Annotated in this window: 58 protein-coding genes, 1 tRNA gene and 1 riboswitch (1 of these 60 only partly in view); of the genes, 41 read left to right on the forward strand and 18 right to left on the reverse strand. The window is 70.7% G+C overall.

Features of this window, described 5'->3' with window-relative positions:
• The first annotated feature begins 158 nt into the window (after positions 1–158).
• The 3 genes from VPH61_RS17730 to pnuC are packed head-to-tail and all read left to right on the forward strand — an operon-like array spanning position 159 to position 3,265.
• Positions 159–2,108: a thioredoxin domain-containing protein gene (locus VPH61_RS17730; RefSeq protein ID WP_332064842.1), complete on the forward strand. Its 1,950-nt coding sequence runs from the start codon at positions 159–161 to the stop codon at positions 2,106–2,108.
• A gap of 54 nt (positions 2,109–2,162) precedes the next feature.
• Positions 2,163–2,582 (forward strand): DUF3054 domain-containing protein, encoded by a 420-nt coding sequence (locus VPH61_RS17735; RefSeq protein ID WP_332064843.1) that lies wholly within the window; start codon positions 2,163–2,165, stop codon positions 2,580–2,582.
• Positions 2,579–3,265, forward strand: a complete 687-nt coding sequence (gene pnuC / locus VPH61_RS17740; protein ID WP_332064844.1) for a nicotinamide riboside transporter PnuC — start codon at positions 2,579–2,581, stop codon at positions 3,263–3,265. The genes VPH61_RS17735 and pnuC overlap by 4 nt, the downstream gene beginning before the upstream one ends.
• Here the strand turns inward: pnuC and VPH61_RS17745 are convergent.
• Positions 3,216–3,548, reverse strand: coding sequence for a hypothetical protein (locus tag VPH61_RS17745; RefSeq protein ID WP_056014879.1), 333 nt, complete (start codon positions 3,546–3,548; stop codon positions 3,216–3,218). The two genes, pnuC and VPH61_RS17745, sit on opposite strands and share 50 nt — an antisense overlap.
• A 198-nt stretch (positions 3,549–3,746) precedes the next feature.
• On the opposite strand from VPH61_RS17745, the gene VPH61_RS17750 reads away from it, so the two are divergent.
• Complete coding sequence (locus VPH61_RS17750) at positions 3,747–4,304, forward strand: RBBP9/YdeN family alpha/beta hydrolase (protein ID WP_332064845.1); 558 nt, start codon at positions 3,747–3,749, stop codon at positions 4,302–4,304.
• Between the two features lie 34 nt (positions 4,305–4,338).
• Entirely contained in the window at positions 4,339–5,997 is a 1,659-nt protein-coding gene (locus tag VPH61_RS17755; protein ID WP_332064846.1) for a DUF7059 domain-containing protein, read from the forward strand.
• A 40-nt stretch (positions 5,998–6,037) separates the two neighbouring features.
• On the opposite strand, the gene VPH61_RS17760 is transcribed toward VPH61_RS17755, so the two are convergent.
• A complete protein-coding gene (locus VPH61_RS17760) occupies positions 6,038–6,466 on the reverse strand; it encodes a DUF1761 domain-containing protein (protein ID WP_332064847.1) in 429 nt (142 codons plus the stop codon).
• Positions 6,467–6,628: 162 nt separating this feature from the next.
• Between VPH61_RS17760 and VPH61_RS17765 the strand changes: the two genes are divergently transcribed.
• Positions 6,629–7,561 carry a J domain-containing protein gene (locus VPH61_RS17765; protein WP_332064848.1) on the forward strand — a complete coding sequence of 311 codons (933 nt, stop codon included), beginning with the start codon at positions 6,629–6,631 and terminating at the stop codon, positions 7,559–7,561.
• Positions 7,562–7,645: 84 nt separating this feature from the next.
• Here VPH61_RS17765 and VPH61_RS17770 read toward each other — a convergent pair whose 3' ends face one another.
• The gene (locus tag VPH61_RS17770; protein WP_332064849.1) at positions 7,646–8,233 is read right to left on the reverse strand and encodes an NADPH-dependent FMN reductase; all 588 of its coding nucleotides are present in this window, start codon (positions 8,231–8,233) and stop codon (positions 7,646–7,648) included.
• A 108-nt stretch (positions 8,234–8,341) separates the two neighbouring features.
• On the opposite strand from VPH61_RS17770, the gene VPH61_RS17775 reads away from it, so the two are divergent.
• Both VPH61_RS17775 and VPH61_RS17780 read left to right on the forward strand, forming a co-directional pair.
• Positions 8,342–9,610, forward strand: a complete 1,269-nt coding sequence (locus VPH61_RS17775; RefSeq protein WP_332064850.1) for a M18 family aminopeptidase — start codon at positions 8,342–8,344, stop codon at positions 9,608–9,610.
• Positions 9,611–9,691: 81 nt separating this feature from the next.
• Complete coding sequence (locus VPH61_RS17780) at positions 9,692–10,234, forward strand: rhodanese-like domain-containing protein (RefSeq protein WP_332064851.1); 543 nt, start codon at positions 9,692–9,694, stop codon at positions 10,232–10,234.
• 86 nt (positions 10,235–10,320) lie between these two features.
• On the opposite strand, the gene VPH61_RS17785 is transcribed toward VPH61_RS17780, so the two are convergent.
• The gene (locus tag VPH61_RS17785; protein ID WP_332064852.1) at positions 10,321–10,518 is read right to left on the reverse strand and encodes a hypothetical protein; all 198 of its coding nucleotides are present in this window, start codon (positions 10,516–10,518) and stop codon (positions 10,321–10,323) included.
• Positions 10,519–10,610: 92 nt separating this feature from the next.
• A complete protein-coding gene (locus tag VPH61_RS17790) occupies positions 10,611–11,984 on the reverse strand; it encodes an L-serine ammonia-lyase (RefSeq protein WP_332064853.1) in 1,374 nt (457 codons plus the stop codon).
• A gap of 186 nt (positions 11,985–12,170) precedes the next feature.
• Here VPH61_RS17790 and VPH61_RS17795 point away from each other — a divergent pair, with 186 nt between their 5' ends.
• Positions 12,171–13,202 (forward strand): GNAT family N-acetyltransferase, encoded by a 1,032-nt coding sequence (locus VPH61_RS17795; protein ID WP_332064854.1) that lies wholly within the window; start codon positions 12,171–12,173, stop codon positions 13,200–13,202.
• A 16-nt stretch (positions 13,203–13,218) separates the two neighbouring features.
• Here VPH61_RS17795 and VPH61_RS17800 read toward each other — a convergent pair whose 3' ends face one another.
• Complete coding sequence (locus tag VPH61_RS17800) at positions 13,219–13,650, reverse strand: GNAT family N-acetyltransferase (protein ID WP_332064855.1); 432 nt, start codon at positions 13,648–13,650, stop codon at positions 13,219–13,221.
• An 83-nt stretch (positions 13,651–13,733) separates the two neighbouring features.
• Here VPH61_RS17800 and VPH61_RS17805 point away from each other — a divergent pair, with 83 nt between their 5' ends.
• The 6 genes from VPH61_RS17805 to VPH61_RS17830 all read left to right on the forward strand — a co-directional run bounded on the left by VPH61_RS17805 (position 13,734) and on the right by VPH61_RS17830 (position 19,072).
• Positions 13,734–14,510 carry an alpha/beta hydrolase gene (locus tag VPH61_RS17805; protein ID WP_332064856.1) on the forward strand — a complete coding sequence of 259 codons (777 nt, stop codon included), beginning with the start codon at positions 13,734–13,736 and terminating at the stop codon, positions 14,508–14,510.
• Between the two features lie 68 nt (positions 14,511–14,578).
• Complete coding sequence (locus tag VPH61_RS17810; RefSeq protein ID WP_332064857.1) at positions 14,579–14,830, forward strand: helix-turn-helix domain-containing protein; 252 nt, start codon at positions 14,579–14,581, stop codon at positions 14,828–14,830.
• Positions 14,823–15,314: a Clp protease N-terminal domain-containing protein gene (locus VPH61_RS17815; protein ID WP_332064858.1), complete on the forward strand. Its 492-nt coding sequence runs from the start codon at positions 14,823–14,825 to the stop codon at positions 15,312–15,314. The genes VPH61_RS17810 and VPH61_RS17815 overlap by 8 nt, the downstream gene beginning before the upstream one ends.
• A 2-nt stretch (positions 15,315–15,316) precedes the next feature.
• Positions 15,317–16,225 carry an ABC transporter ATP-binding protein gene (locus VPH61_RS17820; protein ID WP_332064859.1) on the forward strand — a complete coding sequence of 303 codons (909 nt, stop codon included), beginning with the start codon at positions 15,317–15,319 and terminating at the stop codon, positions 16,223–16,225.
• Positions 16,226–16,233: 8 nt separating this feature from the next.
• On the forward strand, positions 16,234–17,067 hold the full coding sequence (locus VPH61_RS17825; RefSeq protein ID WP_332064860.1) for an ABC transporter permease: 834 nt from the start codon (positions 16,234–16,236) through the stop codon (positions 17,065–17,067).
• 103 nt (positions 17,068–17,170) lie between these two features.
• Entirely contained in the window at positions 17,171–19,072 is a 1,902-nt protein-coding gene (locus VPH61_RS17830) for a CocE/NonD family hydrolase (RefSeq protein WP_332064861.1), read from the forward strand.
• Positions 19,073–19,130: 58 nt separating this feature from the next.
• Here the strand turns inward: VPH61_RS17830 and VPH61_RS17835 are convergent, their stop codons facing one another.
• Both VPH61_RS17835 and VPH61_RS17840 read right to left on the reverse strand, forming a co-directional pair.
• Entirely contained in the window at positions 19,131–19,748 is a 618-nt protein-coding gene (locus VPH61_RS17835; RefSeq protein WP_332064862.1) for a CoA-binding protein, read from the reverse strand.
• On the reverse strand, positions 19,745–21,040 hold the full coding sequence (locus VPH61_RS17840; protein ID WP_332064863.1) for an O-acetylhomoserine aminocarboxypropyltransferase/cysteine synthase family protein: 1,296 nt from the start codon (positions 21,038–21,040) through the stop codon (positions 19,745–19,747). Before VPH61_RS17840 ends, VPH61_RS17835 begins: the two co-directional genes overlap by 4 nt.
• Positions 21,041–21,168: 128 nt before the next feature.
• Here VPH61_RS17840 and VPH61_RS17845 point away from each other — a divergent pair, with 128 nt between their 5' ends.
• From VPH61_RS17845 to VPH61_RS17870, 6 genes are all read left to right on the forward strand, one after another.
• Positions 21,169–21,468, forward strand: a complete 300-nt coding sequence (locus VPH61_RS17845; protein ID WP_332064864.1) for an antibiotic biosynthesis monooxygenase family protein — start codon at positions 21,169–21,171, stop codon at positions 21,466–21,468.
• Between the two features lie 50 nt (positions 21,469–21,518).
• A riboswitch (guanidine-III (ykkC-III) riboswitch) is annotated at positions 21,519–21,583 on the forward strand.
• Between the two features lie 14 nt (positions 21,584–21,597).
• Positions 21,598–21,927 (forward strand): DMT family transporter, encoded by a 330-nt coding sequence (locus tag VPH61_RS17850; RefSeq protein WP_332064865.1) that lies wholly within the window; start codon positions 21,598–21,600, stop codon positions 21,925–21,927.
• Positions 21,928–22,058: 131 nt separating this feature from the next.
• On the forward strand, positions 22,059–22,490 hold the full coding sequence (locus VPH61_RS17855) for a hypothetical protein (protein ID WP_332064866.1): 432 nt from the start codon (positions 22,059–22,061) through the stop codon (positions 22,488–22,490).
• Entirely contained in the window at positions 22,484–22,732 is a 249-nt protein-coding gene (locus VPH61_RS17860) for a helix-turn-helix transcriptional regulator (protein ID WP_332064867.1), read from the forward strand. The genes VPH61_RS17855 and VPH61_RS17860 overlap by 7 nt, the downstream gene beginning before the upstream one ends.
• Positions 22,729–23,769 (forward strand): NAD(P)-dependent alcohol dehydrogenase, encoded by a 1,041-nt coding sequence (locus tag VPH61_RS17865; RefSeq protein ID WP_332064868.1) that lies wholly within the window; start codon positions 22,729–22,731, stop codon positions 23,767–23,769. The genes VPH61_RS17860 and VPH61_RS17865 overlap by 4 nt, the downstream gene beginning before the upstream one ends.
• Before the next feature lie 8 nt (positions 23,770–23,777).
• A complete protein-coding gene (locus VPH61_RS17870; RefSeq protein WP_332064869.1) occupies positions 23,778–24,731 on the forward strand; it encodes an NAD(P)-dependent alcohol dehydrogenase in 954 nt (317 codons plus the stop codon).
• 16 nt (positions 24,732–24,747) lie between these two features.
• Here VPH61_RS17870 and VPH61_RS17875 read toward each other — a convergent pair whose 3' ends face one another.
• Positions 24,748–25,728 carry a YeiH family protein gene (locus tag VPH61_RS17875; RefSeq protein WP_332064870.1) on the reverse strand — a complete coding sequence of 327 codons (981 nt, stop codon included), beginning with the start codon at positions 25,726–25,728 and terminating at the stop codon, positions 24,748–24,750.
• Positions 25,729–25,817: 89 nt separating this feature from the next.
• Here VPH61_RS17875 and VPH61_RS17880 point away from each other — a divergent pair, with 89 nt between their 5' ends.
• Entirely contained in the window at positions 25,818–26,966 is a 1,149-nt protein-coding gene (locus VPH61_RS17880; protein WP_332064871.1) for an epoxide hydrolase family protein, read from the forward strand.
• A gap of 27 nt (positions 26,967–26,993) precedes the next feature.
• On the opposite strand, the gene VPH61_RS17885 is transcribed toward VPH61_RS17880, so the two are convergent.
• Positions 26,994–28,586, reverse strand: a complete 1,593-nt coding sequence (locus tag VPH61_RS17885) for a dolichyl-phosphate-mannose--protein mannosyltransferase (protein WP_332064872.1) — start codon at positions 28,584–28,586, stop codon at positions 26,994–26,996.
• Positions 28,587–28,638: 52 nt separating this feature from the next.
• On the opposite strand from VPH61_RS17885, the gene rsmI reads away from it, so the two are divergent.
• The 7 genes from rsmI to VPH61_RS17920 all read left to right on the forward strand — a co-directional run bounded on the left by rsmI (position 28,639) and on the right by VPH61_RS17920 (position 35,682).
• The gene (rsmI, locus tag VPH61_RS17890; protein ID WP_332064873.1) at positions 28,639–29,463 is read left to right on the forward strand and encodes a 16S rRNA (cytidine(1402)-2'-O)-methyltransferase; all 825 of its coding nucleotides are present in this window, start codon (positions 28,639–28,641) and stop codon (positions 29,461–29,463) included.
• Between the two features lie 129 nt (positions 29,464–29,592).
• A complete protein-coding gene (locus VPH61_RS17895) occupies positions 29,593–30,705 on the forward strand; it encodes an NADP-dependent oxidoreductase (protein WP_332064874.1) in 1,113 nt (370 codons plus the stop codon).
• Positions 30,706–30,786: 81 nt separating this feature from the next.
• Positions 30,787–32,346, forward strand: coding sequence for a methionine--tRNA ligase (metG, locus tag VPH61_RS17900; protein WP_332064875.1), 1,560 nt, complete (start codon positions 30,787–30,789; stop codon positions 32,344–32,346).
• A gap of 7 nt (positions 32,347–32,353) precedes the next feature.
• Entirely contained in the window at positions 32,354–33,277 is a 924-nt protein-coding gene (locus VPH61_RS17905) for a TatD family hydrolase (RefSeq protein ID WP_332064876.1), read from the forward strand.
• Entirely contained in the window at positions 33,274–34,146 is an 873-nt protein-coding gene (gene rsmA / locus VPH61_RS17910; RefSeq protein ID WP_332064877.1) for a 16S rRNA (adenine(1518)-N(6)/adenine(1519)-N(6))-dimethyltransferase RsmA, read from the forward strand. Before VPH61_RS17905 ends, rsmA begins: the two co-directional genes overlap by 4 nt.
• 21 nt (positions 34,147–34,167) lie before the next feature.
• Complete coding sequence (locus tag VPH61_RS17915; RefSeq protein ID WP_332064878.1) at positions 34,168–34,740, forward strand: hypothetical protein; 573 nt, start codon at positions 34,168–34,170, stop codon at positions 34,738–34,740.
• A 9-nt stretch (positions 34,741–34,749) separates the two neighbouring features.
• Positions 34,750–35,682 carry a 4-(cytidine 5'-diphospho)-2-C-methyl-D-erythritol kinase gene (locus VPH61_RS17920; protein ID WP_332064879.1) on the forward strand — a complete coding sequence of 311 codons (933 nt, stop codon included), beginning with the start codon at positions 34,750–34,752 and terminating at the stop codon, positions 35,680–35,682.
• A gap of 53 nt (positions 35,683–35,735) precedes the next feature.
• Here the strand turns inward: VPH61_RS17920 and VPH61_RS17925 are convergent, their stop codons facing one another.
• On the reverse strand, positions 35,736–36,410 hold the full coding sequence (locus VPH61_RS17925) for a TetR/AcrR family transcriptional regulator (protein ID WP_332064880.1): 675 nt from the start codon (positions 36,408–36,410) through the stop codon (positions 35,736–35,738).
• A 68-nt stretch (positions 36,411–36,478) separates the two neighbouring features.
• Here VPH61_RS17925 and VPH61_RS17930 point away from each other — a divergent pair, with 68 nt between their 5' ends.
• The 6 genes from VPH61_RS17930 (at position 36,479) to VPH61_RS17955 (ending at position 42,722) form a co-directional block, all read left to right on the forward strand.
• Positions 36,479–37,369, forward strand: coding sequence for an SDR family oxidoreductase (locus tag VPH61_RS17930; RefSeq protein WP_332064881.1), 891 nt, complete (start codon positions 36,479–36,481; stop codon positions 37,367–37,369).
• A gap of 12 nt (positions 37,370–37,381) precedes the next feature.
• Entirely contained in the window at positions 37,382–39,244 is a 1,863-nt protein-coding gene (locus VPH61_RS17935) for an ABC-F family ATP-binding cassette domain-containing protein (RefSeq protein ID WP_332064882.1), read from the forward strand.
• A gap of 185 nt (positions 39,245–39,429) precedes the next feature.
• Positions 39,430–40,344, forward strand: coding sequence for a MetQ/NlpA family ABC transporter substrate-binding protein (locus tag VPH61_RS17940; protein ID WP_332064883.1), 915 nt, complete (start codon positions 39,430–39,432; stop codon positions 40,342–40,344).
• 111 nt (positions 40,345–40,455) lie between these two features.
• Positions 40,456–41,484: a methionine ABC transporter ATP-binding protein gene (locus VPH61_RS17945; protein WP_332064884.1), complete on the forward strand. Its 1,029-nt coding sequence runs from the start codon at positions 40,456–40,458 to the stop codon at positions 41,482–41,484.
• A complete protein-coding gene (locus VPH61_RS17950) occupies positions 41,484–42,143 on the forward strand; it encodes a methionine ABC transporter permease (protein WP_332064885.1) in 660 nt (219 codons plus the stop codon). The genes VPH61_RS17945 and VPH61_RS17950 overlap by 1 nt, the downstream gene beginning before the upstream one ends.
• A 141-nt stretch (positions 42,144–42,284) precedes the next feature.
• The gene (locus VPH61_RS17955) at positions 42,285–42,722 is read left to right on the forward strand and encodes a hypothetical protein (protein WP_332064886.1); all 438 of its coding nucleotides are present in this window, start codon (positions 42,285–42,287) and stop codon (positions 42,720–42,722) included.
• A gap of 206 nt (positions 42,723–42,928) precedes the next feature.
• Here the strand turns inward: VPH61_RS17955 and VPH61_RS17960 are convergent, their stop codons facing one another.
• The 3 genes from VPH61_RS17960 to VPH61_RS17970 all read right to left on the reverse strand — a co-directional run bounded on the left by VPH61_RS17960 (position 42,929) and on the right by VPH61_RS17970 (position 46,522).
• Positions 42,929–44,518, reverse strand: a complete 1,590-nt coding sequence (locus tag VPH61_RS17960; protein WP_332064887.1) for an HNH endonuclease signature motif containing protein — start codon at positions 44,516–44,518, stop codon at positions 42,929–42,931.
• 174 nt (positions 44,519–44,692) lie between these two features.
• The gene (gene aztD, locus VPH61_RS17965; RefSeq protein ID WP_332064888.1) at positions 44,693–45,946 is read right to left on the reverse strand and encodes a zinc metallochaperone AztD; all 1,254 of its coding nucleotides are present in this window, start codon (positions 45,944–45,946) and stop codon (positions 44,693–44,695) included.
• A gap of 84 nt (positions 45,947–46,030) precedes the next feature.
• Positions 46,031–46,522 (reverse strand): MarR family winged helix-turn-helix transcriptional regulator, encoded by a 492-nt coding sequence (locus VPH61_RS17970; protein WP_332064889.1) that lies wholly within the window; start codon positions 46,520–46,522, stop codon positions 46,031–46,033.
• Positions 46,523–46,666: 144 nt separating this feature from the next.
• Between VPH61_RS17970 and VPH61_RS17975 the strand changes: the two genes are divergently transcribed.
• The 5 genes from VPH61_RS17975 to VPH61_RS17995 all read left to right on the forward strand — a co-directional run bounded on the left by VPH61_RS17975 (position 46,667) and on the right by VPH61_RS17995 (position 51,486).
• Positions 46,667–46,738: transfer RNA gene (locus tag VPH61_RS17975), tRNA-Gln, on the forward strand.
• A gap of 53 nt (positions 46,739–46,791) precedes the next feature.
• The gene (glmU, locus tag VPH61_RS17980) at positions 46,792–48,234 is read left to right on the forward strand and encodes a bifunctional UDP-N-acetylglucosamine diphosphorylase/glucosamine-1-phosphate N-acetyltransferase GlmU (protein WP_332064890.1); all 1,443 of its coding nucleotides are present in this window, start codon (positions 46,792–46,794) and stop codon (positions 48,232–48,234) included.
• Positions 48,235–48,272: 38 nt separating this feature from the next.
• On the forward strand, positions 48,273–49,250 hold the full coding sequence (locus VPH61_RS17985; protein WP_332064891.1) for a ribose-phosphate diphosphokinase: 978 nt from the start codon (positions 48,273–48,275) through the stop codon (positions 49,248–49,250).
• Between the two features lie 8 nt (positions 49,251–49,258).
• A complete protein-coding gene (locus tag VPH61_RS17990; protein WP_332064892.1) occupies positions 49,259–50,959 on the forward strand; it encodes a long-chain-fatty-acid--CoA ligase in 1,701 nt (566 codons plus the stop codon).
• A gap of 11 nt (positions 50,960–50,970) precedes the next feature.
• Positions 50,971–51,486: a hypothetical protein gene (locus VPH61_RS17995; RefSeq protein WP_332064893.1), complete on the forward strand. Its 516-nt coding sequence runs from the start codon at positions 50,971–50,973 to the stop codon at positions 51,484–51,486.
• Positions 51,487–51,493: 7 nt separating this feature from the next.
• Here the strand turns inward: VPH61_RS17995 and VPH61_RS18000 are convergent, their stop codons facing one another.
• The 4 genes from VPH61_RS18000 to gndA all read right to left on the reverse strand — a co-directional run bounded on the left by VPH61_RS18000 (position 51,494) and on the right by gndA (position 54,094).
• Positions 51,494–51,862, reverse strand: coding sequence for a hypothetical protein (locus tag VPH61_RS18000; RefSeq protein ID WP_332064894.1), 369 nt, complete (start codon positions 51,860–51,862; stop codon positions 51,494–51,496).
• Positions 51,859–52,197 (reverse strand): DUF202 domain-containing protein, encoded by a 339-nt coding sequence (locus VPH61_RS18005; protein WP_332064895.1) that lies wholly within the window; start codon positions 52,195–52,197, stop codon positions 51,859–51,861. The genes VPH61_RS18000 and VPH61_RS18005 overlap by 4 nt, the downstream gene beginning before the upstream one ends.
• 101 nt (positions 52,198–52,298) lie before the next feature.
• Complete coding sequence (locus VPH61_RS18010; RefSeq protein ID WP_332064896.1) at positions 52,299–52,652, reverse strand: YidH family protein; 354 nt, start codon at positions 52,650–52,652, stop codon at positions 52,299–52,301.
• 29 nt (positions 52,653–52,681) lie between these two features.
• Positions 52,682–54,094, reverse strand: coding sequence for an NADP-dependent phosphogluconate dehydrogenase (gndA, locus tag VPH61_RS18015; protein WP_442879131.1), 1,413 nt, complete (start codon positions 54,092–54,094; stop codon positions 52,682–52,684).
• Between the two features lie 429 nt (positions 54,095–54,523).
• Here gndA and VPH61_RS18020 point away from each other — a divergent pair, with 429 nt between their 5' ends.
• A protein-coding gene (locus VPH61_RS18020; protein ID WP_332064898.1) for a 50S ribosomal protein L25/general stress protein Ctc crosses the window boundary here: on the forward strand, positions 54,524–54,627 show its 5' end (the start). 529 nt of this gene lie beyond the right edge of the window; the window shows 104 of its 633 coding nt (coding positions 1–104); it begins with the start codon at positions 54,524–54,526; its stop codon lies off the right edge, out of view.

Consider the following 54,627-nt stretch of genomic DNA (forward strand, 5'->3'; position numbering starts at 1 on the left):
CCTGTGGGAGAGTAGGACACCGCCGGACAAACATTACGAAGAGAGCCGCCCAAAGTTGGGCGGCTCTCTTTCGTTTAGGCATACACCGAAGGCCGCCCGAGAGGGCGGCCTTTCGCCGTTAACCCGGCGGAGCGGAAGCGGCTCGGTACTCTGGAGGCATGGGGAGCCGACTCGGCGATGCGATGAGCCCCTACCTGCGCGCTCACGCCTCGAATCCGGTCGACTGGTACCCATGGGGCGAGGCGGCATTCGAGGCGGCGAGACAGCGGGACGTGCCGGTGCTGATCTCCATCGGCTACGCCACGTGCCACTGGTGCCATGTCATGGCCAGGGAGAGCTTCAGCGATCCGGCGGTCGCCGCGGTGCTCAACGAGGGATTCGTCGCGGTCAAGGTCGATCGTGAGGAGCATCCCGATGTCGATGCCAGCTATCTCGCGGCGGCGTCGGCCTTCACGCGCGAGCTGGGCTGGCCGCTCACCGTGTTCGCCTCGCCGGAGGGGCGCGCCTTCTATGCCGGCACCTACTTCCCGCCTCGTGATGTGCGCGGGGTTCCCTCATTCGGCAGCGTGCTCGCAGCCGTCAGTGCTGCGTGGCGTGAGCGGCGTGCAGAGCTCGACGCGACGGCGTCGGCTGTCGCCGAGGCGTTGGCGGCGGCATCCGCTGTTCGAACCGACGGCGAGCTGCCGGGCCGCGCCGAACTCGACGGCGCGGTCGCGACGCTCGCAGCGGGGGAGGACCGGGTGCACGGCGGGTTCGGCGGTGCGCCGAAGTTCCCGGTCGCGCCGGTGCTCGAGTTCCTGACCGCGGCGGGTGGCGCCGGCCGGGCGCTGGCAGAGCGCACCGTGCGGCTCATGGGTGCGTCGCCGCTGCACGATCCGGTCGACGGCGGGTTCTTCCGCTACGCGACGCGGGCCGACTGGAGCGAACCGCACTACGAGCGCATGCTCACCGACAACGCACTGCTGCTGCGGGTCGCGACCGAGCTCGGGCGGGCGCGGCCGAGCGACGAGCACACGGGCTCGATCGCCGACGGGGTCGCACGATTCCTCATCGACCGGTTGCAGCTGCCGAGCGGCGGGTTCGCGAGCGCGCAGGACTCCGAGAGCGTGATCGACGGCGAGCGGAGCGAAGGCGGCTACTACCGTCAAGACGCCGAAGGACGGGCGCGGCTCTCGCCGCCGCCGCTCGACGAGAAGGTGCTGACGGGATGGAACGGTCTCGCGATCGGCGCGCTCGCAAGGCACGGCTTCGTGCGCGCCGATGCGCGTTCGCTCGAGGCGGCGCGGCGCAGTGCCGACGTGCTGCTGGCCACGCACGTGCGGCCCGACGGCAGCCTGGTGCGGGCCTCGCTCGACGGGCGGGCCTCGTCGGCCGTCGCCACCCTCGAAGACACGGGCATGTTCGCCGGCGGGCTGCTCGAGCTCGCCGTGGTGACCGGTGAACACGGTTACGCGGTCGCGGCGCGCACCCTCGTCGACACGGCGATGGCGGCCGCGCGCGCCGGCGGCGGTGAGGGTCGCCTTCCGTTCGCAGCACCCGCCGGGGCGGATCCCGTGTTGCGGGCGCGCGGCCTCGAGATGCCCGACGACCCCGCGGAGGGCGCAGCGCCGTCGGGGCTCACGGCGTGCGCGGATGCCGCATGGCGCCTGTATCTGCTCGGGGCCGGGGATGCGTACCTCGAATCGGCGGAGCGGGCGATGGCGTCGGTCGCGGGCATCGCGCTCGAACGGCCGCTCGCCTTCGGCGGATCACTCGCGCTCATGGCAAGACTGGCGGCTCCCGTCGTGCAGCTCGTGACGGTCGTACCGGATCGCGCGGACATCGGGGGTACCGACACTGGCGGCACCGAGACCGGCCGCGCCGACGTCGACGCAAGCGCGGCGCCGGAGGAGCCCGCGCTCTTGGCCGCGACCCGGTCGCACGAGGCATCCGTCGCCGTGATCGTCGACGAGCGGCAGGCTCGCGAGTTCGCCGCGGCCGGCTTCTCGCTGTTCGAGGAGCGCACCGCGCGGAACGCGACTGCGGTCGCCTACCGCTGCGAGGCGTTCGTCTGCGCGCTCCCGGTCGAGGATCCGTCGATGCTCGGCGCGCTCGGTCCGCGCGAGTGAGGGTGCCGAGCATCGGCGTGCGCACGCCAACTCCGGGATCCGTACGATGAGAGCATGACGCAGCCCACGAACGCGCGACCCGGCGCGATCACGACCGCGGCGGTGCTCGATGCAGCGCTCGTCGTCGTCTTCGTCTCGATCGGACGGACGAGTCACGCCGAAGGGCTCGAGTTCGCGGGCATCGCCGGCACCGCGTGGCCCTTTCTCGCAGCGCTCGCGGCCGGCTGGCTCGCGGCGCGGGCGTGGCGGCATCCGCTCGCCGTCTGGCCGACGGGTGTCGTCGTCTGGTCCGTGACTGTCGTCGGGGGCATGCTGCTGCGCGCGGTGAGCGGGCAGGGCACGCAGTTCGCGTTCATCGTCGTCGCGACGCTGACGCTCGCCGCGTTCCTGCTGGGCTGGCGGTTCATCGCATCGCTCGTGACCCGTCGTTCGCGTGTTGCTGCCGCCGACGCCTCTCGAACCGATCCCGCATGAACCCGATCGAGTGGCTCTTCGACGCCCAGCTCGTCATCGGCGATCAGGTCATCCTCTGGCGGGAGATCGTCGGCAACGTCTTCGGGCTCGCGAGCGCGCTCGGCGGCCTGCGGCGCAAGGTCTGGGCGTGGCCGGTCGGCATCGTCGGCAATGCGCTGCTCTTCACCGTCTTCATGGGTGCGCTCTTCGAGACCCCGAATCCCGTGAACCTGCTCGGCCAGGCCGGCCGGCAGCTCATGTTCATCGCCGTCTCGATCTACGGCTGGGTGCGCTGGTCGCAGCACAAGCAGGTGAGCGACTCGGCCGTCGAACCACGGTGGGCGAGCGCACGGGCCCGCATCCTGCTCGGCGTCGCGCTCGTCGGCGGCACGCTCGTGCTCACCCCGATCTTCCGCGCCCTCGGCTCGTTCGAACCGGTCTGGGCCGACGCGTGGATCTTCATGGGCTCGCTGCTCGCGACCTGGGGGATGGCGAAGGGCTGGACCGAGTTCTGGCTCATCTGGGTCGCCGTCGACATCGTCGGCGTGCCCCTGCTCATCAGCGCCGGGTACTACGCCTCTGCGCTGCTCTACGTCTTCTACGGGCTGTTCACGATCTTCGGCTTCATCACCTGGATGCGCGTGCAGCGACGGGCTACCAGCGCGACGGAACCCGGTCGAGCACCAACCACACCGCAGAGCTGAGCTCGGGGTGCTCGAGGGCGATCTCGCGCAGCAGCTCGTACTCGAACTTCGCGACGTCGCCCTCGCGAGCGGCCGGGTGGTAGGCGCGGGCCCGCACCGTGCGCCAGCGCTCGGAGTGGAGCCGGTCTTCTCGCAGCGTCGCGACGACCTGCTCGTCGACCGACGGCAGGTCGGGCAGGAACACCCACGGGTCTTCGCCGAGTCGGCATCGGAGCTCGATGAGCGCCGAGAGCTCGTCGCGTGCGTCTTGACGCAGCCGTTCGAGCGTCGTCGACTCTGCCATGCGCGCCTCCCCTCGCCTCGATTCGATCGTAATCAACGCTAATCGCACCGTGTGACGGCAGGGTTACAGAGCGCAACCCGACATGTACGCCAGATGACGAATCGATGACGGTCGGCATCGTCATGGCCCCGAGCGACTGGTTGAATGGTGCGCACTGCCGGGAGCTGACGCGCCGGCCGACCGGAGAGGCACGAGATTTTGCAGTACCTGATCCTGCACGGATACGAGAATCGGCGCCCCGACGGGCACTGGCAGCGATGGCTCGCCGCCGAGCTCGAGGCGAGCGGGGCATCCGTTCGCTACCCGCAGCTGCCCGAGCCCGACGAACCCGTGCTCGACGACTGGATCGCGGCGATCGAGCACCAGCTGGTCGGCACCGATGCCCGCTCGCTGACCGTGGTGTGCCACAGCCTCGCCTGTGCGGCCTGGCTGGCGCTGGCAGCGCGACGAGCGGCCGCAGGGCGAACGGATGCCGCCGCCGCACGTCTGCTGCTGGTCGCCCCGGTCTCGGACCCGGTGCTCCGGGGGATCCCGCAGATCGCGGGCTTCGCACTCGACAGCGAGGCGGTGCACTCGGCGGCCGAGCAGGTGCTCGTGGTCTCGGGCGATGCCGACCCGTACTGCCCCGAAGGGGCGGAGCGCCTCTTCTCAGCGCCACTCGGTGCGGAGCACGTCACCGTGCCGAGCGGCGGGCACCTCACGATCGACGACGGATTCGGCCCGTTCCCCCTCGTGCTCGAGCTCGCGACCCGCTGAGCGCGCCGCGGCGCGGGTGCGCTTGAATGGTTCGATGAGCATCGAGCCGAAGCCAGCGTCCCTCACCGTCGCAGATGAGGCTCGAGCCGGCGAACTGCTGCGGCTGCTCCGTGCCGACCTGACCGCTGCGCGCTTCACGGTCGCGGCGCTCGAGGCGCTGTGGGGTGACGCCGCTGCGGCCGCGCTGCACCGGGGAGAGCGCGTGCCCGCACGGCGGGTGCTCGATGCGCGTCGGAGCGAGCACGGGGCATCCGCCGGCCTCGCGACGCTCGCCGAACTCTTCGTGCTCGGGGTCGCCGTGCCGCGGCACGAGCTCGCCGAGGCACTCGCCGGGCTCGGGGTCGAGGGGGCGATCGAGCTCGGGCTCGTCGGCGAGGTCGGCGAGAGCGGCGTGGGCGGCGACGGGGTCGACCCCCGCCGCGAGGCATCCGTTCGCGCGCGGCTCGACCTGCGGCCGTACGCGTTCGTCGACGCGTACGGCCGCGGGGAGTGGTGGATCATCTCCGACCTCGGCGAGCTCGCCCTCGGCCACGCGCTCGGGGAGCAGCACGTGCTCGGCGTGGGAGGTGCGTCGATGACGCTCTCGGGGCTCATGCTGCCGACCCCGGCGAGCCGCGTGCTCGATCTCGGCACCGGCTGCGGGATCCAGGCGATGCACGCCTCGAGGTTCGCCGAGCACATCGTCGCGACCGACATCTCCGAGCGTGCGCTCGAGATCGCGCGACTGAACCTCGTGCTGAACGGCATCGACAACGTCGAGCTGCGGCTCGGCAGCCTCTTCGAGCCCGTCGCGGGGGAGCGGTTCGACCGCATCGTCTCGAACCCACCCTTCGTCATCACGCCGCGCATCGAGGGTGTGCCCGAGTACGACTACCGCGACGGCGGCATGGTGGGCGACGCGATCGTCGAAGCGGTCGTTCGCGGGGCGCACGACCACCTCGAACCCGGCGGCATCGCCCAGCTGCTCGGCAACTGGGAGTACCGGAGCGCGACCGCTGCCACTGCCGGCACCGACGTCGGTGCCGACGGCCTCGAGCGAGTCGGCGACTGGGCCGCCGACGTCGAGCACTGGGTGATCGAGCGCGAGGTGCAACACGTCACCGAGTACGCGGAGACCTGGATCCGCGACGGCGGCACGAGGCCGGGCGCCGCCGACTTCGACCGGCTCTACGACGTCTGGCTCGACGACTTCGCCGCGCGCGGCGTCGAGCGCGTGGGCTTCGGCTACGTGCTGCTGCGCCGAGCGGATGCCGCGGCATCCGCTGCACCCGAGGCGCGGCTCGCTCGGCTCGAGCGCCTGCACGGACCGCTCGGCGCGAACGAGGCCGGGCTCGGCGCCCATCTCGCCGAGTGCCTCGCGGGGCGCGATCGTCAGGCCGCCCTCGATGACCGCGCGCTCGCCGTCACCCGGTTCACGACCGCCGGCGATGTCACCGAGGAGCGCCACTACTGGCCGGGCGACGACGACCCGACGGCGATGCTGCTGCGTCAAGGCGGCGGCTTCGGGCGCACGATCAGCCTCGACACGGGGCTCGCGGCCCTCGTCGGCGCGAGCGACGGCGAGCTGTCGGTCGGTGCGATCGTGGCCGCCCTCGCCCAGTTGCTCGAGGTCGACGAATCGGCGCTCGCGGCCGAGCTGCTGCCGGCGGTGCGCACGCTCGTCGACGACGGCATGCTGCGCTTCGCCGACTGACCCGACTGAGCCGACTGAGCCGGCGGGACCCGCGGTTCGGTCAGACCGTGCCCGCGGGCGGCCAGACGCCGATGATGAGCGCCATCACGACGACGGTGACGAACTCGTGCCCGATGTTCAGGATGGTCAGGCCGGGCGGCCGGCCCTCGAACACGTCGTGGGTGATGAATCGTGCGGCGGTGAACCCGGCCCAGAGCATGAGGCCCGTCGTGAACGCCATCAGCAGGTAGTTGCCGCCGAGCGCCGTCCATGCGACCTGGGTCGCGATCGCGAGCACCCACGCCGAGATGAAGCTCACGATGAGTGTCGTGAGGATCGGCCCGACGGCTCCGCGCTCGCCGGAGTCGTCGACCTTCGCGACGCGCATCCAGTAGTTGCCGAAGACCTTCGGCGTGTACCAGATCGACCCGACGAGCATCGTCGACAGCGTCGCGACGATCACGGCCCAGTAATTCACATCGATCAGCATCTCAGCGCCCCCTCGGAGTCACGCGCTCGGCCACGGAGATCTTCACGTCGATCAGCATCTCAGCCTCTCGCGCGACCCGCTCGGGGCCCTGTGGTCGGCAGTCTAGACCCGCGTACAGCCGCGCCGCGGTATTCTCGTGGTCGCACATCCGAAAGCGAGCCCATGCCCGACAGTCCGCTCTCCGCCTCACCGTACGAGGTGCTCGGCGTCGCGTCCGACGCCGACGAGGCGACGCTGCGGCTCGCCTACCGACGAGCGCTCCGGAGCGCGCACCCCGACACGGGCGGCGACGTCGTGCGCTTCCACGCCGTGCAGCTCGCGTGGGAGCTCGTCGGCACCCCTGATGCGCGAGCGCTCTTCGACCGTGGTGCCCGCGGCGGCATGCCGGCGCCGAGCCACGAGGCGTGGGCGCCCGCCGCACCGAGGCCGCGCCGCGACTCGCGCCCGCTCGCCCGCACGTACGGCCACCCCGGTGGGCTGTCGCGCGAGCGCTACCTCGGGCTGATCCGGGAGTGGGCGGGCCGCGGCGTGACCCTCGAGGACCCCTACGACCCAGGGCTCGTTCGGAGTGCGCCCCGCGACATCCGTCACGTGCTCGCCGATGCGCTCGCCGAGGAGGCGAGCGCTCGCTCCCTGTCGACGCTCGGCATCGCCTACACGGTCTGGCACGACGTGGCGACGGATGCCGCGGGCCACGGCCTGCCGCCGAAGCTCGACCACCTCGTGCTCGGGCCGACGGGGCTGTTCGCGATCCAGTCCGAGGACTGGGGCGGGCCGGTCGCGATGAAGCGCGGTGAACTCGTCGGCGCCGCCCTCGACGGCGAGCGGCCCATGCGTGCGCTCGCCGCCCGCGCGAAATCGATCGGCCGGGCGGCGAAGGTCAAGCCGACGGCGCTCGTCATCGTCGTGCCCGACGAGCACGCCGACGAGTCCCTCGAACTCGGCGGCACCAACCGCGGCGCCGTCGTGGCCCTCGTACGCCGCTCGCGTCTCGCGAGCGCCGTGCGCGATGGCCTGCCGGGATCCGCCCATCTCGGCGGCACCGAGGTCATGGAGGTTCGCTCGCGCCTGCAGGCAGTCGTGCGCTTCGCCTGAGCGTGAGAGCCCTCGCGGCAGCACCGTCCAGTACCGGCAGTCGTGCGCTTCGCCTGAGCGGAGTCTGGCTTCTGCGTGCGACGTTCAGCGCGGCAACACCGTCAGCACCCGGGTGGTGAACTCGAGGAATCGCGCGAGATAGGTCTCGAGGAACTCGCGCGTGCTCTCGACGGTGACGTCGCCCTCGTCGGTGATGAGGCCGGGCTTCATCTGGATGTACGCCTCGGGCGCGTTCATCTGCGGCGCGTCGCAGAAGCTCAGGATGCTGCGGAGCTGCTGCTGCGCGACGGCCGTGCCGATCGCACCCGACGAGGCGCCGATGACGGCTGACGGCTTTCGGCTGAGGGCGTTGTCGCCGAACGGACGGCTCGCCCAGTCGATCGCGTTCTTCAGCGCTCCGGGCAGCGAACGGTTGTACTCGGGGGTGACGAAGAGCAGCGCATCGACGTCGGCGAGTGCCCGCTTGAAGTCGCGGGCGACCGGCGGGTAGTCGACGTCGAAGTCGCGGTTGTAGAGCGGCAGCTGCCCGATCTCGATCTCGGTGAACTGGAACTGGTCGGGCGCGAGGCGCATGAGTGCCGTCGCGAGCCGGCGGTTGATCGACTCGGTCGAGAGGCTTCCGATCAGGACGCCGACCGAATACGGCGGCTCGTGTTCGTACGTGATCGGCATCGCCCTGTCCTTCCTCGAGAGGGTGTCTGCAGTCCACACTGCTCCTCGAGCGGCGAGGTGTCGAGGGGTGAACTCGACCCCGGGCCGTCGGCGGTGTTGGATGGGAGGATGCCCGCATCACGCACTGACGCCCACATCGCCGACTTCGCGGAGTTCGTCCGCGCCTCACCGTCGTCGTACCACGCGGCCGCCGAGGTCGCTCGCCGTCTCGAGGCCGCGGGCTTCGACCGGCTCGACGAGCGCGAGGAATGGCCTTCGGCCGGCGGCCGCCACGTGGTGGTGCGCGACGGAGCCGTCATCGCCTGGGTCGCCCCGGCGTCAGCCTCGGCCACGACGCCGTTCCGCGTGCTCGGCGCCCACACGGACTCGCCGTCGTTCAAGCTGAAGCCGGGTCAGGGATCGAGCTCGGAGGGCCTGCTGCAGGCCGGCGTCGAGGTCTACGGCGGGCCGCTCCTGAACTCCTGGCTCGACCGCGAGCTCGAACTCGCCGGTCGCATCGTCACCGACGACGGCGCCTCGCACCTCGTGCGCACCGGCCCGATGCTGCGCATCCCGCAGCTCGCCATCCACCTCGACCGCGAGGTCAACAAGGGACTCACGCTCGACAAGCAGCGCCACGTGCAGCCGGTGTGGGGCGCGGGCGGTTCGGGAGACGTGCTCGAGGTGCTCGCCGCCTCGGCCGGCGTCGACGCCGACCGCATCGCCGGCCACGACGTGCTCGTCGCCGACACGCAGGCGCCCGCGAGGTTCGGCCTCGACGACGCCCTGTTCGCGTCGGGTCGCATGGACAACCTGAGCTCGGTCTACGCCGGACTCGTCGCCCTGCTCGAGGCGCCCGCCGACGCCGGTCATGCGAGCGTGCTGGCGGCCTTCGACCACGAGGAGCTCGGCTCCGAGTCGCGTTCGGGCGCGAGCGGGCCGTTCCTCGATGACGTGCTCGTGCGCATCGGCGCCGGCCTCGGCGCCGGCGACATCGAGCGCCGACGTGCGTACGCGGCATCCTGGATCGTCTCCTCCGATGCCGGCCACGCCGTGCACCCGAACTATCCCGAGCGGCACGACCCGGCGAACCGGCCGTCGCTCGGCGGCGGACCGCTGCTGAAGCTCAACGCCAACCAGCGCTATGCGAGCGACGCCGAGGGCGCGGCCCTGTGGGCGGAGGTGTGCCGGCGCGCAGGAGTTTCGACGCAGCCGTTCGTGTCGAACAACTCGATCCCGTGCGGCTCGACGATCGGCCCGCTCTCGGCGACCAGACTCGGCATCCGCACGGTCGACGTCGGCGTGCCGCTGCTCTCGATGCACTCGGCACGGGAGCTCGCGCACGTCGACGACCTCACCGCCCTCGGCGCCGCGGTCACCGCCTTCTTCGCCGGCTGACACCCGCAGTGGCGGGATGTCGCGCCACGACGGCGCGATTTCTCCTGCCTTCGACCCGCGACGGGTGACAGGGTGAACAGCATGACCGAGACGATCACGGCCACGCAGCCGGCACCATCACCCGCACCCTCGCGAGCGCCCGAGCTCTTCGCGCACGTCGCCGATCGTGACGCCGCGATCGCGCATTTCCGCGGCCGGCTCGCCTTCGAGACCGACGTGTCGGATGTCGCCGCCGCGCTCGCCGAGTCGGACCGTGGCTTCGTGCTCGTCGACACCCGGAGCGATGCCTCCTGGGCGCAGGGTCACGTGCCCGGCGCCGTGCACCTTCCGGGCCGGCGCATCGCGGCCGAGGCGGGGTCGCTCTTCCCGGCCGGCACCCCGGTCGTCGTCTACTGCTGGGGCCCAGGCTGCAACGGCGCGACGCGCGCGGCGCTCGAATTCGCGCTGCTCGGCTACCCCGTGAAGGAGATGCTCGGCGGCTTCGAGTACTGGGTGCGCGAGGGGTTCGCGTACGACACCGCAGGCGGCCCGGCGCAGCTCGCAGCCGACCCGCTCACGAACGTCGCCGAGGCGGGACTCGGCGGCGGCTCCGTCGCCGACGGCGTGATCAGCTGCGCCTGCTGACGGCGGCGCGCCGAGCACGGGCGGGCGCCGGCCGGGACACCGGCGCCCACCCGGCAGTCGCCTGAGACTCGCCGGCCGGTGCTGCTTCAGCGCAGGGGGCCGCGCCGGCTCTCGAGCCAGAGGGTGTGTTCACGCAGGCCGTTCCGCACGGCGGCCTTGATGATCAGGTAGCCGATCCACAGCATGAGCGCGAGCACGGCGAGGTAGATCACGAGGCCGATGACGAGGCCGATGAGGCCGGCGCCCCAGAACAGTTCGGGCATATTCGGGTCGGGGGTGTCCATCTGCACAGCGTGCCAGACGCTCGCGAGTCGCGCGAGAGTCCCGATCGGGGGACACCGGTGCCGTGAGCGCTGTCAGCGCTGATTCGCCGCCCTCAGCACTCGATGACGTTGACGGCGAGTCCGCCCTCGCTCGTCTCCTTGTACTTCGTCATCATGTCGATGCCGGTCTGCCGCATGGTCTCGATGACCGTGTCGAGTGAGACCACGTGCGTGCCGTCGCCGTGCAGCGCGAGCCGTGCGGCCGAGACGGCGGTCGACGAGGCGATCGCGTTGCGCTCGATGCACGGCACCTGCACCAAGCCCCCGACGGGGTCGCAGGTGAGGCCGAGGTGGTGCTCCATGGCGATCTCGGCGGCGTTCTCGATCTGGCGCGGGGTGCCGCCGAGCACGGCGCAGAGTGCGCCGGCCGCCATCGCGCAGGCGGAGCCGACCTCAGCCTGGCAGCCGCCCTCTGCACCCGAGATCGAGGCGTTCTTCTTCACGAGGGAGGCGATCGCGGCCGCCGTCAGCAGGTAGCGACGGATGCCCGCGGCATCCGCGCCGGGGACGAACTTCAGGTAGTAGTGGCCGACGGCCGGGATGATGCCGGCCGCGCCGTTGGTCGGTGCCGTGACGACCCGGCCGCCTGCGGCGTTCTCTTCATTCACCGCGAGCGCGAACGCGTGCAGCCACTCGGTCGAGGTGTCGCGCAGGTGCTCGTCGCGGTCGTACTCCTCGAGCCGCTGCCGCACGAGCGCGGCGCGGCGCTTGACCCGCAAGCCTCCGGGCAGCGTGCCGTCGGCCGACAGCCCGTTCGAGACGCACTCGGCCATGGCCGCCCAGATCGCGTCGAGACCGTCGTCGATGCCCTGTTCGCCGTGCACGGCGACCTCGTTGTGCCGGGCGACGTCGCACAGGGAGACGTCGTGCTCCTCGCAGAGCGCGAGCAACTCGTCGGCGCTGGAGTAGGGCAGGGGATGCCGCAGCGCCTCGGCCTCGGACGCCGTCTCGCCCTCGCGGCGGATGAACCCGCCGCCGACGGAGTAGTAGGTGTCTTCGGCGAGGGGGAGCGGTTCGTCGCTCCAGGCCTGCAGCGTCATCGCGTTGGGGTGGCCGGGCAGGCGGGTGCGCGGTTCGAGGCTCACGTCACCGCGGAGCATCCGGATCGCATGCGTGCCCGCGATGCGCACCTCGGCGCCGTCGTCGCCGAGGCCCGACCAGGCGCCGCGCACCTCGTTCGGGTCGCAGTCGTGCGGTTCGAGGCCCGCGAGGCCCGCGACGACCGCGTCAGGGGTGCCGTGGCCGAGGCCCGTGGCACCTAGGGAGCCGTAGAGCGAGCACGTGATGCGGGTGACCCGGTCGAGCACGCCGTCGCTCGCGAGTCGTTCGGCGAACGCCCGTGCGGCCCGCATCGGGCCGACGGTGTGGGAACTCGAGGGGCCGATCCCGATCGAGAAGAGATCGAGGGCTGAGACGAACGCTGTCACACCTCAAGGCTACGCGGGGCGCCGCGCAGTGTTGTGGCGGGAATTCGCAGAATCCTGCGCATCCGGCGTTCCGGGCGCGCGTTCGGAGCATGATCCGCGATGCGCACGCACGTCGTTGGTTCGCGTCGTTTTCGCGCCCAGCGAAGCGGGCGCCGGGTAGGCGCCGCGATCGTAGGCTGGAAGGCGATGCAGCACGACACCGCCTCCTTCACCATCCGCCCGATCCGCGACGGCGACGCCGCCGCCGAGCCCGCCCTCATCGCCGCCGCGTTCGCCGCAGGTCCGTACGGTCACCTGCCGGTGAGCGCCGAGCGGCGTGCGTTCGAACGGGATGTGTCGGGACGCGCGGCATCCGGTGCCGTGCTCGTCGCCGAGGGCATCGAAGACGACGGGCGGCTGCTCGGCACGTCGAGCGTGCTGCGCGCCGGCACGCCGTACGCGCGGGTCGCGGCGGGCGACGAGGCCGAGGTGCGCCTCGTGGCCGTCGACCCCACCGCACAAGGCGCCGGCCTCGGCGAGGCCCTGATGCGCGCGAGCATGGAGACCGCGCTCGGCTGGGGCGCGGACGCGCTGCTGCTCGACACGGGCGAGCTCAACACGCGCGCCCAGGCGCTCTACGCGCGGCTCGGGTTCGACCGCCTGCCGGAGCGTGACGAACGCTTCGGGGAGGTCGTGGGGTTCGCCTACCGCTTCGCCCTGCAGGAACGGGGCGACATCCGTGTGCGGCTCATGCGCCCCGATGAGATCGAGGCGGTCACCGCGCTCGTCGAGGGCGCGTACGCGAGCGACTTCGAGCTCAGCGACGCCTACCGCGCCGACATCGTCGCGGTCGCCGACCGCGCACGCGACCACCAGGTCTGGGTGGCGACGGATGCCGCGACCGGCGCGCTCCTCGGCACGGCATCGACCCCCGTGGCGGGCGCGACGATCTCACCGCTCGCGCGGGGCGGAGAGCTCGACTTCCGGTTCCTCGGCGTCGCCGCGGACGCCCGTCGTCGCGGCGTCGGCGAAGTGCTCGTCGCGCACGTGCTGCGACTCGCGCGCATCCGCGGGCTCGAGCGGGTGGTGCTGAACACCGGCCCCGACATGCTCGCGGCGCAGCGACTCTACGACCGACTCGGATTCGAGCGGCTGCACGAGCGCGAGTTCACGTTCGAGCGCCCCGACGGCACGAGCTTCCTCATGATCGCCTACGGGCGGGACGTCGCTGCGGCGTGAGCCATCGGCGGCGGGGTCATTCGGTCGTGACCGGGCCCATGCGCGCCATCCACTGCTCGGGGTGTTCGAGCGCCGCGAAGCCGAACCGTTCGTAGAGACCGTGCGCGTCGGCGGTCGTGAGGCCGATGCGGCGGAGGCCGAGTGGTTCGAGCGTTTCCATGATGCGCTCGATGAGCGCCACGCCGACACCGCGGCCGCGCGCCTCGCCGTCGACGAACACGTCGCACAGCCAGGCGAAGGTCACGCCGTCGGTGATGACCCGCGCGTAGGCGAGCTGCGCGCCGCTCGCACGGTCGTAGATGCCGTAGTTGCGCGATGCGGCGATCGCGGCCTCGTGGGCCGCGCGCGAGCGGCCGAGCGCCCAGTACGACTCCTCGGCGAGCCAGGTGTGCACCCGGTCGAGGTCGAGGCGTGCGGGGTCGTCTGAGAAGTCGAGGTCGTCGTGCATCCCTCGATGAAATCGCTGGCGGCGCGGCCGGGAAACGGCCAATCCCGGGTCGGTGGCTCGTTTCGTTCTGCGAGACTGGCGAGATGTCGTCGACTGACGCCCGCCAGGCCGTGCCCGCTCAAAGGGGTCGCCGTGCGGTCCGCGTGATCCTCGCGGTGCTCGTCGTGCTCGCCCTCATCGTCGTGGGGTTCCTCGTGTGGGCGAAGACCGTGATGCAGGGTGAGCGGCCGGCGTCGCTCGAGGCGTGGACCGACGAACGCGTGAGCATCGAGTCGTACGACGACTCGGTCGTCATGGCGCCGGTGGACGGCGCGACCGATCGCGGCCTCGTCTTCATACCGGGCGCCAGGGTGGACCCCTACGGGTACCTGGCCAAGCTCGTCGACGTCGTCGCCGAGACCGGAACGACGGTCGTCGTCACCAAGCCGGTCCTGAACCTGGCGTTCTTCGACCAGCGGCCGCTCCAGACGTTCACGCGGCACGCACCCGACGTGTCGGAGTGGTACGTGGGCGGCCATTCGCTCGGCGGGGTGCGCGCGTGCATGATGGCGGCCGACGGCGAGGTCGCGGGCGTCGTGTTCTTCGGCTCCTACTGCGCGAACGACCTCAGCGCGTCGGGCCTTGCGGTGCTCAGCATCTCGGGCAGTGACGACGGGCTCAGCACGCCCGGGAAGATCGAGGGCGCCGCGCACCTGCTGCCCGCCGACGCGACGTTCGTCGAGATCGAGGGCGCCAACCACGCGAGCTTTGGAGACTACGGAGTGCAGCCGGGCGACGGTGTCGCGACGGCATCCGACCGCGCGGTGCGCGACGAGATCGCGCGTGCCCTCTCGGAGTTCTGGGGCGTGCAGGAGGAATAGCGGCTTCCTCGCACCCTATTGAGCAACTCTGGTTGACAAACTGCACATAAGCAACTTAGGTTGCTTCTATGACCCCGCCCCCACCGACGCAGCAACCTCCCGACCCCACCGGAGCCGAGGCCGACGACCTCGCCGCCGTCGTCGCGCTGCGCGAGCTCGCCGACCGACTCGAAGACGCCGCCGTCGAACGCGCGATGCGAGCCGGATGGAGCTGGGCGCAGGCCGCGGAGGCGCTCGGTGTCACCCGGCAGGCCGTGCACAAGAAGCACCACCGACGGCTCGAGGCCGCCGGCATCGAACTGAGGAGACGCAATGCCTGACCGCCTGGAGGACCACGCACTCGATCCGACGCTGAAGGAGGTCATCATCCGCGCGATCGACGAGGCGATCGACCGCGGCGCATCCAGCGTCGAGGCCGAGCACCTGCTGCTCGCGATCTCGGCCGGACACGACCTCGCCGGCGGCGCGCTCGCCGAGTTCGGCCTCGACCACGATGGCGTCGACGCCGCGCTCCGCGGCGAACGCGAACGGTCGTTGCGCGCGGCCGGCATCGAGCCCGTCGCCGAGGAGCGCCTCGTCGCGACGCGGAAGTCGCGACCGGTCTGGGGATCGACGGTGCGCGAGGCGTTGCGGCGTGCGGACTTCACCGCTCATCGCGGTCGCCGCCGGGTCGAGCGCGAACGACTCGCGGTCGCCGATGCGCTCGTGGGCATCCTGCGCGCCGACCTCGGCACCGTGCCGCGTGCGCTCGCCTACGCGGGCGTCGATCGCACGGCGCTCATCACCCGACTCGAGCAGCACTGACGATGACCGGCGACGTTGCGATCGAGGTCGAGGGGCTTCGCATGCGCTACGGCACGAACGACGTGCTGCACGACCTGTCCTTCCAGGTCGGCCGTGGGGAGGTGCTGGCGCTCCTCGGCCCGAACGGGGCGGGCAAGACCTCGACGATCGAGATCCTCGAGGGGTTCCGCATGCGGTCGGCCGGCCGGGTCGACGTCTTGGGAGTCGACCCCGCCCACGGCGGCGAGGACTGGCGTGCCCGCATCGGCGTCGTGCTGCAGTCGTGGCGCGATCACGCCAAGTGGCGTGTGCGCGAGCTGCTCGACTTCCAGGGCTCGCTGTACGAGCCGTATTCGACGGCCGGGATCCGCCGCCCATGGGAGGTCGACGAGTTGCTCGCGGCGGTCGGCCTGACCGAGCATGCCGACACGTCGGTCAAGATGCTCTCCGGCGGGCAGCGGCGGCGGCTCGACGTGGCGATCGGGCTCGTCGGTCGCCCCGAGCTGGTGTTCCTGGACGAGCCGACGACCGGCCTCGACCCGAAGGCGCGACGCGACTTCCACGCGCTCGTGCGGCGGCTTCGCGACGAGCTCGACATCACCGTGCTCATCACCACCCACGACCTCGACGAGGCCGACAAGCTCGCCGATCGCATCGTCATCCTGACGGGCGGCCGCATCGTCGCGAACGGCACCGCCGACGACCTCTCGCGCCAGATCGTGGGGCGCGACCGCGTCAGCTGGGCGCAGCAGGGCGAGCGCTCGGTGCGACACGTGGACGACTCGACGGCCTTCGCGCGCGAACTGTTCGCCCGGCACGGCGACGAGATCAGCGAGCTGGAGGTGCGGCGCGCGTCGCTGGAGGACACCTACCTCGAGCTCGTCAGAAACGCGGAGGCGCCCATGGCAGAGCCCGCCGAGGCATCCCGATGAGCGCGGCGATGACCGCCGTCCGCTCCGGTGCCCGGCGCGGCGTGATCGAGCTGCGGCAGGCCTTCACCGGCATGGAACTCGTGGGCCAGTTGCTCTGGCCGGTGGCCACGCTCGTCGCCGTCTTCTTCCTGCGCGACCTGCCGATCGGCGACACCGGGTACGGGCTCGGCATGATCATCCTCCCGGGCGCGCTCGGCATGTTCGTCGCGCTCGGGCTGCTGCTCGTCGTGCAGCAGCTCGCCGCCGACCGCGAAGACGGCACGCTGCTGCGCGCCAAGGCGACACCCGGCGGCATCCGCGCCTACCTCGTCGGCAAGATCGTGCAGATCTCGGCGACGATCCTCGCGTACCTCGCGATCCTCCTGGTTCCGGGGGTGTTCCTCGTCGACGGGCTCGACCTCGCCGACCCGGTGTCGTGGGTCACCTTCGCGTGGGTGCTCGTGCTCGGCCTCGTGGCGACGCAGACCATCGGGGCCATGCTCGGCTCCTTGATCTCGACTCCGCGCGGTGCAGGCTACCTCTCGCTCCCGGTGCTCGGCCTGATCGCGATCTCGGGTATCTTCGCCCCGATCACGGGTCTGCCCGAGTGGCTGCAGGTCGTCGCGCAGCTCGTCCCGATCTATTGGCTCGGCCTCGGCATGCGCGCCGCGTTCCTCCCCGACGAGGCGGTGGTCGTCGAGATCGGCGAGTCGTGGCGGCTGCTCGAGACGGCTGCGGTGCTCGGAGCCTGGTCGATCGCCGGGCTCATCCTGGCGCCCATCGTGCTGCGACGGATGGCGCGGCGGGAGTCGGGCTCGCGCGTCGCCGAACGCCGTGAACGAGCGCTGCAGCGAGTCGGGTGACGCAGGCCGTGGTGGCGCGGACCCGATCGAGATTGTTGACCAATCGGGTCGGAGCACCGTAGGTTGCCACATAACACCCGGCTTGCGACGGAAGGACCTCCTTGTGAAATCCAGAATTCTCGCCCTCGTGGGCTCGGTGGCCATTGCGGCACCGCTGGCGCTCGGTGCGACGACGACGGCCAGTGCTGCGCCGAACGACAACCCGCCGGTCTCGCTCGTCGACGACGTCACCGCCCCGATCTACGACTACGCCGGCGCCATCCGCGAGACGGTGTGGGTCACCGCCCCCGATCTCGACGGCGACGGTGTCGACGAGCGCATCGCGACCGACATCATCCGCCCCAGCGAGCTCGACGGCAACGCGCGGGTCCCGATCATCATGGACGCCAGCCCGTACTACCTGAGCTCCGGACGAGGAAACGAGGCCGAGCGCAAGGTCTACGACGCCGACGGCGAACTCGTCAAGTTCCCGCTCTACTACGACAACTACTTCGTGCCCCGCGGATACGCCTTCGTCGCCGTCGACATGGCGGGCACCGCCCGTTCGACCGGCTGCACCGACGAGGGCGGCCGCTCCGACATCGAGTCGGTCAAGGCGGTCGTCGACTGGCTGAACGGCAGGGGGCTCGCTCACGACGCCGCCGGCGCCGTCGTCGACGCCGACTGGAGCAACGGCAAGACCGGCATGATCGGCAAGTCCTACGACGGCACCCTCGCCAATGGTGTCGCCGCCACGGGCGTCGAGGGCCTCGAGACCATCGTGCCGATCAGCGCGATCAGCTCCTGGTACGACTACAACCGCTGGCAGGGCGCCGTGAAGTCGTTCAACTACCCGAGCAGCCTGTCGCGTTCGGTCGCGTCGAATCGCACGATCGCGACCGACTGCACGGCTCGACTGGACTGGATGAACGCCAACGACGGCGACGAGACCGGCGCCTACACCGACTTCTGGGCCGAGCGCGACTACCGCGAAGGCAGCTTCTACGACGTGTCGAAGGTCACGGCCAGCGTGTTCATCATGCACGGCCTGCAGGACAACAACGTCAAGACGATGAACGCCTCGAAGTGGTGGGAGGACCTCGGCGAGCAGGGCGTCGACCGCAAGATGTGGCTCACCCGCCTCGGGCACGTGGACCCGTTCGACTCCGAGCGCGCCCTGTGGGTCGACACCCTCCACCGGTGGTTCGACCACGAACTCATGGACGTCGACAACGGCATCGATCGCGAGCCGGTCGTGAGCGTCGAGACCGCACCGAACCAGTGGGAGCAGTCGAACACCTGGCCGATCTCGTCCGCCCGCACGCAGACGCTGAACCTGCACGCCGACGGCACGCTGATGCTGGGCAAGCAGGACCGCTCAACCGCCAGCTACATCAACTCGACCTCGCTCAGCGAGGCGAACGCGGTCAAGCTCGGCGACAACGCGAACCGGCTGCAGTTCCTCACCGGCACGACCAAGCACGACGTGCGGATCTCGGGCACGCCGACCGTCGACCTCGACGTCACCCACACCGCCCCCGTCGGGCAGGTGTCGGTCATGCTGGTCGACTACGGCGTGATGGATCGCGTGAGCGCCTCGGGCGACGGCGCGCAGACGCTGACCACCGAGACGTGCTGGGGCCCGGCGACCGCGACCGACGACGCGTGCTACCTGGACGTCGCAAAGCGCATCTCGAGCACCGAACTGCAGGTGGTGGCTCGCGGCTGGGCTCGCCTCGATGGAGCCGGCAACCACCGGGTCACGGTCGAACTGGCGGCCAACGACGTCGTCGTGCCGGCCGGTCACCAGCTCGGCCTCGTGATCAGCGGCAGCCGCAACGGCGTCGTGGCCGTCGACACGGCCGCGACCACCTACACGGTCGACCTGAGCGGTTCGCAGCTGAACCTTCCGGTCTCCGGCCCGATGGCCGGCTTCGGCCCGGGGCACCTGACGGAGAAGGACACCGCGACCCTCAGCCCGGGAACCCTGCCCGACCTCGACGCGACGGTGTGGCCCGGCCACTGATCCGGCCGCAGACGAGCGCCGCCGATCGCACCGAGGTGCGGTCGGCGGCGCTCGTCTGTCAGCGAACCGTCTTGCGCGACGTGATCTGCCCGGTGTCGAAGCCGAGCAGGTGCAGGCCGCCGTGGAAGCGGGCGTGCTCGACCTTGATGCACCGGTCCATGACGACGGTGAGGCCCTTCGCCTCGCCGTCGTAGGCGGCCTCCTGGTTCCAGATGCCGAGCTGCACCCAGATGGTCTTCGCGCCGGCCGCCACGACCTCGTCGACGACCTGCGGGATGTCGGAGCCGCGGCGGAACACCACGACGATGTCGGGCACCTCGGGTAGGTCGGCGAGGCTCGCGTAGGCGGGCTGGCCGAGGATCTCGGTCTCCATGGGGTTCACGAAGTAGAGCCGGTAGTCGCTCGACTGCTGCAGGTACGTGCCGACGAAGAAGCTCGAGCGCTGCGGCTTCGGCGAGGCGCCGACGATCGCGACCGACTTCGCCGCGTTCAGGATCTTCAGCCGCTGCTTCGCGTCGGGACCCGTCCAGGTGCGCTGCGACTTCAGCAGCTTCGCGAGCGGCGAGCTCGCCGGCAGTTCGCACGAGAGGCCGTTGACGAGGCGCACGGTCTCGAGGTCGCCGGCTTCATGGGCAGCGGATGCCGCGGCATCCGTCGTCTCGGTCACTGTGCTCATCGTGCTGCTCCCGTCGCGATCGTGAGGGCCTGGTCGAGGTCGTCGATGATGTCCTCGACATCTTCGATGCCGACCGAGAGTCGCACAACCCCGGGCAGGACGCCTGCGTCGACGAGCTGCTGTTCGGTCAGCTGCGCGTGCGTCGTGGAGGCGGGGTGGATGATGAGCGTCTTCGCGTCGCCGATGTTCGCGAGGTGGCTCGCGAGGTTGACGTTCTCGATGAGCGCCTGGCCGATCGCCCGGCCGCCCTTCACCTCGAAGCTGAACACCGAGCCGGGGCCCTTGGGCAGGTACTTCAGCGCGCGGTCGTGATGCGGGTGGTCGGCCAGGCCCGCCCAGAGCACGCGCTCGATGCGCGGGTCGGCGTCGAGCCACTCGGCGACGATGCGGGCGTTGTCGATGTGCGCCTGGATGCGGTACGGCAGCGTCTCGACGCCCTGCGCGAGCAGGAACGCGGAGTGCGGGGCGAGGGCGGGGCCGATGTCGCGCAGCTGCTCGGCGCGGAGCCGCGTGAGGAACGCGTACTCGCCGAAGTTGCCCGACCACTGAAGGCCGCCGTAGCTCGGCACGGGCTGGCCGAAGAGCGGGAACTTGTCGGAGTGCCAGTCGAAACGGCCCGACTCGACGACGACGCCGCCGAGGGTCGTGCCGTGGCCGCCGAGGAACTTCGTCGCCGAGTGCGTGACGATGTCGGCGCCCCACTCGATGGGCCGGTTCAGGTACGGCGTGGCGATCGTCGAGTCGACGATGAACGGGATGCCGTGCGCGTGCGCGACGTCGGCGAGGGCCTCGAGGTCGGCGATCTCGCCAGACGGGTTCGCGATCGTCTCGACGAAGAGCGCCTTCGTCTTGTCGGTGATCGCGGCGGCGTAGTCGGCGGCGTCGGCCGACTGCAGGAACGTCGTCTCGATGCCGAAGCGGCGGAGCGTGACATCCAACTGGGTGATCGAGCCGCCGTAGAGGTTCGCCGACGCGACGATGTGGTCGCCCGTGCCCGCGAGGCTCGCGAAGGTGATGTACTGCGCGGAGAGGCCGCTCGCGGTGGCGACTGCGCCGAGGCCGCCCTCGAGGCTCGCGACGCGCTCCTCGAAGCTCGCGACCGTCGGGTTCGCGAGCCGCGAGTAGATGTTGCCGTACTTCTGCAGCGCGAATCGCGCGGCCGCGTCGGCGGTGTCGTCGAAGACGTAGGCGCTCGTCTGGTAGATCGGCAGCGCGCGGGCGCCCGTCACCTGGTCGGGGATGTTGCCCGCGTGGATGGCGCGGGTCTTGAAGCCGTATTCGCGGTCTGCCATGCGGCCACGCTAGTGCCGGCGGCACCGGGCCGGGCCCGTCGGCGTAACGCGAGGCAACGGATGCCGCGAGGGCCGGACGGTCGACCCGCGCGGACGACCGCTCGGGTCGAACCGATACCGTGAGGCGCATGATCCTCGAACATGCGCTGCTGCCCGTCGTCCCCGGCCGCGAGGCCGACTTCGAAGCGGCGTTCGCCGAGGCGAAGTCGATCATCGCGGGCATGCCCGGCTTCATCGGGCTGCGCCTCTCGCGCTCGATCGAGACGCCGAACGAGTACCTGCTGCTCGTCGAGTGGGAGAGCGTCGAGGCGCACGAGACCGGCTTCCGGGGCTCGCCCGAGTACGGTCGCTGGCGCGAACTCCTGCACCGGTTCTACGAGCCCTTCCCGGTCGTCGAGCACTTCGCCGAGGTCGCCCGCGCGGAGTGAGTCCAGCGGGCACTGCACAGTGCCTGCCCAGCGGCGATCGCTACGATCGTCACAGGCCGCCGACTGCGGCCCCGGACGAGGGATCAGTACCCGGAACGCGACAAGACTGGCCACGGGAGTGAATCAGTCATGGCTTGGGTCATCCTCATCGTGTCCGGCGTGCTCGAAGCCGTCTGGGCCACCGCACTCGGCAAGTCCGAGGGCTTCACGAAGCTCTGGCCGTCGGTCGTCTTCTTCGGCGCGCTCGCGCTCTCGATGGCGGGTCTCGCCTGGGCGATGCGCGACATCTCGACCGGTACCGCCTACGCCGTCTGGGTCGGCATCGGTGCGGCGCTCACGGTCGTCTGGGCGATGATCACGGGCGATTCGGATGTCTCGTGGGTCAAGATCGCCCTGCTGATCGGGCTCGTCGGCTGCGTCGTCGGCCTCAAGTTCGTCGACGGCGGCGCCGGCCACTAGGCCTGCCCCGGCGCCATCGCCCCAGTGGCTGTCACGTCGACCGGTGGTCGGTATGTAAAAAATCATTGACATCATGTCACCTGCGCTTTACATTGAGTGTAAATAATCTTTGACACGCGAAGGAGTCGGCCATGTCGTACGAGGAGAAGGGCACGTGGATCTACCTCGTGGTCGCCGTCGTGGGCAGCACGGTGTACCTCTCGATCGTGCTGCCGCAACTGCTCGGCGGCACACCGGCCGAACAGGTCGACTACGTGCCTGCCATGCTCTGGGTGATCGGCGGCGCGATCGTCGCCGGCATCGTCGGGCGCATCCTCGTCGAGATGTTCTCGCCGAGCGAGAGCACGCGGGGCGACATCCGCGACAAGGAGATCGACCGCTTGGGTGAGCGGGTCGGCAACTCGTTCGTCGTGATCGGCGCACTGGGCGCGCTCGTGCTCGCGATGCTCGACGCCGACGGCTTCTGGATCGCGAACACCGTCTACCTCTGCTTCGTGCTCTCCGCCGTGCTCTCGAGCGTCACGAAGCTCGTCGCCTACCGCAAGGGGGTGCCGGCGTGGTGAAGCCGACGAGGGTCACGAACGAGATCCGTGCCCTGCGGTTCCGGGCCGGCGAGATGACCCAGGCCGAGCTCGCGAAGCGACTCGGCGTCACCCGGCAGACCATCATCGCCATCGAGCAGGGCCGCTACTCGCCCTCGCTCGAGATGGCCTTCCAGCTCGCGCGGATCTTCGGGGTGCCGCTCGACGACGTCTTCCAGTACCCCGATCACGCGGCAACGGACTCGGAGGAGTCGGCATCATGAGGATCGCAGTCTACGAACGGTACGGCCCGCCCGAGGTCGTGCACCTGCAGGAGGCCGCCGAACCGGTGCCGGGTGCGACCGAGGTGCTCGTGCGCGTCGAAGCGAGCACGGTCGGCGCCTCCGACGCCGCCGGGCGCAACGGCACCCCGCGCTTCGCCCGTCTCTTCTTCGGGCTCACGACGCCGAAGCACCCGGTGCTCGGTTCCGACTTCGCCGGTGTGATCGAACGCGTCGGCGACGGCGTGACCCGGTTCGCGCCGGGCGACCGGGTCTTCGGCACTCTCGCGCCGGCGATGGGCGCGCACGCCGAGCTCGTGACGATCGCCGAGGATGCAGCGATCGCACGCATCCCCGAGAGGCTCACTGCCGCCGAGGCGGTTGCGACGGTCGACGGGTTCCTCACGGCGCTGCCGTTCCTCCGCGATGTCGCAGCGGTGACGCCCGGTCAGGTCGTGCTCGTGAACGGGGCCTCCGGCACCGTGGGTTCGGCGGCCGTGCAGCTCGCGAGGCACTTCGGAGCGACCGTCGTCGGCGTGTGCGGCCCGGCGAACGCGCCGCTCGTCGCCTCGCTGGGCGCCGACCCTGTGATCGACTACACGGGAGAGGACTTCACCGAGGCGCGAGGCGCCTACGACGTCGTCTTCGACGCGGTCGGCAAGCGCTCGTTCCGGGCGGCGCGCCGGTCGCTCACGGCCCATGGCATCTACCTCACGACGGTGCCGTCGGCCGCGATCCTCGTGCAGTGGCCGGTGACGCGGTGGTTCAGCCGCGGGCGGCGAGCGGCGATCGCCTTCACGGGGCTCCGCGACATCCGGCTGAAGGCGGCCGAGCTCGCCCTGCTCGTCGAGCTCATCGAGGCCGGGGAGTTCGTGCCGGTCATCGATCGCACCGTCGCGTTCGACGACATCGCCGAGGCGCATCGACGGGTCGACACCGGTCACAAGGCCGGCAGCGTCGTGATCGCCATGTCGCCGGCGGACGAGCGGGCGAAGGTGACGCCGGCGGCGTCGGCGTCTGAGACGCGAGCGACCCGATGAGGGCGATCGTGCAGCACCGCTACGGCGGCCCCGAGGTGCTCGCGCTCGCCGAGGTCGACACGCCGACGCCTGCGGCCGATGAAGTGCTCATCCGCGTCGAGGCCGTCGCCGTCAGCATGGGCGACGTGCTGCTCATGCGCGGCGAGCCTCGAGCGGTGCGACTCGCGTTCGGCCTCCGCCGCCCGAGACGGCCGATCATCGGTCGGGATGTCGCGGGCGAGGTCGTCGCGGTCGGCACCGCCGTCACGCGATTCGCCGTCGGAGACGCCGTCTTCGCGGAGTCCGACCAGGGCGGCTTCGCCGAGTTCGTCGCGGTGGCCGAGCGATTCGTCGCCGAACGACCCGCCTCGGTCGACGCGGTGCACGCGGCGGCCGTCGTCGTCTCGGGCACGACGGCCCTCCAGGGCCTGCGTCTCGCGGGCGCCCGGCCCGGCCAGCACGTGCTCGTCAACGGCGCCTCGGGCGGCGTCGGCGGTTTCGCGGTGCAGCTCGCGAAGGCGCTCGGCACCGAGGTGACCGGGGTCAGCCGCGGTGCGAAGGCCGAGCACGTGCGTGCGATCGGCGCCGACCACGTGATCGACTACACGGCCGAGGACTTCACCGCGAACGCGGGACGCTACGACGTCGTCTTCGACCTCGTCGCCGACCACCCGCTCGGCAGGGTGCGCCGCTCGCTCACGCCGCGGGGCACGCTCGTGCTGTCGTCGGGCCGGGGCGGCACGATGCTCGGGCCGATGCGACGGTTGGCCGCGGCATCCGTCGTCTCGCCGTTCGTGTCGCAGCGACTGCGCCCGCTCGCGGCCGTGCGCAGCGGCGACGACCTCGCCGAGCTCGCGCGCCGCATCGATGCCGGCGAGGTGCGACCGGTCGTCGACCGCGTCTTCCCGCTCGAGGAGGCGGCCGCAGCGGTCGCCATGCTGGAGTCGGGCGAGGTGCGCGGCAAGCTCGTCATCGCCGTCTGAGGTGCTGGAATGCCGGTCAGCCGAGCAGCACGGCGCCGTAGGCGAGGCCCGCGACGAGCACCCACGAGGTGAGGCCGACGACGAGTGCGCGCCATCCGGTGCTCGCGAGTTCGCCGAGCCTGATCGAGGCGCCGAGCGCGAAGAGCGCCATCGCGAGCACCGCGGTCTGCAGGATGTCGGCGCCCGTCAGCACCCACTCGGGCAGCGGCACGAACGTGTTCAGCAGCACGGCGGCGAGGAACCCGGCGACGAAGAGCGGCACGATCGCGGGCCGGGCCCCCTCGACGTCGACCGCCCGTCGCCGCTCGACGGCGGCGGTGATCGCGACCATCGGGGCGAGCATGAGCACGCGGGTGAGCTTCACGACGACGGCGACCGCGAGGGCCGCAGTGCCGGCGATCTGCGCCGTCGCGACCACCTGGCCGACGTCGTGTACGCCCGCGCCGACCCAGTGCCCGAACTGCACGTTCGAGAGGCCGAGCGGATGCCACAGCGCCGGCAGCACCGCGATGGCGAGCGTGCCGCACAAGGTGACGAGGGCGACCGGCACGGCCTGCTCCTCGTCCCGCGCGCGCACGGCCGCGCCCATCGCGCCGATCGCCGAGGCGCCGCAGATCGAGAAGCCGCTCGCCACGAGGAGCGGCTGGTGGCCCGGCAGCCCGAGCGCACGGCCGAGGCCGATCGTGCCGACGAAGGTGAGCACGACGACCGCGATCGTCGTCGCGATCGTGACCCAGCCGAGCGATGCGATGTCGACGAGGCTGAGTTTGAGGCCGAGCAGCACGATGCCGATGCGGAGGAGGCGACGGGAGGCGACCCGCATGCCAGGCGCGAGGCTCCCGCCGAGCGCGGGCCGGAGCGCCGGGATCTGACCGACGACGATGCCGAGCGCGACCGCGGCCGTCAAGAGGGGAACGGCGGGGAACGCCAGATGCGCGAGCCAGGCGATCAGGGCCGCGGATGCCGCGACGACGAGTCCCGGCAGCAAACGACGCACCTCTCCACGCTAGTCGACGCCCGCCTGGTCTCCCGCTCGGCGGCCCGGTCGGCACCCCCATCGTCGGTGGTCGGCGGTAGCGTCGGCCCATGGAGCCGTTCAGCGTCGCCCCGTTCACGATCGGAATCGACGACGACGTGCTCGACGACCTGCGTCGACGCATCGAGCACCGCCGGCTGCCCCGGCCGACGCCGGGGGCGCCGTGGTCGGCAGGCACGGATCCCGCCGAGCTCGAGCGCCTGCTCGCGTACTGGGGCGGCGCGTTCGACTGGCGTGCGATCGAACGACGGCTGAACTCCGTACCGCAGTTCACCGCCGACGTCGGGGGCCGGGTGCACTTCGCCTGGATCCGCGCCGAGCGGCGCGATCCCGCGCCGATGCCCATCATCCTCAGCCACGGCTGGCCGTACACCTTCGCCGAGATGCTGCCGATCGCGGCGCACCTCGCGGATCCGGCGAACCACGGCGGCGGGCCGGGCGACGCCTTCGACGTCGTCATCCCGTCGCTGCCCGGCTTCGGGTTCTCGGAGGCCCCGGGCGAAGGGCGCTTCATCGCGAGCGAGATCGCCGAGCGCTGGCATGTGCTCATGCACGACGTGCTCGGCTACGAGCGCTATGCGACGTACGGCGAAGACGTCGGCACCTGGATCAGCGACTGGACGGCGGCGCTGCATCCGGAGTCGGTGCTCGGCCTCTTCGCGACCCATGCCGCCTTCCCGTCGGCCGAGCGCCGCGGCGACCTCACCGAGGAGGAGATCGGGTTCCGTGCGGGTCTCGATGCGAAGTGGCAGGGCGAGTCGGCCTACAGCGAGCTGCAGTCGACGAAGCCCGACACCCTCGCCGCGGCGCTGAACGATTCGCCCGCCGGTCTCGCGGCCTGGCTCGTCGAGAAGTTCCGCACCTGGAGCGGGAGCGATGCCGCCTACCGCGCCGCGTGGAGCGACGACGACGTGCTCACGACGGTCACCCTCTACTGGGTCACGCAGAGCATCGGCACCTCGTTCCGCGCGTACTTCGACGATCGCTTCGACACCGCGCCGATGCCGCTCGTCGAGGTGCCTGTGGGGGTCGCCGTGCAGTACCGCGAACACGGGTTCCCGCGGAGCTATGCCGCGCGCACCTACCGCGACATCCGCGCCTGGCAGCAGTTGCCGAGCGGCGGGCACTTCACCGCGAAGCAGTCACCTGGGCTCGTAGCCGCCGCGATGCGCGAGTTCTTCCGGCCGCTGCGGGGGTAGTCAGCCAGGTCAGCCCAGTTGGCCAGGTCAGCCCCAACTCGGCAGCCAGAAGTGCAGTTGCCGCAAGGTCGGCACGAGGGGCATGCCCGACCAGATCGGGAAGAAGAAGGCCGAGACGGCGAGCACGAACGCGAGGTAGATCACGACGACGGCGATACCGCGCTCGCGGCGCCAGCCCGGATCGTCGCGGCGCCCGAGCACGAGCCCGATCACGACGACCAGGGCGAGCACCATGAACGGTTCGAATGCGATCGAGTAGAACTGGAAGACCGTGCGGTTCAGGTAGCCGAGCCACGGCAGGTAGCCGGCCGCGAGACCGACGAGGATGAGGCCGACCTGCCACTCCCGGTAGCGCGCGAGGCGGTAGACCAGGTAGAGACATGCCGCTGCAGCAGCCCACCAGATGAGCGGGTTGCCGACCCCGATGATCGAGGACCAGCAGGTGTCGGCGCCGCAGCCCCCGGAGCCGTCCTCGGTCGAGGAGAAGTACATGTTCGTCGGGCGGATCATGAAGAGCCAGGTGAGCGGGTTGGACTGCCACGGATGCGGGCTGTGCACGCCGACGTGGTAGCCGTACGCGGCCTCGTGGTAGTGCCACAGGCTCTGCAGGGCGAGCGGAACCCACGAGAACATGCCGGTCGCGGCATTGCCGGCCTCTTCGGCCCAGTGCCGGTAGTAGCCGCCGTCGGTCACGAGCCAGCCGGTCCATGACGCGAGGTAGACGGCCGCGGCGACGGGCACGAGGAGGAGGAACGTGACCGGCCCCTGCTTCAGGATCGCCGCGGAGAGCCAGAACGGCACCCCGGCGCGGCGGCGAGCGACGGCGTCGACGATGACGAGGTAGATGCCGAACGCGGCGAGGAACCAGAGGCCCGACCACTTCACCGCGGTCGCGGCGCCGAACGCGACGCCGGCGGCGACCACCCACGGTCGGGCCCAGATCGCCGGTCCGTAGTGCGGATCGCGCCCCCAGCCGCGAGCGGCGGCCAGTCGTTCCTCGAGCAGCCGGCTCGTGCGCCCGCGATCGAGCAGCACGAACCAGAACCCGAGCAGGGCGAAGAGCATCACCCAGTTGTCGAGGAGCGCGACGCGCGACATCACGATCGCGTTGCCGTCGACCGCGAACAGCAGGCCGGCGATGACCGCGAGGATCGTGGAGGCGAAGAGGCGCCGCGCGATCATCGACAACAGGAAGACGGCGATCGTGCCCGCGAGCGCGGTGGACGCGCGCCACCAGAAGGCGTCGCCGGCGCCGAAGGCGATCATGCCGAGCGAGATCATCCACTTGCCGAGCGGGGGATGCACCACGTACGAGGCGGCGTCGTTGAAGATGCCGGTGTCGCCGGCCGCGAACTCGGCGTCGGCGCCCTCGGGCCAGCTCGACTCGTAGCCGTTCTGCAGCAGGGTCCACGCGTCCTTCACGTAGTACGTCTCGTCGAAGACGATCGCCTGCGGGTGGCCGAGGTTCCAGAAGCGCAGCACCGCAGCCAGGAGCGTGACGAGGATCGGGCCGCCCCAGTACCAGAGGCTCCGCCGTCGCGGTGTCGACAGCACGCGCGCCCACCAGTCCTCGAGCCGTGTGCCCCGGCGTTCGTCCACCGGATCCGGCTCCGCTCCCATGCGCCCAACCCTAAACGAGTTCGGCTGCCTCGCGAGTGCCATGCTTGAGAGCATGATCATCCTCGCGGCGACGCCCATCGGCAATCTCGGCGACGCCTCGGCACGTCTTCGCGACGCCCTCGAGGCGGCGACCGTCGTCGCCTCCGAAGACACCCGGGTGACGCAGCGACTGCTCGCCGGTCTCGGCATCGAGAACCGCCCGAGGCTCATCGCGCTGCACGAGCACAACGAGCGGCAGAAGGCGGCCGAACTCGTCGAGCTCGCCCGCGACACCGACCTGCTCGTGCTGAGCGACGCCGGCATGCCGACCGTGTCCGACCCCGGGTTCCCGCTCGTCGCCGCGGCCGCCGACGCGGGTGTCGAGGTCACGGCACTTCCGGGTCCGTCGGCCGTGATCACCGCGCTCGCCGTGTCGGGGCTGCCGACCGACCGGTTCGCGTTCGAGGGCTTCCTGCCGCGAAAGGCGGGGGAGCGCAGCCGTCGCCTCGCCGAGCTCGCGGGCGACCGCCGCACGCTGCTGTTCTTCGAGGGCCCGTCACGGCTCGCTGCGAGTCTCGCCGCGCTCGCCGAGGCGTTCGGCGCCGATCGGCCCGCAGCTGTCTGCCGCGAACTCACCAAGATGTACGAGGAGGTGCGTCGCGGCCCGCTCGGGGAACTCGCGACGTGGGCCGAAGGCGGCGTGCGCGGCGAGATCGTGATCGTGGTCGGCGGCGCGGCCGAGCAGGAGGCGAACCCCGAGAACGCGCTCGCGCGAGTGCTCGAGCTCGCGGCATCCGGAACCCGCCTGAAGGATGCCGCGGCGCTCGTCGCGGCGGAGAGCGGGCTCAGCACGCGCGATCTCTACGAGGCGGCGCTGCAGGCGCGCAAGCGCGGCTGACGCGGCCGGGGCCGCGTACGGCCTCCCCAGCCCGTCTACCGGTGGGGGCCGCATCGTGTCCAGCCCTGTCGGAAACGGCGGCGCAGGCGGAGAATGGCACTACCCCCCAAGAAGGGGTGGAGGTGCGAGATGACTCACGACCCGACTCACGACCTGGCGCACGTCGTCCGGTTCACGGCGCACGGCGGACCCGAGGTGCTCGAGATCGTCGAGGAGCCGATGCCGGTGCCCGGCGAGGGCGAAGTGCTCGTCGAGGTGTTCGCCACCGGGCTGAACCCCGTCGAGAGCTCGATCCGGCGCGGCGACCATCCCGAGCGCTGGCCCGTGAGCTTTCCGTCCGTGCAGGGCCGCGACCTCGCGGGCGTCGTCGCCGCGACCGGCCCCGGCGTCTCGTCGTTCTCGCACGGGGACGAGGTCATGGGCTTCGTCGATCGCGGCGCCCACGCGACCCATGTCGTCGTTCCCGAGTCGCAGCTGCTGCCGAAGCCGCCAGAGCTCACCTGGGAGGTGGCCGGATCGCTCTACGTCGCGGGCACGACCGCGTGGACGGCCGTCGAGGGGCTGGGGCTGACCCCGGCCGACACGGTCGTCATCACGGCGGCAGCGGGCGGTGTCGGATGTCTCGCGGCTCAGTTCGCCCGCATGCGTGGCGCCACCGTGATCGGTACGAGTGTCGAGACGCGATTCGACTTCCTACGGCAGTTCGGCGTGCTGCCCGTGGCCTACGGGCCGGATCTCGCCGAACGCGTGCGACCGATCGCCCCGGGGCCGATCACCGGCTTCCTCGACTTCCTCGGCGGCGAGACCGACGCGGCCGTCGCGCTCGGCGTGCCCCGTTCGCGGATCCTGACCGTGCTCGACTGGGATGCCGTCGACGACGAAGAGGCGGTCAAGCTCTACGCCGGCGACGTCGTGGCGCTCGGTCGCGTCGCGGCCCTCGTCGCGGCGCGGCGCGCACGACTGCCGATCGCCGACATCTTCCCGCTCGACTCCGTCGCCGACGCCTACCGGGCGCTCGACCGGCGCGAGGCTCCCGGCAAGATCGTGCTCGGCATGCGCATGGTCGGCTATCCGGCCCAGAAGGTGCAGGAGCCGGCCATCAAGGAGCAGGACGTGACGCTCGGGGTGGCGACCCCGCACGAGCACATGGAGGTGGAGGAGGCCGTGCCGCCGGCGATCCTCGACGGCAGCGTCCGGCGTCGCCGGCGTAACCGGGACTCCGGGACATCCGCTCGCCCTTGACTCCGACCGTGAAGCTGCGGCGTTCGCCGGCGCCGGCGTAACCGGGACTCCGGTGCATCCGCTCGCCCGTAGGATTGGGGAATGGCCGACGGCTCCTCGTTCTATATCACCACGCCCATTTTCTACGTGAATGACGTGCCCCACATCGGGCACGCCTACACCGAGGTCGCTGCCGACGTGCTCGCACGCTGGCACCGCCAGGCGGGCGACGACACCTGGATGCTCACGGGCACCGACGAGCACGGCCAGAAGATCCTGCGCACCGCGACCGCCAACGGCGTGACGCCGAAGCAGTGGGCCGACAAGCTCGTCGCCGAGGCGTGGATCCCGCTGCTCGAGACGGTCGACATCGCCAACGACGACTTCATCCGCACGACTGAAGAGCGGCACGAGGCGAACGTCCAGAAGTTCCTGCAGAAGCTCTACGACGACGGCCATATCTACACGGGCGAGTACGAGGGCTACTACTGCGTCGGCTGCGAGGAGTACAAGCAGCCGTCCGACCTCGTGCCGGGCACGGGGGAGTACGAGGGCCAGCAGGTCTGCGCGATCCACTCGAAGCCCGTCGAACTGCTGCACGAGAAGAACTACTTCTTCCGCATGTCGGCGTTCGCCGACAAGCTGCTCGCGCTCTACGAGGAGCGGGTCGGCTTCGTGCAGCCCGAGTCGGCGCGCAACGAGGTCGTCTCGTTCGTGAAGTCGGGTCTCGCCGACCTCTCGATCTCGCGGTCGACGTTCGACTGGGGCGTGAAGGTGCCGTGGGACGAGTCGCACGTCGTCTACGTGTGGTTCGACGCGCTCCTGAACTACATCACCGCGGTCGGCTACGGCCAGGACGACGAGGAGTTCGCCCGTCGCTGGCCCGCGCAGCACGTCGTCGGGAAAGACATCCTGCGCTTCCACGCCGTCATCTGGCCGGCCATGCTCATGGCGGCGGGCCTCGAGGTGCCGAAGGGCGTGTTCGGCCACGGCTGGCTGCTCGTCGGCGGCGAGAAGATGTCGAAGTCGAAGCTCACGGGCATCGCCCCCGAGCAGATCACCGAGACCTTCGGCTCCGACGCGTTCCGCTACTACTTCCTGCGCGCGATCGCGTTCGGTCAAGACGGCTCGTTCTCGTGGGAAGACCTGGCGGCGCGCTACCAGGCCGAGCTCGCGAACGGCTTCGGAAACCTCGCCTCGCGCGTGGTCGCGATGATCAATCGCTATTGCGACGGCGCGGTGCCCGCCGCCGGCACGCTGACGGCCGCCGACATCGAGATCGCGAGCGTCGAGCGCCGGGCGACGGATGCCTCGTGGGAGGCGATCGGCCGCCTCGCGATCCATGACGCGATCGGCGCCGCGTGGGAGCTCGTCGACGCCCTGAACGGCTACCTCACGATCGAGGAGCCGTGGAGCCTCGCGAAGGATCCGGCGCAGCGCGACCGCCTCGAGACGGTGCTCGCCACGGCGTATCACGGCCTCGGCACGCTCGCCGTGCTGCTCTCGCCGGTGCTGCCCGTCGCCACGGCGAAGCTCTGGACCGCGCTCGGCGCCCCCGGCACCGTGCAGGAGCAGCGCATCGACCAGGCCGACTCCTGGACGACCGGCACGCAGGTCACGGCGCTCGAGGCGCTCTTCCCGCGCGTCGAGGTCGCGGAGTGAGCTCGGCGTGACCGACGAGCCATCCGCGCACCTCCGCACCCGCTCCGACGGCGGCCGTGCCGCTGAATACCCGCCGGCCCCCGAGGCGCTGCCCGTGGCCGTCTACGACAACCACACGCACCTCGAGATCGCCGACGGCGCACTGCCGCTCGACGTGCACGAGCACCTCGAGCGCGCGGCATCCGTCGGCATCGCCGGGGCCGTGCAGATCGGCACGGACGTCGCGACGAGCATCTGGTCGGCCGAGGTCGCCGCGCGCGAGCCGCGACTGCTCGCAGCAGTGGCGCTGCACCCGAACGAGGCGCCCGAGCTCGAGGCTGCCGTTGGGGAGTCAGGCACCGGCCTCGACGACGCGCTCGCCGTGATCGACGAGCTCGCGGCCCGCCCGCGGGTGCGCGCGATCGGCGAGACCGGGCTCGACTTCTTCCGCACCGGTGAAGACGGCCGGGGCGCTCAGTTCCGGTCGTTCGAGGCCCATATCGACATCGCGAAGCGGCACGGGCTCGCGCTCCAGATCCACGACCGCGATGCGCACGACGACGTCGTGTCGACCCTGCGCCGCGTGGGCGCGCCCGAACGCACCGTCTTCCACTGTTTCTCAGGCGGCGAGGAGCTCGCCCGGCTCGCCGCCGACGAGGGCTGGTACCTCTCGTTCGCCGGCAACGTCACGTTCAAGAACGCCGAAAACCTCCGTGAGGCGCTGCGGGTCGCGCCGCGCGATCGCATCCTGGTCGAGACGGATGCCCCGTACCTGACGCCCGTGCCGCTCCGCGGCCGTCCGAACGCCCCGTACCTCGTGCCGCACACGGTGCGCTTCATGGCCGAGGTGCTCGGCGCCGACCTCGACGAGTTCTGCGAACAGCTCGCGGCGAACACGGTATCGGTGTACGGCTCGTGGAATGATGACCCCGTGACGGAGACGACGGCGTGAACGCGCATCGGCATGCCGCCGAGGGCGCCGAGGCCGAGCCGCGCCTGCTCGGGCCGGCCGAGATCCGCGACCTGGCCGCACTCCTCGACGTCACGCCGACGAAGAAGCTCGGCCAGAACTTCGTGCACGACGCGAACACCGTACGCCGTATCGTGCAGACGGCCGGCGTGCAGCCGGGCGAGACCGTACTCGAGATCGGGCCGGGGCTCGGCTCGCTGACGCTCGGACTGCTCGAGACCGGGGCATCCGTCATCGCCGTCGAGATCGACAAGCGCCTCGCCGCGCAGTTGCCGCATACGGCGACCATCATGCAGCCCGGCACCTCGCTCACGGTCGTGACCGAAGACGCGCTGCGCGTCACCGAACTGCCGGGCGACCCGGTGCGGCTCGTCGCGAACCTGCCGTACAACATCTCGGTGCCGGTGTTGCTGCACCTGCTCGAGCACTTCGACTCGCTGCAATCGGGCATCGTCATGGTGCAGGCCGAGGTCGGCTACCGGCTCGCGGCCGAGCCCGGCTCGAAGGTCTACGGCGCCCCGAGCGTCAAGGCCGCCTGGTATGGAAACTGGCGCACGGCCGGCCAGGTCTCGCGCATGGTCTTCTGGCCGGTGCCGAACGTCGACTCGGTGCTCGTGGGCTTCGAGCGAGCGGATGCCCCGGGCACCGAGGCCGAGCGCATCGCCACGTTCGCCCTCGTCGACGCGGCATTCCAGCAGCGGCGCAAGATGCTGCGCCAGTCGCTCTCGACGGTGCTCGGCGGCAGCTCCGCCCAGGCGTCGGCCGTGCTCGAGGCCGCGGGCGTCGACCCGCAGGAGCGCGGCGAGCAACTCACGGTCGCCGACTTCCTCCGCATCGCCCGCGCGGTCTGATCTCGCGCTAGCGTGGGTGCCGTGGGGACGCAGGGCACGGGGAACCAGGGCGTCGGCGGCAGCGCCGACGGCGTGGGCGATGACGCGGTCGTGAGCGCGACGGGCAGGTCGCGCGGCGACTGGTTCGCGCTGCTCGACGCCGCGGGCGCCACGGGGTGGAAGCATCAGGCGATCGCGAACTGGCTCGTGACCGAGCAGGGCGTGGACCCGTGGTGGGCGCAAGGCGTCACCGTCGGGTACGAGCAGGCCCGAGGCATCCGCCTGCCCGGACAGCGGCAGGACGGCACCTTCGAGGTGAGCGTCACGCGCACGATCCCGGGTGAGGTCGAACCGGCGCTGCGCGCCCTCGCCGAGGTCGTCACCGCACAGACCGGTGTGCAGCCGCTCGCCCTGAACCTCGCGGCGAAGTACCCGACCGCTCGCTTTCCGCTCGAGGGCGGCGAGTACCTGCTCGCGTCGGCGTCACCGCGGAGCGGCGGCAAGACCTCGATCGGTCTCGTGCGCGGGCGCATGCCGAACGGCGACGACCTCGCGGGCGCCAAGGCAACCCTGCGCGGCTGGCTCGACACCGTGACCGTCGAGCCGGTCGGTTAGCGTGGAGTCATGACGATCGCGGCGACCGACGAGGCAGTGCACGTTCGGGCACCCGGCAAGATCAACCTCTTCATGCGGGTCGGCGCCGTGCAGGGCGACGGCTACCACGACGTCGCCACCGCCTATCAGGCGGTCTCGCTCTACGAAGACGTGCGCGCCTGGCCCGACGACCGGTTCAGCGTCTCGTTCGGCGGCAGCGTCGACACCTCGGGGCTGCCGACCGATCGTTCGAACCTCGCCATCAAGGCCGCGAAGCTCCTCGCCCGAACCGCCGGCGTGCCGGGCGGCGTGCACCTCGAGATCGACAAGCACGTGCCGATCGCGGGCGGCATGGGCGGCGGGTCCGCGGATGCCGCGGCGACGCTCGTGGCCTGCGACGCGCTCTGGGGCACGGCGCTCCCGAAGGAGGAATTGCACGCCCTTGCCGCCAAGCTCGGCGCCGACGTGCCGTTCGCCCTCTCGGGCGGCACGGCGATCGGCACGGGGCGCGGCGATCAGCTGAGCCCCGCTCTTGCGACCGGGTCGTTCCATTGGGTGCTCGCGGTCGCGGAGTTCGGGCTGTCGACGCCCGCGGTCTACCAGGAGCTCGATCGCCAGCGCGAGTCGAGGCTCGGCCTCGTGCACGACGGCACGGCGCCGGTCGTCGACGCAGCGGTGCTGCAGGCGCTGCGCGCCGGCGACGCCCACCGCCTCGCGGAGTCGCTGCACAACGACCTCCAGGCGGCGGCGCTGAGCCTTGCCCCCGGCCTCGGCGGCATCCTCGACCTCGGCTCAGCGCACGGTGCGCTCGCGGGGCTCGTCTCGGGGTCGGGGCCGACCGTCGCGTTCCTCGTCGACGACACCGACTCGGCGCTCGAACTGCAGGTCGCCCTCTCGGCCGCGCGCCTGCGCGCCGTGCACGTGCACGGGCCCGTGCACGGGGCCCGCATCATCGCGGGTTGAGCTCCGGGCGACGTCCTGCGGCCTCGACTCCCTGGCAGGCGGAGCTCATCGGCTCAGCTGCGGCGGAACCCGACGCCCGCGCATTCGAGCGCGTGCCGCATCGCAACGCGAGCGTCGTCCGCAGCACCGGCAGCGCCGGGCGTCGTGGCGCTCGCCGTGAACGCATCGACGGCGCTCGCGCTGACCGCTCCGATGCAGGCGCCGAGGTGCGCCGCGTCGATCGCGCGCTCGCCGTAGCGCTCGCGGACCGCATCGAGGATGCGACCTTGGGTCGTGTGCAGGCGCACCGCGAGCGAGGGGGGGATCCCGCCCGAACGCCGGGCGAGTTCGGCCCTGATCGGAGCGAGCGCATCGGTGCCCGGGGTGCCGAGCGTCTCGACGAGCGAGCCGACGGCATGTTGCACGGCCGTCCAGGCATCGGCGGAGTCGGGAAGGGAGCCGACCGCATCGGCCGCGATGTCGAACGAGCGCTCGAGGTGGTGGAAGAGCACATCCTCCTTCGATGCGAAGTGCAGGAAGAAGGTGCGGGGGGCGACGTCGGCACGACCGGCGATCTCCGCGATCGTGGTCTGCGCGAAGCCGCGGGCGACGAACAGCTCGGTCGCCGCGGTCGCGATCGCGTCTCGCGTCGTCCGTCGCTTCCGCTCGCGGCGCCCGGTCTCGCGGGACGTTCCCTTGTCCACAGCGCCCCGCGCTGTGCCGCCGTTCGCTCCGCCTCGAGTCGTCATGGCTCGAGTTTACGGCGTCTGTACAGATATGCATGGATGCATAACTGCATTAATGCAATACTGGCGCAATGCGATCGACTGGTCATTCCGAACGGGTCTACGTGGTCACCGGTGCTGACAGCGGCATCGGTGCGCGAGTCGCCGAGATGCTCGCCGAGCGCGGCGCCCACGTCATCCGATGCGGGCTCGGCGACGGCGTCGAGGTGAACGCCGACCTCGCGCTGCCTCGGGGGCGTGCGCGGCTCGTCGAAGCAGTGCGCGCGCTCGCGCCGAGCGGTGTCGACGGACTCGCGCTCGTCGCTGGGGTCGGCGCCCCGTCAGCGCTCTCGGTGCGGCTGAACTTCTTCGGCACGATCGCCGTGGTCGAGGGGCTCCGCGAGTTGCTGGCGGCGTCCGCCGCACCGCGCGTCGTCGCCGTGTCCTCGGCGTCGGCTCTCTCGGCAGGCGACGACGCGCTCATCGAGACGATGCTCAGCGGTGACGAGCCGGGCGGGGTCGCGGCAGCCGACCGACTCGTCGCGGCCGGGCGGGGAAGCGTGATCTACCGTTCGACGAAGATCGCGCTCAATCGCTGGGTACGACGGCACGCGGGCGACGGGGAGTGGGCGGGACGCGGCATCCTGCTGAACGTGGTCGCCCCGGGCGTCGTCGCGACCGACACGACGATGTCGGCCGTGCTCGCGAGCGAGGCGCAGGCGAAGGTGCTCGCCACGGCACTGCCGCAGCCCCTCGGGATGCCGGGCCCCGTCGAACCGGTCGCCGAGCAGATCGCGTGGCTGCTCACGCCGTCGAGCGCGTTCACGACCGGGCAAGTCCTCTTCGTCGACGGCGGAGCCGACGTCGTGCTCCGCGGCGAGCGGCCCTACGCGCAGGGTGTGCGGTACGGCCCGCTCGCCATCGCACGGATGCTGTTCTGGTCGGCCGTCGCCCGAATGAAGGGCGGCCGCGACGGCGACTAGGCTCGGAGCGACATGGCACATCTCCTCGGCGCCGAGCGCCTGCACCTCGAATTCCCGACGCGCGTCGTCTTCGACGAGGTGACCCTCGGCATCGACGAGGGCGACCGCATCGGCGTCGTCGGCCGCAATGGCGATGGCAAGTCCACCCTCCTGAAGCTCCTCGACGGCCGCCTCACGGCCGATGGCGGCCGAGTCACGCACCGCCGCGGCATCCGCATCGGAACGCTCGACCAGTCCGACGTCGTCGACCCCGGCAAGACCGTCGCCGAGTTCGTCGTCGGCGGCATCGAGGAGCACGTCTGGGCGGGCGACGCGAAGGTGCGCGACGTCATCGCGGGCCTCCTGAGCGACGTGCCGTGGCACGGCCAGATCGCGAGCCTCTCGGGCGGCCAGCGCCGGCGCGTCGGCCTCGCAGCACTCCTCGTCGGCGACTGGGACGTCGTCTTCCTCGACGAGCCCACGAACCACCTCGACGTCGAGGGCATCGCCTGGCTCGCCGGGCACCTGAAGCGCCGCTGGCCCGCCGACTCCGGCGCGCTCGTCGTCGTGACCCACGACCGCTGGTTCCTCGACGAGGTCTGCACCGCCACGTGGGAGGTGCACGACGGCATCGTCGAGCCCTTCGAAGGCGGTTACGCGGCCTACGTGCTGCAGCGCGTCGAGCGCGACCGCTCCGCCGCGGCATCCGAGGCCAAGCGCCAGAACCTCATGCGCAAAGAACTGGCGTGGCTGCGCCGTGGCCCGCCTGCGCGCACCTCGAAGCCGAAGTTCCGCATCGACGCGGCGAACGAGCTCATCGCGAACGAGCCGCCCATTCGCAACAAGGTCGAGCTCGACCGGCTCGCCGTCTCCCGCCTCGGCAAGGACGTCGTCGACCTCATCGACGTCACCGTGCAGTTCCCGATGGTGGACCCCGTCTCGGGCGAGCCGGCGACCCGCACGGTGCTGCACGATGTCGAGTGGCGCATCGCTCCCGGTGAGCGCACGGGCATCCTCGGCGTCAACGGTGCCGGCAAGTCGACGCTGCTCGGACTCGTCACGGGTGCCGTCGAACCGACGAGCGGCCGCGTCAAGCGCGGCAAGACCGTGCGCATCGCGACCCTCAGCCAGGAGCTGAACGAGCTCACCGAGTGGGCCGACTCCCGCGTCTCGGCGGTCGTCGCCGAGCAGCGTTCGAGCTACCAGGTGGGCGACAAGGAGATGACGCCCGGGCAGTTGCTCGAGCGCCTCGGCTTCACGACGGCGCAGCTGTCGACCCCCGTGAAGAACCTCTCGGGCGGTCAGAAGCGCCGCCTGCAGCTCCTGCTCATCCTGTTGCAGGAACCGAACGTGCTGATCCTCGACGAGCCGACGAACGACCTCGACACCGACATGCTCGCCGCCATCGAAGACCTCCTCGACTCGTGGCCCGGCACCCTGCTCGTCGTCTCGCACGACCGTTACCTCATCGAGCGCGTCACCGACCGCCAGTTCGCCATCCTCGACGGGCACCTGCGCGACCTGCCGAGAGGCGTCGAGCAGTACCTCGAACTGCGACGGGCAGCGGATGCCTCGGCGCCCGCGTCGCCGGCACCGGGCACGCCCGCCGGGCAGCAGTCGAGCGCCGCAGCTCCGGCCGCCGGGCGCGCCGCCGGCGGCCCGGCCCCGCTCGCGGGCGCCGACAAGCGCAACGCCGAGAAGGAGCTCGCCTCGATCGACCGGAAGCTCGAGAAGCTCTCGACTCAGATCGCCGCGGCGCACGAGAAGCTCGCGGTGCACGACCAGGGCGACTACGTGGGTCTTTCGGCGCTCGGCGACTCGCTGCGCGAGCTCGAGGCATCCGTCGCCGACCTCGAGACCCGCTGGCTCGAAGTTTCCGAGTCGCTCGAGGCATAATCTCGCAGAAGCTGTGACGCACTGTGACCCGGGCGTCAATCGGGCAAAGAATCTTCGCTTAGCGTTGTTCCTGCACCCGCGATCGCGGCATCGAAGCCCCCCACCGAAAACCACGTGTGGCGGAGCCATGCCTGCTCCACGCCAACAGCACCCGATCGCGTGCACCTCAGCGAAAGGGAACCACCATGTCACGTCAGCACCCGTCCTCACGTCAGACGAAGCTCATCGCCGCACTCGCAGCGGTGCCGCTCGTCTTCGGCCTCGCCTCCTGCGCCGCTCCGGCCGCCGGTGAGGGCGATGCCGCGAACGACGTCATCAAGATCGGCGTCGTCGGCAAGGCCGACCCGCAGTGGACCGCGTTCGAAGAGGCCGCCGCCGACGAGGGCATCGAGATCGAGATCATCGACTTCTCCGACTACGCCCAGCCGAACCCGGCGACCACCGAGGGCGAGCTCGACCTGAACCAGTTCCAGCACATCGTCTACCTCGCCGACTACAACGTGTCGGCCGGTGAAGACCTCGCACCCATCGGCGCGACCGCGATCTACCCGCTCGGCCTCTATTCGACGAAGTACGACTCGGTGAAGGCCATCCCCGAGGGCGAGACTGTTGCCGTGCCGAACGACGCCTCGAACCAGGCGCGAGCCCTGCTCGTGCTGCAGTCGGCCGGGCTCATCGAACTCAAGAGCGGCGGCACGATCTTCTCCGACCTCGCCGACGTCGACGAGGCGAAGTCGAAGGTCAAGGTCACCGCGCTCGAGGCCTCGCTCACGCCCACCTCGCTGCCCGACCTCGCCGCGGCCGTCATCAACAACGACTTCGTCGAAGACGCCGGCCTCACCTTCGAGGACGCGATCGCGCAGGACGACCCGAGCGACCCGAATGCGCTGCCCTACGTCAACATCTTCGCGACGCGCGCCGACGACAAGGACAACGCGACGTACCTGAAGCTCATCGAGATCTTCCAGACCGACCCCGAGGTGCAGGCCGGCCTCCTCGAGGCATCCGGCGGAACCGGCGTCGCGCTGCAGACGCCCGTCGCCGACCTCGAGAAGTCGCTCAGCAAGGTCGAGGCCGACACCGCGGCCGCCAAGGGCTGATCGCGTTCGCGCGTTCGCGCGTTCCGCACCCGCCGTTCGGGCGGTGAGCACCGCACCGGTGCTCACCGCCCCGTTCGCGTTCACGCATTCTGCGTCGCAGAGGAGAACACCATGGCGCTCGTCGCCCTGCGCAACGTCACCAAGACGTACCCGGCACCCGAGAAGGGCGCCCAGCCCGTCGTCGCGATCGACGACGTGAGCCTCGAGATCGAACCCGGTGACGTGTACGGCATCATCGGATACTCGGGCGCCGGCAAGTCCACGCTCGTGCGACTCGTGAACGCGCTCGAACCCGCGACCTCGGGCTCGATCGAGGTCGACGGCCGAGAGATCACGACCATGCCCGAGCGCGAGCTCCGCGGCATCCGTCTCGGCATCGGCATGATCTTCCAGCAGTTCAACCTCTTCAACTCGAAGACCGTGTGGGCGAACATCGCGTATCCACTCACGGTGGCGGGGGCGACGAAGAGCGAGATCGCCGCTCGCGTCGCCGAGCTGCTCGAGTTCGTCGGCCTCACCGACAAGGCGAAGAGCTACCCCGACCAGCTCTCGGGCGGGCAGAAGCAGCGCGTCGGCATCGCCCGCGCGCTCGCGACCTCGCCGCGGCTGCTGCTCGCCGACGAGGCGACGAGCGCCCTCGACCCCGAGACGACGCAGGAGGTGCTGGCGCTCCTGAAGCGGGTCAACCGCGAGTTCGGCGTCACCATCATCGTCATCACTCACGAGATGGACGTGATCCAGTCCATCGCGACGAAGGTCGCGGTCATGGACGGAGGGCGCGTGATCGAGCACGGCGACGTGTTCGACGTGTTCTCGAATCCGCAGAACCCGTCGTCGCAGCGCTTCGTCGGCACCGTCGTGAAGGGCATCCCGTCGCCCGCCGAGCTCGACGTGCTGCGAGAGCGCCACGAGGGACGCATCGTCACGATCTCGTTCCGCGACGGCGACGCCTCGCAGGCCGCGGTCTTCGTCGCGCTCGCGACCGCCGGCGTCGAGTTCGAACTCGTCTACGGCGGCATCAACGACATCCAGGGCCGGGCGTTCGGACACCTCACGCTCGCGATCAGGGGCGCGGATGCCGCGGTCGACGCCGTGCTCGCCGAGATATCCGGTCGCGTCGACGTGACGGAGGTGTCGTGATGGATCGCCTGTTCGAACTCGGGCCCGAATTCTGGGTCGCCGCCGTCGAGACGCTCTATATGGTCGCTCTCACGCTGCTCTTCGGCGGCATCGCGGGGCTGCTGCTCGGCATGGTGCTCTACACGACGCGCCCCGGCAGCCTGCTGTCGAACCGCGTGGTGTTCAACGTCGTGAACGTCGTGATCAACTTCTTCCGGCCGATCCCGTTCATCATCTTCATCGCGGCGGTGCAGCCGCTCGCGCGGTATGTGATCGGCACGGGCATCGGCAACGACGCGCTCGTCTTCGCACTCTCGATCGCCGCGTCGTTCGCGATCGCGCGCATCGTCGAGCAGAACCTGCTCACCGTCACCCCGGGTGTCATCGAGGCCGCCCGCGCGATGGGCGCCGGTCCGATCCGGATCCTCCGCACGGTCGTGCTGCCAGAGGCGCTCGGTCCCCTCATCCTCGGCTACACGTTCGTGCTCGTCGCGATCATCGACATGACCGCGGTCGCGGGCTTCATCGGCGGCGGTGGGCTCGGCACCTTCGCCCAGGTCTACGGCTACCGTCAGTTCGAACCGGTGATCACGTGGGCGGCGATCATCCTCATCGTCGTGTTCGTGCAGTGCGTGCAGTTCCTCGGGAACTGGTTGGCCCGCAAGGTCATGCGTCGATGAGGTCGTGCGCCGATCGGGCTACTACACATTCGGCAGCTCCGTTTGAGGTGACTGCTCCTCGACAGCCGGGCGCATCTTGGAGCCGTCCACATTCGAGTTCGGCTGCGATTCTCCGCGCGCCTCGCCGACGACGATCGACGCATGACCAGATTCAACGTCGAAGCGGCGACCCGTATGCCCATTCCCACCGACCACGACGTGCAGGAGCGGGTCGCGAGCCTGCTCGAGTGTGCGCTCCGCCGCCAGTGGTGGACTCTGTACCTCGATGAGAACGACGTGCAGCTCCCGATCCTCATGCCCATGGCGGGATACCCGGACTCGCCCGATGAGCCCGTGCCGGAGAGCGGCACGGCCGCTGCGCTGCTTGCGAACCGACTGTCGATGGTCGTCGACGAGGTCGGTGCGGCGAAGCTCGTGTTCGTGTGGGAACGACCGGGCGGTGCCGAGTCGACCGAGGCCGATCGAGCCTGGGCGCGTGCGCTGGGTGAGGCGTGCCGGGCCGAAGGGCTTGCGGTGCGCGCGCAGCTGATCCTTCACGACGCCGGTGTTCGGTGGTTCGCGCGTGACGACTACGCGTGAACGCTCGGCGCGGCGCAGGCGAGATCGCAGCGGGGTCGCCGCAGCGGAAGCACCACTTCGTGACCACCACGTCGCGACCACCGCTCGACCACCACGTCGTGACCATTACGACGGAGCTATCACAACGGAGTCATCGCTTCACCGCTGCCCATGGCACGTTCTGCCACTGCGGAACCACCCACCGTTCGTGCTCACCACTCGCGTCGTCAGAACGGTGGATCTTCGGCGAACCTGCTCTGCGCTACGGCATCAGGGCTCTGCGTCAGCGGAGGTGCTGCGGCGATCGGCGGGCCATCCGCTCGAGCCGTCATCGTGCGTACCGGATGGGTTCGATGCACCCGGCCTGACGGCGAGGTCCACTCGAGTACGGCGCCGTCGAGATGTCGCATCGACCATGACGTCTCGTGCTTGAGGTGATGGTGGAGCGGGCAGAGGTGGGCCAGGTTGTCGAAGGCCGTTCGCCCGTCGTCGGCCCAATCGATGCCGTGGTCGAGTTCGCTGCGACTGGCGTTGCGATTGCAGCCCGGGAACCGGCAGGTGCCATCGCGCACCTGCAGCCAGCGCTTCAGATCGGCGGGCGGGCGGTAACTTCTGCGATCGACGTCGAGCACCGTGCCGCTCACCGGATCGGTGAGCAGCCGTACGAAAGTAGGAGCCTCGGCCGCGAGCCGGAGCGCCGTCTCGGGGTCGATCGGGCCATAGCCGTCGAGGAGGGCCGGCTCTGTCGAGGAGCCCATGAGCGTCAGCACCGGAACGGTGAGGTGAACGCTCGGCCGCACGCGACCGCAGGCGGCGGCGAACGCGGAGTCGTCGCCGAGCCCGCCGAACAGCAGCAGATCGCGGAGCGCATCCGCACGGATCTGGTCGTTCGTCAGGGCGACGACTCGCGCGGCACGCTCGGCGGGCCGAGCGTGTTCGGTGGCCGCGGCATCTTCGGCGGTCTCACCACCCGCGCCGGTCACGGCATCTTCGTGCGGCAGGTCGGGTTCGGCGCCGTCGGCAGGTGCGGCGTGCTCGTCGGGCGCCTCTCGCCGGACGCTCGTAGAACCGAGACGGCTCGCATCGGGAGAGTATTCGCCGGCCTCGCGAGCGACACGATCGAGGCGGTCTTTGATGAGGAGCGCGTCGGCAGCCGGCAGGAGGGCGTGCAGCCATGCCATGCCATCGAGTGCGGGTTCGATCTCGACGCGGCGCTTCTGGCGGGCAGCCAGGTGACGATCGGCGAGCGACCGGGCCTGCAGCTCTTCGCGCAGCGAGCGGGCCTTGCGGCGTACGGTGGCCGCGGTGTGATCGGCCGCGAATCGCGCGAGCTGCTCGTCGAGCTCAGCCCGAACGAGCGGGTCGGCGTCGAGCTCGGCAACGGCCTCGACGATGACCCGTGCATGCTGCAGGCTGAGGGATCCACTTCGGAGCGACGACAACGTGGCGGGAAGTTGCGTCGACAACGCCCATGCGTCGTCGATCTGACGCTGCATGGTGCTCTCGGGGACGCGCAGGGCGGTCGCGAGCTCGGCGGTGACGCTGCGGCGCGCCATCTCTCGGCGTCTCGACGGTGAGAGCCTCGGGGAGACGAATGCCTGCTCGGCGCGAAGTGCGAACGACACCGCCAGGAAGACAACGTCGACCCGCATCGCTGCGTTCATCGCCTCGATTCGCTGCGCCTGAACCGCGGCATCGACGAGTTGCGCCAGGCCGTCTTGCGCCAGTGCATACGGCGATCGTTCTCGATCGGCGCTCCGGTCGCCCTCGCTCGCCGTAATGCCAGATGAGCTGGCGTTTACGAGTGCGATCGGCATGATGTCATTCTATCAAGAATCGAACGTATGTTCGAGCATTGTGGAGAGCTTCGTGAGGCTGTTTCGGGCTGCTTCGGGCCGGGTCGGGAGGGCTGTGGTGAATGTGCACTGACCGCGCACGAAGCGCGGCGAGCGGATGCCGCGGGCAAGGGCTGCCCGCGACATCCGCTCGTCTCACTCGCCGACGGTCGACAGCTCGTTCGGCACGTGCGGCAGCTCGGCGCTCGCCGTGATCTCGCCCGACTCGAGGTCGACGACGTGCACCATCGAGGTTGCGGGGTCGGTGACGTAGGCACGGTGCCCACGCACCTCGAGCGAGGGCCTGGCCTCCTGCCAGTCGGTCGGCTCGGTCCACGGGTCGATGACCTCGAAGCGCGATGCGACGGCGCCCGCGACCGGGTCGATGACGTGGATCGCCCCATCGGTGCCGAGCACGAGCGCCTCGCCGTGCGGGCCGCGCGCCAGCGAGCGGAACGTGTAGCTCGTGCCGAGTTCGACGAGTCGCAGCGTCGCCGTGTCGGTGTCGATGAGGCTCACGCGCTCGGGGCGCTCGAGCTCCGCCTCGGCATCGACCTTGTAGTCGCCGAGCACGACCTCGGACTCGGGGGAGCCGGCCTGGTTGCCGATGCGGCCGTACGCGTCGGGTGCGGCGATCTTCGTGAAGGCGCCGTCGCGGTAGAGCACGGCGCCGTTCTCGCAGCCGAGGACGACGACCTCGTCGGCGGCGACGGTCTCGCCGTGAACGCCGGGGCAGTCGTCGGTGCGCGCGAGTTCAGCGCGGTCGGCGTCGAGCACGACGACGCTCGACCGGCTGTCGCTCGTGCCGACGGTGGTGAGCAGCGAGTCGCCCTCGAGGGCGACGGCGACGCCGTGGTGCGCGTCGGGGCTCACGTACTCGGTCACGTCCTGGGTCACGTCGAGATCGCCGCCCTCGAGCGCTGACGGGTCGAAGAGCTCGACGCGCCCGGTACCGTCGGCGAAGAGGGCGGTCGTGCCGGCGTGAGTCGTGACGTGTCCGGGGTGCTCGGCCGCGAACTCGAGGTCGGTCAGCTCCGGCGGCTCGGCGTAGTAGTGGTCGTGGTCGCCGTGCTCCTCGATCGTGACGCCGGTGTCGAGCACGCGGAACGCGTCATCCGTCGACACGATCACGTGCCGGGCGTCGCCTGCGGGGTTCAGGCGTAGGAACCCGTCGAGCGGCACGTCGTCGACCTGCTCGAGCGAGTCGCCCTCGAGCACGAGGAGGCCGCCGTCATAGCTCACGACGACGCGCGGTGCGCCGACCTCGGCCTCGGTCGAGGGGGCATCGGACGCCGCGGCGCGGTCGCCGTCGGCACCGGCCGGGCCTGCGCAGGCGGCGAGTGCCAGGGCCATCACGGGCCCGGCGACGGCGGCGAATCGGAGTGGAGAACGTTTCTGGACTGTGGTCATGCCGAGACGTTATCGTTAATGATAATCATTCTCAAAACTGACCCTGCAGAACCATCCATCGAGCCGGCGCCGCAGCGACCGCGCTCAGTCGAACCCGAGGCTGAGCTTCCTGAGCAGCCCGGCGAGGCGCTTCTGCTCGGCCGCGGGAAGGCTGCGGAGCAATTCGGTCTCGGCGTCGACGAGTCGCGTGATGGCGGCGTCGACCCGGGTGAGGCCCGCGGGGGTCATCTCGACGAGGATGCCCCGGCCGTCGTTCGGGTCGGTCTGCCGGTTCACGAGCCCGCGCTCGACGAGGCGGTCGATGCGGTTCGTCATCGTGCCGCTCGAGACGAGCGTCTGCTGCAGGAGCTGCTTGGGGGAGAGCCGGTATGGCGACCCGGCGCGGCGGAGCGCGGAGAGCACGTCGAACTCCGAAGCCTCGAGCTCTGAGCGGGCGAACGCCTGCCGCCGCGCGCGGTCGAGGTGCTTCGAGAGCCGCGCGACGCGCGAGAGCACCTGCAGCGGCGAGAAGTCGAGGTCGGGGCGCTCGCGTTCCCAGTCATCGACGATCCGGTCGACCTCGTCAGCATCGGTCATCCCGTCATTATCCCGTGACCGGGCGGGCCGTCGTCGCAGATGTCGATGAGCAGGTCACGGATGCCTCGAGGCACCCCGTCGACTCTTGGCCCGCTGCCGAGGCATGGCAGACTGGTTGTCGCGCGCGGGCGAGTCCCCGGGCGATCCGCCATAGTGTAACGGCAGCACGGCAGCCTTTGGAGCTGTTCGGTCCAGGTTCGAATCCTGGTGGCGGAGCCGGAACGGCCGCCCGATCGATCCCACGAACGCACCGATAGGAACTTGCGCGAATGACCGACCAGAATCTCGCCATCATCGTCCTCGCCGCAGGCCAGGGCACGCGCATGAAGTCCGCCGTGCCGAAGCTGCTGCACCCGCTGGCCGGCGCCCCGATCGTCGCGCACGTGCTCGCCACGGCTCGGGCGCTCGACGCGGTGCACATCGTCGCGGTCGTGCGCCACGAGCGCGACCTCGTTGCCACGGTGGTCGAGCGCGAGCTGCCGGGCACGATCATCGTCGATCAAGACGAGATCCCGGGCACCGGCCGCGCCGTCGAGCAGGCGATCGCGGCGCTGCCCGACGACTTCGACGGCGAGGTGCTCGTGCTCAACGGCGACGTGCCGCTCCTGAACGCCGACACGCTCGCCGCGTTCCTCGAGCAGCACCGAGCGGATGCCGCGGAGGCATCCGTGCTCTCGGCCGTCTACGACGACCCCTCCGGCTACGGCCGCGTCGTGCGCGACGCAACGGGCCTCTTCGACCGCATCGTCGAGCAGAAGGACGCGAGCGATGACGAGCGCGCGATCGCCGAGATCAACGCGGGCATCTACGCGTTCGGTGCCGCGGCGCTCCGCGACCAGCTCGCGAACCTCACGACCGACAACGCGCAGGGCGAGAAGTACCTCACCGACGTGATCGGCCTGCTGCGTGCCGCAGGGTCCGAGGTCGAGGCGGTTCCCGTCTCCGAGCCCTGGCTCGTCGCCGGCATCAACGACCGCGCACAGCTCTCCGAGACCGCGGCCCGACTGAACGCGCTCATCGTGCGCGGCTGGCAGCTGAACGGCGTCACGATCGAAGACCCCGCGACGACGTGGATCGACCTCGCCGTGCGCATCGAGCCCGACGTCACGATCCGCCCGGGCACGCAGCTCAAGGGCGCGACGCTCATCGGCACCGGCGCGATCGTCGGCCCCGACACGACGCTCGTCGACTGCGAGATCGGCGAGAACGCCGAGGTCAAGCGCACCGACGCCACCCTCGCGGTCGTCGCCGCGGGGGCGAGCGTCGGGCCGTTCTCCTTCCTGCGCCCGGGCACGGTGCTCGGTGCCGACGGCAAGATCGGCGCCTTCGTCGAGACGAAGAACGCGAACATCGGCGAGGGCAGCAAGGTGCCGCACCTCAGTTACATCGGCGACACCACGATCGGGGAGCACTCGAACGTCGGCGCCGGCTCGATCACCGCCAATTACGACGGCGTGAACAAGCACCGCACTGAGATCGGCTCGCACGTGCGCACGGGCTCGCACGGCGTCTTCGTCGCGCCCGTTAGGATTGGGGACGGCGTCTACACGGGTGCCGGCACGGTCGTCCGCAAAGACGTTCCCGCCGGTGCGCTCGCCGTGAACGTGGCGCCGCAACGCAATATCGAGGGATGGGTCCAGACGCACCGAGCCGGCTCCGCGGCTGCTGAGGCAGCCGCCGCCGCCGAGGCGACGGGCCCCGCCGCCGACTGACGCACCGGCCGAGGCGGGTGGAGAGGACACACCGAGACATGTCGGGAATCGAGACCACCGGTTCGAAACGCCTCGTACTCGTGTCGGGGCGGGCGCACCCGTCGCTGGCCAACGAGATCGCCGCCGAACTCGGCGCCGAGCTCGTGCCGACCGATGCGCGCACCTTCGCCAACGGTGAGATCTACGCGCGCTACGACGAGAGCGTGCGGGGCTCCGACGCCTTCGTGATCCAGTCGCACACCGCGCCCATCAACGAGTGGCTCATGGAGCAGCTCATCATGATCGACGCGCTGAAGCGAGCATCGGCCAAGCGCATCACGGTCGTGGCGCCGTTCTACCCCTACGCGCGTCAAGACAAGAAGGGCCGTGGTCGTGAGCCGATATCGGCACGACTCGTCGCCGACCTCTTCAAGGCCGCCGGCGCCGACCGCATCATGTCGATCGACCTGCACGCCGCGCAGATCCAGGGCTTCTTCGACGGCCCCGTCGACCACCTCTTCGCGATGCCGGTGCTGCTCGAGGAGTTCAAGAACTCGCTCGACCCGTCGACGCTGACCGTCGTCTCGCCCGACATGGGCCGCGTGCGCGTCGCCGACATCTGGAGCGACAAGCTCGGCGCGCCGCTCGCCATCATCCACAAGCGCCGCGACCCGCTCGTGCCGAACCAGGTCTCGGTGCACGAGATCATCGGCCCGGTCGAGGGTCGTGTCTGCCTCCTCGTCGACGACCTCATCGACACCGGTCGCACGATCGTGAAGGCCGCCGAGGCGCTCAAGGCTGCCGGCGCCATCGGCGTCGTGGTCGCGGCCACGCACGCCGTCTTCTCGAACCCCGCGACCGAGATCCTGCGGTCCGATGTCATCGACCGCGTCGTCGTCACCGACACGCTGCCGGTGCCCGAAGAGAAGCGCTGGGACCGCCTCACGGTGCTGCCGATCGCGCCGCTCCTCGCCCGCGCCATCCACGAGGTCTTCGAAGACGGCTCGGTCACGAGCATGTTCGACGGCGCGGCATAGGCCCGACGATGGAGATCACGACCCCTCGCCCCTGGCTCTCGAGCTACGCCGAAGGGGTGCCGACCGACCTCCCGGCCGAGACGGGCTCGCTCGCCGACCTCATCCGCGCGTCCGTCGAGACGTATCCCGACAACGTCGCGCTCGAGTTCTTCGGTCGCACCACGAGCTACGCCGAACTCGGCGAGCAGATCGAGCGCGCGGCCGAGGGGCTGCGGCTCCTCGGCGTGCAGAAGGGCGACCCCGTCGCGCTCGTGCTGCCGAACTGCCCGCAGCACATCGTCGCCTTCTACGCCGTGCTGCGACTCGGCGCGATCGTCGTCGAGCACAACCCGCTCTACACGCCGCGTGAGCTCCGCCACCAATTCGAAGACCACGGCGCTCGGGTCGTCATCGCCTGGAACAACGTCGTCGAGACGATCCAGGCGTTCCCGCCGGATGTCGCGGTGCAGACGATCGTCTCGGTCGACGTGACCCGGGCGATGCCCTTCACGATGCGTGCGATGCTTCGACTGCCGATCGCGAAGGCCCGCGAGTCCCGCGCCGCTCTCACGACCGCCGTGCGCGGCACGACGCCGTGGGAGAAGATCGTCGGCGCCGAGCCGATCGACGGCCACATCATCGGCCCCGAGGTCTCCGACGTCGCCGTGATCCAGTACACGAGCGGCACGACCGGTAGTCCGAAGGGCGCGACGCTCACGCACGGCAACCTCGGCGCGAACGCGGCGCAGGCCCGCGCGTGGGTGCCCGAGATCGAGCGCGGCACCGCCGTCGTCTACGCCGTGCTGCCGATGTTCCACGCCTACGGGCTCACGCTCTGCCTCACCTTCGCCATGAGCATGGGCGCGCGCCTCGTGCTCTTCCCGAAGTTCGATCCCGATCTCGTGCTCAAGGTCGTGAAGAAGCATCCGCCGACGTTCCTGCCCGCCGTGCCGCCGATCTACGATCGGCTGACGAAGGCCGCCGTCGCCGAGGGCGTCTCGCTCGACGGCATCCGCATCGCGATCTCGGGTGCCATGCCGCTCTCGGCGGCCGTCGTCGAGCCGTGGGAGGCCGAGACCGGCGGGTACCTCGTCGAGGGCTACGGCCTCTCGGAGTGCTCGCCCGTGCTCATGGCGAACCCCGTCGCACCGAACCGCAAAGCCGGCACGGTCGGCCTCCCGCTGCCCTCGACCGAGGTGCGCGTGGTCGACCCCGAGGCGCCCGGCACCGACGTGGCGGCTGGGGCCGAGGGCGAACTCATCGTGCGCGGCCCGCAGGTGTTCTCGGGCTACTGGAAGAAGCCCGAGGAGACCGAGGCCGTCTTCGTGCCCGCGACCGACGGCGGCGCCGACTGGTACCGCACGGGCGACATCGTCGCGATCGACGACGAGGGCTTCGTGCGCATCGTCGACCGCATCAAGGAGCTCGTCATCACGGGCGGCTTCAACGTCGCGCCGAGCGAGGTCGAGGAGGCGCTGCGAGCGCATCCCGACGTCGAGGAGGCCGCGGTCGTCGGGCTGCCCGACGAGCACACGGGCGAGCAGGTCGTCGCCGTCGTCGTGCTGCGAGAGGGAGCCACGCTCGATGAGGCGGCGCTGCGCGACTTCGCCCGCGCCGGACTCACGCCCTACAAGGTGCCGAAGCGCGTCGTGCAGGTCGACGAGCTGCCGAAGTCCCTCATCGGCAAGGTGCTGCGCCGCGAGGTGCGCAACGGCCTGCTGAACGGCTGAGCAGGCCCGCCGTGTCGTTCCTCTCCGCCGAGACCGCCCGTGCGCTCGCCGAGCTCGTCGGCCTCGACGCGCTCCATGGCGACGCTTCCGACGACGAGACGGATGCCTCGCCGCTCGAGCGGCTCCGCGGCATCCGCTCGCTCGTCGCCGCCCTCGAGGCCGACCCCGCGTCGCTCGCCGCGGTGCGTGAGGCGCTCGGCGCCGGTCGTACGTGGGACGAGATCGCGCAGGCCGCGGGCCTCAGCCCTTCGGCCGCGAAGTACCGTTGGGCGGGCGACGACGACGAGATCGAGGCGAGGCACGAGGCGAGCCGCAAGCGCAAGCGCGAGCGCCCGTCGAGCGTGCCCACCGAGTTGCCGGGGCTCTCGGTCTCCGAGGCTGCAGCGAAGCTCGGCGTGACGCCGCAGGCGATCTACCAGCGAGTCACGCGCGGGCTGCTCCGCGCCGAGACGGTCGAGCTGCCCGATGGGCGGAAGTACAAGCGGGTGTTCCCCGACGACCCGGCACCTCCGGCCGAGACCGACTGACGGCCGCTCAGACGTCGCGCTCGGCGGGGTCGATCGGGCGCGGAGCCCCGGGCAACAGGCCGAGCTCGGCGATGAGGGTCTCGACGCCGTTCTCGCCGACCGAGAAGCACTGCCAGCCAGGGCCGCCACGGGCGAAGAGATCGAACGAGACGCGGGCGCCCGCGGCATCCGAGTCGAACTGAGCGGCGTACACCGCGCACGAGCGCTGCGCCGCCGACTGGGCGGTGCCGAAGACCGAGAGCAGGATCGGCAGCAGCATGGCGCCGAGCGCGACGAGCACCGTGATGCGGATGGCGCGCCGTCGACGCTGGCCGAACACCGGCCCGCGGGAGTCGTCGTCATCGGCGCCCTGCAACTCGGGATACGACTCGCTCATGCCGGCCCCTCCGCGAAGATCGAGGCGATGCCGCCGAGGCTCGCGAGCAACGTCGCCGCCGCCACGCCCACGAGCGCGCCGCGTGGGGGAGTGATGACGAGACGGTGTCCGGCGAGCTGGCGGCGTCGCACCGTGCCGATCGCGACGGCCGCACCGGATGCCGCGAACAGCACCACCCCGACGGCGACGAGCACCGGCTCCCCGGCCACGAGCCCCGCGCGCATCGACAGCAGCGCGTTGACCGCGAGCGCGAGCGCCGTGCGACTCCACGCGAGCGCGGTGCGCTCGGGCTGGAGCCCCGGGTCGCCCGTCGCGGGAACGCTGTGCGCGGCCATGTCAGTCGTTCATCCTGTCTCGTTCACGCATCGGCCTGTCTCGTTCACGAATCGGCCTGTCTCGTTCACGAATCGGCCTGTCTCGTCTACGCATCGGGCCATCACGCCACGAGGAGCAGCACCACGAGCACGGCGCTCGTCAGGAGGCAGACCGCCGCGAGGGCCGGCAGCACCCAGCTGAACGGGAGCGGGCGGCCGCTGCGGATCGCGATCTCGTTGGCACGCCACCGCGTGTACGACACGACGCTGAGCACGGCCGCGACGACGCCGAGGCCCGTCGAGAGCACGGTGACGACGAGGCGCGGATCGAGCTCCGTCGCGAACTGGTGCAGCAGCACGCCGCCCGCGAGGAGCGCGAGAGCCGTCCGGATCCACGCGAGGAAGGTGCGTTCGTTGGCGAGGGTGAACCGGTAGTCGGGTTCCTCGCCCTCGTCACGCCATTTCGGGTCGCGCATCATCGGCCGCCTCGCTCGCCTCGGCCGCCTCAGTGCGAGGAGGGCGTCGTCTCGATCTCCGAGTGGTCGCCCGACCAGAGGGTGTGGAAGACGCCTTCCTTGTCGACGCGCTTGTAGGTGTGCGCGCCGAAGAAGTCGCGCTGGCCCTGGATGAGCGCGGCGGGCAGGCGCGGTGCGCGGAGGCCGTCGTAGTAGGCGAGCGACGACGAGAATGCGGGCGTCGGGATGCCGGACTGCGCCGCGATCGCGACGACTCGGCGCCACGACTCCTGCGCGCCCGCGACGGCGTCGCGGAAGTACGGGGCCACGACGAGCGCGACGAGCGCGGGGTCGTCGGCGTAGGCGTCGGCGATGCGGTTCAGGAAGCGGGCGCGGATGATGCATCCGGCGCGCCAGATCTTGGCGATGTCACCCTTCTCGACCTTCCAGCCGTACTGCTCGGCGCCGGCGATGATCTCGTCGAAGCCCTGCGAGTAGGCGATGATCTTCGACGCGTAGAGCGCGAGGCGCACGTCTTCGATGAACGCGTCGGCGTCGGCGTCTGCCACCTTCCACGCCTCGGCCGGGCCGGGCAGGTCGGATGCGGCCTCGCGCTGTGCACGCTTCGAGGAGAGGCTGCGGGCGAAGACGGCCTCGGCGATGCCCGAGGTCGGCACGCCGAGGTCGAGGGCGTTCTGCACGGTCCACGCGCCGGTGCCCTTGGCGCCCGCCTCGTCGAGGATGACGTCGACGAGCGGCGCGCCCGTCGCGGCATCCGTCTGGCGAAGCACCTCGGCGGTGATCTCGATGAGGTAGCTCTCGAGCTCGCCGGTGTTCCACTCGGCGAAGATGTCGGCGATCTCGGCGGGGGACTTGCCCGTGCCCTGCCGGATGAGGTCGTAGGCCTCGGCGATGAGCTGCATGTCGGCGTACTCGATGCCGTTGTGCACCATCTTCACGAAGTGGCCGGCGCCGTCGGTGCCGACGTGGGTGACGCACGGCTCGCCCTCGGCGACCGCGGCGATCGAGGCGAGGATCGGGCCGAGGGTCTCGTAGGACTCGGCCGAGCCGCCGGGCATGATCGAGGGGCCGTTCAGCGCGCCCTCTTCTCCGCCCGAGATGCCGGTGCCGACGAAGTGGATGCCGGTGGGGGAGATCTCGCCCTCGCGGCGGATCGTGTCGTGGAAGTTCGCGTTGCCGCCGTCGACGATGATGTCGCCCGGCTCGAAGCGTGCGACGAGTTCGGAGATGACCGCGTCGGTGCCCTTGCCGGCCTGCACCATGATGATCGCCGTGCGGGGCTTGGCGAGCGAGGCGACGAAGTCGTCGTAGCTCTCGGAGGCGACGAAGCCGGCCTCGGGGTGTTCGGTCGTCAGCGTGCGCGTGCGCTCGGGCGAGCGGTTGAACACCGCGACGGTGTTGCCTTCACGGCTCGCCAGGTTGCGGGCGAGGTTCGACCCCATGACCGCGAGTCCGACGACGCCGATGTTTGCTGATGCTGATGCAGGCACGAACACTCTCCTCGTGAGTTTCTTGGGATCGAGTCCAGCGTACTGTGAGCGAGGCTCACCGTTGCGCGGCGTTGCAGAGAGGTCGCGCGCGGCGCTGCAGCGCCCTCGCGAGCACCGGTGCGGAGCGGTCGCGCGCGCCGCGTGCCGGAACGGCTGGTAGACTTCATGGTCGGTCATCTGCGCCTCTGGTGCACTGGCCGTGAACTTCGGCGAGGGAGGCCCGGTTCGTTCGCGAGAGCGGGCGCGACGGGCATCCGTGATCGACGCGGTAGGAGCAGGCTCCACGGCTTTTCCTCACGCTCTGCGCAGCTCGGCTGCGCGCGTTCGAGTCGAGAAAAAACAGACCACGATCTGGGCCGCGAGCCCGCAAGGAGACACATCATGGACGAAGACAACAAGGTCGTCGCAGACACCCGCGAGTCGTTCGGCAAGGGCGCTGCCCGCAAGCTGCGCGCCACCGGCAAGATCCCCGCCGTCGTGTACGG

It is taken from the genome of Agromyces sp. CCNWLW203 (genome assembly GCF_036576125.1).
In the GTDB taxonomy this organism is placed as follows: Bacteria; Actinomycetota; Actinomycetes; order Actinomycetales; family Microbacteriaceae; genus Agromyces.

Bases quoted from the DNA above. Each gene is read 5' to 3' on its own strand.
- VPH61_RS17730 (WP_332064842.1), top strand. From the start codon at position 159: ATGGGGAGCCGACTCGGCGATGCGATGAGCCCCTACCTGCGCGCTCAC.
- VPH61_RS17735 (WP_332064843.1), top strand. From the start codon at position 2,163: ATGACGCAGCCCACGAACGCGCGACCCGGCGCGATCACGACCGCGGCG.
- pnuC (WP_332064844.1), top strand. From the start codon at position 2,579: ATGAACCCGATCGAGTGGCTCTTCGACGCCCAGCTCGTCATCGGCGAT.
- VPH61_RS17745 (WP_056014879.1), bottom strand. From the start codon at position 3,548: ATGGCAGAGTCGACGACGCTCGAACGGCTGCGTCAAGACGCACGCGAC.
- VPH61_RS17755 (WP_332064846.1), top strand. From the start codon at position 4,339: ATGAGCATCGAGCCGAAGCCAGCGTCCCTCACCGTCGCAGATGAGGCT.
- VPH61_RS17760 (WP_332064847.1), bottom strand. From the start codon at position 6,466: ATGCTGATCGATGTGAATTACTGGGCCGTGATCGTCGCGACGCTGTCG.
- VPH61_RS17765 (WP_332064848.1), top strand. From the start codon at position 6,629: ATGCCCGACAGTCCGCTCTCCGCCTCACCGTACGAGGTGCTCGGCGTC.
- VPH61_RS17770 (WP_332064849.1), bottom strand. From the start codon at position 8,233: ATGCCGATCACGTACGAACACGAGCCGCCGTATTCGGTCGGCGTCCTG.
- VPH61_RS17775 (WP_332064850.1), top strand. From the start codon at position 8,342: ATGCCCGCATCACGCACTGACGCCCACATCGCCGACTTCGCGGAGTTC.
- VPH61_RS17780 (WP_332064851.1), top strand. From the start codon at position 9,692: ATGACCGAGACGATCACGGCCACGCAGCCGGCACCATCACCCGCACCC.
- VPH61_RS17785 (WP_332064852.1), bottom strand. From the start codon at position 10,518: ATGGACACCCCCGACCCGAATATGCCCGAACTGTTCTGGGGCGCCGGC.
- VPH61_RS17795 (WP_332064854.1), top strand. From the start codon at position 12,171: ATGCAGCACGACACCGCCTCCTTCACCATCCGCCCGATCCGCGACGGC.
- VPH61_RS17800 (WP_332064855.1), bottom strand. From the start codon at position 13,650: ATGCACGACGACCTCGACTTCTCAGACGACCCCGCACGCCTCGACCTC.
- VPH61_RS17805 (WP_332064856.1), top strand. From the start codon at position 13,734: ATGTCGTCGACTGACGCCCGCCAGGCCGTGCCCGCTCAAAGGGGTCGC.
- VPH61_RS17810 (WP_332064857.1), top strand. From the start codon at position 14,579: ATGACCCCGCCCCCACCGACGCAGCAACCTCCCGACCCCACCGGAGCC.
- VPH61_RS17815 (WP_332064858.1), top strand. From the start codon at position 14,823: ATGCCTGACCGCCTGGAGGACCACGCACTCGATCCGACGCTGAAGGAG.
- VPH61_RS17820 (WP_332064859.1), top strand. From the start codon at position 15,317: ATGACCGGCGACGTTGCGATCGAGGTCGAGGGGCTTCGCATGCGCTAC.
- VPH61_RS17825 (WP_332064860.1), top strand. From the start codon at position 16,234: ATGACCGCCGTCCGCTCCGGTGCCCGGCGCGGCGTGATCGAGCTGCGG.
- VPH61_RS17835 (WP_332064862.1), bottom strand. From the start codon at position 19,748: ATGAGCACAGTGACCGAGACGACGGATGCCGCGGCATCCGCTGCCCAT.
- VPH61_RS17840 (WP_332064863.1), bottom strand. From the start codon at position 21,040: ATGGCAGACCGCGAATACGGCTTCAAGACCCGCGCCATCCACGCGGGC.
- VPH61_RS17845 (WP_332064864.1), top strand. From the start codon at position 21,169: ATGATCCTCGAACATGCGCTGCTGCCCGTCGTCCCCGGCCGCGAGGCC.
- VPH61_RS17850 (WP_332064865.1), top strand. From the start codon at position 21,598: ATGGCTTGGGTCATCCTCATCGTGTCCGGCGTGCTCGAAGCCGTCTGG.
- VPH61_RS17855 (WP_332064866.1), top strand. From the start codon at position 22,059: ATGTCGTACGAGGAGAAGGGCACGTGGATCTACCTCGTGGTCGCCGTC.
- VPH61_RS17865 (WP_332064868.1), top strand. From the start codon at position 22,729: ATGAGGATCGCAGTCTACGAACGGTACGGCCCGCCCGAGGTCGTGCAC.
- VPH61_RS17880 (WP_332064871.1), top strand. From the start codon at position 25,818: ATGGAGCCGTTCAGCGTCGCCCCGTTCACGATCGGAATCGACGACGAC.
- VPH61_RS17885 (WP_332064872.1), bottom strand. From the start codon at position 28,586: ATGGGAGCGGAGCCGGATCCGGTGGACGAACGCCGGGGCACACGGCTC.
- rsmI (WP_332064873.1), top strand. From the start codon at position 28,639: ATGATCATCCTCGCGGCGACGCCCATCGGCAATCTCGGCGACGCCTCG.
- VPH61_RS17895 (WP_332064874.1), top strand. From the start codon at position 29,593: ATGACTCACGACCCGACTCACGACCTGGCGCACGTCGTCCGGTTCACG.
- metG (WP_332064875.1), top strand. From the start codon at position 30,787: ATGGCCGACGGCTCCTCGTTCTATATCACCACGCCCATTTTCTACGTG.
- VPH61_RS17920 (WP_332064879.1), top strand. From the start codon at position 34,750: ATGACGATCGCGGCGACCGACGAGGCAGTGCACGTTCGGGCACCCGGC.
- VPH61_RS17925 (WP_332064880.1), bottom strand. From the start codon at position 36,410: ATGACGACTCGAGGCGGAGCGAACGGCGGCACAGCGCGGGGCGCTGTG.
- VPH61_RS17930 (WP_332064881.1), top strand. From the start codon at position 36,479: ATGCGATCGACTGGTCATTCCGAACGGGTCTACGTGGTCACCGGTGCT.
- VPH61_RS17935 (WP_332064882.1), top strand. From the start codon at position 37,382: ATGGCACATCTCCTCGGCGCCGAGCGCCTGCACCTCGAATTCCCGACG.
- VPH61_RS17940 (WP_332064883.1), top strand. From the start codon at position 39,430: ATGTCACGTCAGCACCCGTCCTCACGTCAGACGAAGCTCATCGCCGCA.
- VPH61_RS17945 (WP_332064884.1), top strand. From the start codon at position 40,456: ATGGCGCTCGTCGCCCTGCGCAACGTCACCAAGACGTACCCGGCACCC.
- VPH61_RS17950 (WP_332064885.1), top strand. From the start codon at position 41,484: ATGGATCGCCTGTTCGAACTCGGGCCCGAATTCTGGGTCGCCGCCGTC.
- VPH61_RS17955 (WP_332064886.1), top strand. From the start codon at position 42,285: ATGACCAGATTCAACGTCGAAGCGGCGACCCGTATGCCCATTCCCACC.
- VPH61_RS17960 (WP_332064887.1), bottom strand. From the start codon at position 44,518: ATGCCGATCGCACTCGTAAACGCCAGCTCATCTGGCATTACGGCGAGC.
- aztD (WP_332064888.1), bottom strand. From the start codon at position 45,946: ATGACCACAGTCCAGAAACGTTCTCCACTCCGATTCGCCGCCGTCGCC.
- VPH61_RS17970 (WP_332064889.1), bottom strand. From the start codon at position 46,522: ATGACCGATGCTGACGAGGTCGACCGGATCGTCGATGACTGGGAACGC.
- glmU (WP_332064890.1), top strand. From the start codon at position 46,792: ATGACCGACCAGAATCTCGCCATCATCGTCCTCGCCGCAGGCCAGGGC.
- VPH61_RS17985 (WP_332064891.1), top strand. From the start codon at position 48,273: ATGTCGGGAATCGAGACCACCGGTTCGAAACGCCTCGTACTCGTGTCG.
- VPH61_RS17990 (WP_332064892.1), top strand. From the start codon at position 49,259: ATGGAGATCACGACCCCTCGCCCCTGGCTCTCGAGCTACGCCGAAGGG.
- VPH61_RS18000 (WP_332064894.1), bottom strand. From the start codon at position 51,862: ATGAGCGAGTCGTATCCCGAGTTGCAGGGCGCCGATGACGACGACTCC.
- VPH61_RS18005 (WP_332064895.1), bottom strand. From the start codon at position 52,197: ATGGCCGCGCACAGCGTTCCCGCGACGGGCGACCCGGGGCTCCAGCCC.
- VPH61_RS18010 (WP_332064896.1), bottom strand. From the start codon at position 52,652: ATGCGCGACCCGAAATGGCGTGACGAGGGCGAGGAACCCGACTACCGG.
- gndA (WP_442879131.1), bottom strand. From the start codon at position 54,094: ATGGGGTCGAACCTCGCCCGCAACCTGGCGAGCCGTGAAGGCAACACC.